Consider the following 57,671-nt stretch of genomic DNA (forward strand, 5'->3'; position numbering starts at 1 on the left):
GGTCGTGAAGAACAAGGTCGCCGCGCCGTTCAAGCAGGCCGAGTTCGACATCATGTACGGCAAGGGCATCTCGCGTGAGGGCTCGCTGATCGACGTCGGCGTGGAGCAGGCGATCATCCGCAAGTCCGGAGCGTGGTACACGTACGACGGTGACCAGCTCGGCCAGGGCAAGGAGAAGGCCCGGGAGTTCCTGAAGGAAAACCCGGACGTGGCCGCCGAGATCGAGAAGAAGATCCTGGAGAAGCTCGGCGTCGGTGTCGGTGCGGGTGACGCCGCCGGTGGCCCCGAGCTGCCGCCTGTCGACTTCTGACGGTCGCTGACCCATGGCAGGACGACGCGCCCGTACGGGGCGGGGCTGGGATGCCAGCCCACCCCGTACGGGCGACGCCACCGATCCACCGCGCCCCCGCCAGGGCCGCCGTGGGCGCTCCACGGAGACCGACGCGGTCGAGTCTCCCCCTCGGGACGAGTCGGAGGTGGCCCGCGAGATCTGCTTGCGGCAGCTCGCGGTCCGGCCCCGCACCCGGGCCGAGCTGGCCGGTGCGCTGGCCAAGCGAGGCATCTCCGAGGAGGTCTCGGCCGAGGTGCTCGACAGGTACGACGAGGTCGGCATCATCGACGACGCCGCGTTCGCCCGCGCCTGGGTGTCCAGCCGGCACTCCGGGCGCGGCCTCGCTCGCCGGGCGCTCGCCAACGAGCTGCGCCGCAAGGGCGTGGACGGCGAGGTGGCCACCGAGGCGCTGGATGAGCTGGACGAGGAGACCGAGGCGGACACCGCCCGTGGCCTGGTGGAGCGCAAGCTACGCACGGCCCGAGGTGAGCCCGACGCGGTCTTCCGCCGGCTGGTGGGCATGCTGGCCCGCAAGGGCTACCCGCCCGGCGTGGCCATCCGGGCGGTGAAGGACGCGCTGGCCGCGCAGAGCGCCGAGGCGGCCGAGTTCGCCGAGCAGATCGACGCCGATGCGCTCGCCGACGCCGAGGGCGAGTTGGACCGCGACAACCGCTCGATCGGGTGAGAGTCGCGCCGAGGCGCTGGGCGGCCAGCGTCCGCCGTGCCGCCGGGCCGCCGTGCCGCCGGCCAAGATCGTGCTCGATCCGGGATGTAGTGGGGTCTTCGCGCGGTGAGGCCACTACCTCCACGATCTAGCACGATCTTGGCCGGCGAGGCACGATCTTGGGACGGCAAGTGTGATCTTGGTCGGGGCGAGCCTGGCGGCGGGTCGGGCGCGGACGTGGGGTCGTTGGCGTCACACAGTCGGCTCCCCGAGGGGCGCTGCCGTCGCTGAACAGGCAGGACATCCGGATCGGGGCGGACGCCTCGCCGTGTTTGTCCCGTCGTGTCCGACACGGCATCACCTTTGGGTGACGATGCAACTTCTCTCCGTTCGGGGGGTTTGATCATGAGTCCTTGACCAGAGCACCCCCGGCGACCTAGCCTCGCCATACAGGCTCACATTGCCCGACCATTGCAGGCTAAGCGCACAACATAGATCGCGTAACAAGACAGCATCACTTTGGCCGACTCCGCGGCCTTTGGCGGCAACTCCGGACAGGCCGGTCCGGAACGCCGCGACAACTGCACCCGGTCGCCGACGTTGCCCGCGGGCACCGCCGGCGGAGAGAGCTACCCACGGCCAGCCGCTCCGGTCGGGCGTCCACAGCCGCAGGAGTGTGCCCCCGGCACGGTCGCTGCGGTCTCGACCTTAGGGGAGGCGGCCATGGCGGGGCGGCGGCACAGGTTCATCGGTAGACCCGACGGGGTCCCGGCATGAACGCGTTCGACGTCGTGCTCCTCGCGGCCGTCCTCGTCCTCGCCGTGGTGGTGATCGGGGCTGTCCTCGTCGGCATCCGGACGCTGCGGCGGATGGGCGCCGCGCCGGCTCCGGAGGATCCCGCCTTCATCGCCGAGAAGGACCGTCAGGAGCAGTCTCTCGCTGCCCTGCGGACCGCGGCCGACGAGGCGAACAGCACGATCGACGTGGCGAAGTCCGCAGCCGCGGCGGCTCGTGCCGAGGCGGCGGCGGCGAAGGCCGAGGCGAAGGCAGCTCGCGCCGAGGCGCGCCGGGTGCTCGACGACGCCCGCGCCGAGGCGGACACCGTCCTGGAGCGCGCCCACAAGCAGGCCGAGGCGGACGCCGAGCAGCTACGGACGACGGCCCGGCGCAGCGGTGAGCGGGAGGTCGCGGTGCTCGCCGCCACCACCCGCGAGCAGGCCGCGGAGGTGGAGCGTCGGGCGGCGCGGATGGACGAGCGGGAGCGGATGCACACCGAGGAGGTGGAGCGGTTCGCCGAGCGGGAGCGGCAGCTCACCGAGGCGCGCGCTGCCCTCGCGACCCGGGAGTCCGCGTTGGCCCGCCGGGAGACCGAGCTCGCCGAGTCCGAGGAACTGCGCCGCCGGGAGTTGGAGCGGGTCGCTGGGCTCAGCGCCGACGCGGCACGACTGGAGCTGGTCGAGGCGATCGAGACCCAGGCCAAGCGGGAGGCGGCGCTGCTGGTGCGCGACATCGAGTCCGATGCGCGCAACACCGCCGACCAGCGGGCCCGCCACATCGTGGTGGACGCGATCCAGCGGGTCGCCAGCGAGCAGACCGCGGAGAGCGTGGTCAGCGTCCTGCACCTGCCCGGTGACGAGATGAAGGGGCGGATCATCGGCCGCGAGGGGCGCAACATCCGCGCCTTCGAGTCGGTGACCGGCGTCAACCTGATCATCGACGACACTCCCGAGGCGGTGCTGCTCTCCTGCTTCGACCCGGTCCGCCGCGAGGTGGGTCGGTTGACCCTGGAGAAGCTGGTCCTGGACGGGCGGATCCACCCGCACCGGATCGAGGAGGTCTACGACCTGGCCCGGCAGGAGGTGGAGCAGCTCTGCCTCCGCGCCGCCGAGGACGCTCTGGTCGAGGTCGGCATCACCGAGATCCACCCGGAGCTGGTGGGGCTGCTCGGTCGCCTTCGCTACCGCACCTCGTACGGGCAGAACGTGCTCAAGCACCTGGTCGAGACCGCGCACATCGCCGGCATCATGGCCGCCGAGCTGCGGCTGGACGTGCCCATCATCAAGCGGTCGGCGTTCCTGCACGACATCGGCAAGGCGCTCACCCACGAGGTGGAGGGCAGCCACGCCATCATCGGCGCGGACCTGGCCCGCAAGTACGGCGAGCACGAGGACGTGGTGCACGCCATCGAGGCGCACCACAACGAGGTGCCACCGCAGACCATCGAGGCCGTGCTCACCCAGGCGTCCGACGCCTGTTCCGGTGGTCGGCCGGGCGCGCGCCGGGAGAGCCTGGAGGCGTACGTCAAGCGGCTGGAGCGGATCGAGGAGATCGCGGCCGGCAAGCTCGGCGTGGACAAGGTCTTCGCCATGCAGGCCGGCCGGGAGATCCGGGTGATGGTCAAGCCGGACGACGTGGACGACATCGGCGCGGCCGTGCTGGCCCGTGACGTGGCCAAGCAGATCGAGGAGGAGCTGACCTACCCGGGTCAGATCCGGGTCACCGTGGTCCGCGAGTCCCGGGTCACCGAGATCGCCCGCTGACCGGCCCGCTCACCACGAGTTCAGCAATATCGGGGTGTCCCCAAGGAGGGGACACCCCGATATCAAGAAAAGCGCCGGGCGGCCCGGCGGGAAGCACGCCGCCGGTCAGCCCTGCGGTTCGCTGACCGTGTGGACGCCGACCGGCGTGGCGTCGGTGGCGGTCCGTCGCTGGGCGCGGAACCCACGCTGCCGGCTGCGCCGGTCCAACCAGTTGGCGAGCGCGGTGAGCAATGAGTTGATCACGATGTAGATCGCGGCCACCACGATGGCCGCGGCGACGATGTTGCCCTTGTTCGCGGCGAGGTCGTTGACCCCGCGCTGGAGCAGCTCCGGGTAGGCGACGATGTAGCCGAGCGCGGTGTCCTTGAGCAGCACCACGAGTTGGCTGACGATGACCGGCAGCATCGCCCGGGCGGCCTGCGGCACGAGGATCAGCTGCATGACCTGGCTCTTGCGCATGCCGATCGCGTACGCGGCCTCGGACTGCCCACCGGGCAGCGAGCGGATGCCGGCCCGGAACGCCTCCGCGAGGACCGAACCGTTGTACAGCGTCAGCCCGATCACGACGGCCCAGAAGTTGCTCACCGGCCCGTCGAGCACGAACGGCACGCCGTAGAAGATGAAGAAGATCATGAGGAGCAGCGGTACGGCGCGGAAGAACTCGACCACCGCGCCGGACGGAATGCTGATCCAGCGACGCTCGGAGAGCCGGCCGACCGCGAAGATGATGCCGAACGCCAGCGAGAGCACCATGCCGGTCGCGGCCGCCTTGAGCGTGGCGAGCAGGCCGGGCCCGATGAACTGGGTCCACGTCGTGGCCTCGGTGAAGGGCTTCCAGAGCTGCCCGTCCCACTGGCCCGCCTCGTCGAACTTCGCGTAGATCCACCAGAGCAGCCCGGCCAGGGCGACCCCGAAGATGACGGTCAGTGCCGCGTTGCGGATGCGTGCCCGAGGCCCCGGGTGGTCGTAGAGGACGGAGTCGGTGCTCATCAGCGCTTCACCGCCAGTCGATTGGCCAGCCAGCCGAAGGCGTAGCCGGTGGGGATCAGGAACGCGGCGAAGGTGCCGGCGAAGACCAGGAAGATCATGATGACCGCGTCGCCGTTGTCGTTGATCAACTGCTTCATCACGTTTGAGGACTCCATCAACCCGATCGTGCCGACGATCGTGGCGTTCTTGCAGAGCGCGATCAGGATGCTGCCCAGCGGCGCGATCACGGAGCGCGTGGCCTGGGGCAGCACCACGATCCGCAGGGTCTGCATGAAGGTGAGACCGATCGCGCGGGCCGCCTCGGCCTGACCGGTGGGCACGGTGTTGACGCCGGAGCGCAGCGCCTCGCAGACGAAGGAGGCCGTGTAGACCGACAGGCCGACGACCCCGAGCCAGAAGTTGTTCAGGTCCAGGTCGTCGGAGAGGCTCAGGCCGAGGTTGGAGTACAGCCCGAAGTAGCAGAAGAAGACCACCAGGGTCAGCGGTGTGTTGCGGAAGATGTTGACCCAGGCCGCCCCGAAGCCGCGCAGCACGGGGACCGGCGAGACCCGCATGGCGGCGAGCACCAGGCCGAGCGCCAGCGCGAACAACGCCGACGCGCCGGTCAGCTTGAGGATCCAGAGAAAACCCGACAGGTACGCGTCGAAGTTCGTCGGATCAGCGAATACGTGCATGCGTCGGCTCCCGGGGGCAGGTCGTCGGCGTCGTCACGGACCGGGGGCCGACACCCGTGATCGGGTGCCGGCCCCCGGGACCGGTCAGACGCTGCCGCAGTTGGTCAGCTTGGTGGTGTCCAGCTCGGGTGCGGCCTTGCCGCTCTTGCCCAGGCTGGAGTCCCAGGCGGCCTTGTAGGTGCCGTCCGAGGCGGCGGTCTTGAGGATCTCGTTGACCTTCTCGCAGCCGTCCTTGTCGTCCTTCTTCAGGCCGATGCCGTAGGGCTCGTTGGAGAAGGTCTTGCCGACCACCTTGAACTTGCCGGCGTACTGCGACTGGGCGGCGTAGCCGGCGAGGATGATGTCATCCGTGGTGACGGCGTCGACCTGGCCGTTCTCCAGCAGCGGCAGGCACTTGGAGTACGCGTCGAACTGCTGGAGCTTCGCCTTCGGGTAGTCCGACTGGATCCGCTTGGCGGGCGTGGAGCCCGAGGCCGAGCAGACCTTCTTGCCCTCCAGGCCCTCGGGGCCCGTGATCGTCGAGTCGGCCTTGACGAGCAGGTCCTGGCCGGCGATGAAGTACGGGCCAGCGAAGTTGACCTTCTGCTTGCGCTCGTCGTTGATGGTGTACGTGGCCACCACCAGGTCGACGGTGCCCTGCTGGATGAAGGGCTCCCGGTTGTTGGAGACCGTCGTCTTCCACTCGATGTTGTTCGCCTCGACTCCGAGGCCCTTGGCAATGATCTTGCCAATTTCGATGTCGAAGCCCTCGTACTGGCTGCCGGTCTGCAGACCCAGGCCGGGCTGGTCGGCCTTGACGCCGATGACGAGCTTCTTCTGCTTCTCCGCCTTGCCGACGATGCCCTTGGCGCCCGAGCTGCCGGTGCTGCCGCCTTCGTCCCCGCCACAGGCGGTCATGGTGACGGCCAGAGCCGCGACCGCGGCGACTGCCGCAATGCGCTTGATACGCATACTCTTCTCCTTCTTCGACGGAGCCCACCGAGGTGCGGCGCGCTCCACTACGGACGCCTAGTGCGTGAGGATCTTGGAGAGGAAGTCCTTCGCCCGCTCGCTGCGCGGGTTCTCGAAGAACTCCGCCGGGGAGGCGTCCTCGACGAGCTTGCCGTCGGCCATGAAGATGACCCGGTTGGCCGCGTGCCGGGCGAAGCCCATCTCGTGGGTGACCACGACCATCGTCATGCCGTCGCGGGCCAGCGAGGTCATCACGTCGAGCACCTCGCCGACCATCTCCGGGTCGAGGGCGCTCGTCGGCTCGTCGAAGAGCATCGCCTTCGGCTGCATGGCCAGCGCTCGGGCGATGGCCACGCGCTGCTGCTGGCCGCCGGAGAGCTGAGCCGGGAACTTGTCCGCCTGGTTGCCGATGCCGACCCGGTCGAGCAGGGCCAGGCCGCGCTCGCGGGCGGCGGCCGGCTTCTCCTTGCGGACCTTGATCGGGCCGAGGGTGACGTTCTCCAGGATGGTCTTGTGCGCGAAGAGGTTGAAGGACTGGAAGACCATGCCCACCTCGCTGCGCAGCTTGGCGAGGGGCTTGCCCTCCGCCGGCAGCGGCTGACCGTCGAAGGTGATGCTGCCGGAGCTGATCGGTTCCAGTCGGTTGATGGCGCGGCACAGCGTCGACTTGCCGGAGCCGGACGGGCCGATCACCACGACCACCTCACCCCGACCCACCGACAATGAGACGTCGTCCAGCACGTGCAGCGGCCCGAACCACTTGTTGACCGCGTCCAGCACGATGAGCGGTTCGCCCGTCGTCACGTCGTCCACCGTCCCCTGTCGTCTCCCGGATCGGGGTCGGTTGACCCCCGGTGCGGCCACTGTAGGCGGCCTGATGTGGCGGTATGCAACTCGGCGGGTCACGGAGCGATAACACCGGTAACGATCGTCGAGGAGCGTCCGATTCTGGTCACTGCGCGGGTGACAACGGTGGCGATCGTGGCGCGTTGTCGAGATCATGGGGGGATGACCGAACCGGTACGCCTGACCCGTTACGCCCGTGGTGGCGGCTGCGCCTGCAAGATCCCGCCGGGTGAGTTGGAGATCATGGTGTCCGGTCTCGGACCGGCCACCGGAACCGCGGAGCTGCTGGTCGGGCTGGACCACGGTGACGACGCGGCGGTGGTCCGCCTGGACGAGCGGACCGGGCTGGTCACCACCGCCGACTTCTTCACCCCGGTGGTCGACGACGCGTACGACTGGGGTCGGATCGCCGCCGCCAACGCGCTCTCCGACGTGTACGCGATGGGCGGCACCCCGTTGGTCGCGCTCAACCTGCTCTGCTGGCCCCGCGACGTGCTGCCGATGGAGTTGGCCGGCGAGGTCCTGCGCGGCGGCCAGGACGTGGCGCGGGAGGCCGGCTGTCACCTGGCCGGCGGCCACAGCGTGGACGACGACGGCCCGAAGTACGGGCTCGCGGTCACCGGCACGGTCCGTCCGGAGGAGTTGATCACTCTCGACGCCGGAGTGGTCGGAATCCCGTTGTCGTTGACGAAGCCGCTCGGGGTGGGTGTGCTCAACACCCGACACAAGGCCACCGGTGAGACCTTTCCGGAGGCGGTGGCCTCGATGAGCGCGCTCAACCGGGACGCCGCCCGTGCGGCGGTCGCCGCCGGCATCCGCTGTGGCACCGACGTGACCGGGTTCGGGCTGCTCGGGCACGCCTCGAAGCTGGCCCGGGCCAGCCAGCTCACGGTGGCCATCGACGCGGCCAGCGTGCCGTACCTGGCGGGTGCCCGGGAGGCGCTGCGCGACGGGTACGTCAGCGGCGGCAGCCGCCGCAACCTGGAGTGGGTCACGCCGTGGACCGATTTCGGCACCGTGGGGGAGGACGAGCGGTTGCTGCTGGCCGACGCGCAGACCTCCGGCGGCCTGCTGGTCGCCGGTGAGGTTCCGGGCGCTCCCGTGGTGGGTGAGTTGCTGCCGCGCGGCGAGCACCTCGTCGTCCTGCGTTGACCGTTTCGGCTGGTCGACGCCGGATACGCGGTGGTCACCGCTCGCCGGACACGCGAGGTCGGTTCGCCGGACACGCGGTCGCGGTGGTGCGGCCGGTGCACCATAGCCGATAAACTGTCACCTTCCCGCTACTCCGAGCAATGCGGCTCAGGGAAATTTGGCCCGGAATGGTCACAGACCGGTAACTTGCCCCCGCCTGGGGTCAAATGCCCCCCACCATCGTGAGTAAGGCCCGATCCGGAGGCCGGTGGGACGAACGCAGCGAGGAGGCGGAATGACCGAGCTGTGGAACTGGAGAATCGACGGGGCTCGACCCGTGGAGGTCTACCCGGCGCTGGCCGAGGCGCTTGGTCGGGTGGTGATGCCGCTGGCGGTGGCCGACCCAGCCCGACTGCCGGCGTACGCGGTGGTGTGCGACGTCTGGGAGGCGCCGGGCGAGTTCGCGACGGTGGTGGATTGCTACGGGGTGCCCGAGCGGCTCTCCGAGCACGCCAGCATCGCCGCGCTCGCTCGACTGTTGGGCCGCAACTGCCTGTTGCGCGACGACACGCTCGACGCGGGCCGGCACCTGCTCGTCGCCCCGGACGGCACGGTCCGTCCGGTGCACTTCGACGTACGGGACACCGAGGACGGTGAGGTGCTCAGCAGGCACCGGCTCTGCACGGTGGGCGACCCGGGCTGTCGGGGCTGGTCGCAGTGCCACCGTTCACGCTGGGCGCCGGACACGGTCGTCCCGGCGCTCGCCGCGGCCTGACCTTCGGCCAAGGGTTCGGGCGCGAATCGCCGCGGCCGGACCCGCCAGAGGGGCGGCCCGCGTGCCGCAACAGCAGGTCGGTCCGCGCCCGCGGTCAGGTGGTGCGGCGATCAGGTGGTGGCGGCGGCCTGCCGGTCCGGGGTGCCCGATCCGGCGCCCCGCACCACCAGTTGGTCGAGCAGGTCGCGCGTCGCCGCGGTCACGGCGGCCACCGCGGCGTCGAACGCGGCGGCGTTGTGTGCGGCGGGCGCCCGGAAGCCAGAGATCTTCCGGACGTACTGCAACGCCGCCGCCTCGACATCCGCGTCGGTCACCTGCGGGGTGAACGGCTCACGCAGCGTCTTGATGCTCCGGCACATGTGAGTTCCTCCTCGGTTGGTGCGCTACTTGACCAACGATGGCATCGTTGGGGCTGTTGCCTATTCTGGTGGCGCGTCAGGGCCCTCGGGCCGTCCATCACACCTCCCGTGGCGCGTCCGCGGGACCCGGAGACTCACTGTGGACCAGAAGCCCGCATCGCCCGCCGGTCGCAGTTTCGACCCGATCGCGTCGATCCTGAGGACTCGGCTCGATCAGGTTACGGCCGAGCACCCCGAGACGGTCGACGTGCTCCTGCGCCGCGTCCTCCCTCCGGCGACCGGTCCGGCGGAGACGGTCGTGCCCATCGCCGCCTTCAACTCGGCCATCTGACCCATGATGGCTGGGCGATCCGCGCCGGCTCTGCCCAGCGCTGCGATCAGCCAGTACGTCCTGAAGGTGCATAGCCGCTGTGATCTCAGCTGCGATCACTGCTACGTCTACGAGCACGTCGACCAGACCTGGCGGGGCCGGCCGCGCGAGATGGCCGCGGCGACGCTGGACGCCGCCGCAGCCCGGATAGCCGAGCATGCCACGGCACGCGATCTGCCGGTGGTCCACGTCGTGTTGCACGGCGGCGAACCGTTGCTGCTCGGTCCGGCCCGGATGCGGCAGATCCTCAACGGGCTGCGAACGGTGATCGACCCGGTCGCCCCGCTCGATCTGCGGTTGCAGACCAACGGCGTGCGGCTCGATCCCGCGTTCTGCGACCTCTTCGTCGAGTACGACGTCAAGGTGGGGGTCTCCCTGGATGGCGACCGCGTTGCCAACGACCGGCACCGCCGCTTCGCCAACGGCGCCAGCAGCCACGATCCGGTCCGACAGGCCCTGGCCCTGCTCCGGCGCCCCGAGTACCGCGCCAGCTACGCCGGGATCCTCTGCACGGTGGACGTGGCCAACGACCCGGAGGCGGTCTACGCGGCGCTGCTCGCCGAGGAGCCACCCCGGATCGACCTGCTGCTGCCCCACCACACCTGGGATCATCCACCGGTTCGACCGGGCGGCTCCCCGACCCCCTACGCCGACTGGCTGGGCCGGATCTACCGGCGGTGGGTGAACGACGGCCGGCCGGTGTCGATCCGCCTGTTCGACGCGTTGTGTCCCGGCGGGACGCCCGCGGGCACGGAGGCTGTCGGCCTCGGGCCGGCCGACCTGCTGGTGGTCGAGACCGACGGCACCTGGGAGCAGACGGACTCGCTGAAGGTGGCGTACGACGGCGCCGCGGGAACCGGCCGAACGGTCTTCGACCACCCGGTGGACGAGGCGGCGCGGCATCCCGGGGTGGCCACCCGGCAGACCGGGCTGGCCGGGCTCTCCTCGATCTGCCAGTCCTGCCCAGTGGTCGCGCGCTGCGGCGGCGGGCTCTACGCGCACCGCTACCGGACCGGCGCCGGGTTCGACAACCCGTCGGTCTACTGCGCCGACCTCCGAAAGTTGATCTCAATCATCGACCGGCACCCGCCCGGGTCGGCCCCGACAGCCGACCGTGCGGCGGTGCCGCGACCGCCCGGGGAGATTCCCCCTCCTCGGCGGTCGCCGGACCGGCCGGACGCCGAACCGGTGCCGCTCGATGTGGAGCGGATCCTGGACGATCTCGCCGGCGGAGGTGGTGGCCCGGAATCGATCGCGTTCCTGGTCGACGCCGAGTTGGCCATCGTCCGCGCGCTCCTGGCGGCCAGCCGGGATGCGACGGCGCCCGGCCCCGGATGGGACCTCCTCGTCGACCTGGACACGACCGCGCCGGCAACGCTCCGTACCGTGCTCCGACATCCATTTCTACGCCCGCGCCTGACCAGTCTGCTGTCGGGTCCCCGGCAACCCGGGTCGCGATCCCCCGAACCCGACCCGGTCGCCGCGCTCGCCGCGGCCGCCGCCGTTCGCGCCGGAATTTCCGCCGAGGTCCAGGTCCCCGTCGCTGGTGGCGAGGTCTTCCTGCCCACGCTGGGCGCATTCCGGATGCCGTCGACGGGGATCGACACCGTGGTGCTCACCGTCCGTCCTGGCGGCTTCCGGTTACTCGCCGGATCCGAACCGTACGACGTCAGGTTGGACGAGCCGGCCGGCTGGCCCTCGGGATGGCGGCCGACCCGACGGAGCGGGTTGCCCGGCCACGAGGTGATCATCGAGGACCTGGACCCGGCACGGGACTGCTACGGGCAGTCGGTACGGGAACGCCTGGCGGAGCGGCCGGCCGCCGATCTGGTGGAAACGGTCACCGAGGCGTGGCGGCTTGCCGAACGGGATGTCCCCCGCCACGCGACGGCGATGAGGGTGGGAATGCGCGCTGTCGTTCCACTGGACACCTCGCCTACGGGCGCACTGCGCAGTGCCACCGCGCGCGCCGCCTTCGGCGCCGTGGCGGTGGGGCCGGTCGCCGACCCGGAGACCCTCGCCGTGCTGCTCGTGCACGAGTGGCAGCACTCCAAACTCGGTGCGGTGCTGGACCTGTACGACCTGGTCGAACCGGGATCGCCGGTCCGGCTGTCGGTTCCCTGGCGTCCCGATCCGCGGCCAGCCGAAGGGGTGCTCCAGGGCGCGTACGCCCACCTGGCGATTGCCGAGGTATGGCATGCCCGCGCGGTCGCCGACCGACCCGCTGATCGGACGGCCGCGACCCACGCCGACCGATTCCACCGCTGGACGGGTGAGGCGCTCGACGAGTTGGCGGCGAGCCGTTCGTTGACCGCAGCCGGGGACCGTTTCGTCGCGGGGCTGGGACGTGCGCTGGCGGGGCTGGTTCGTGGCTGACCCGCAAACGCCCCCGTTCGACGTCGGCACCGTCGCCGCCGAGTTGCGCGCCGCAGGTCTCGCCGCCGGGCAAGACGTCCTGGTGCACTCGTCACTGCGGCGGGTGGGCCCGCTGGCCAAGGGGGCGGAGACCCTGGTCGAGGCGCTCAGCGCGGTGCTCGGTCCGCGGGGCACGCTCGTCGTGCCGACCCACAACGCGGGCAACTCGACGACCTCACGTACCTGGCACGAGGCGACCCGGGGGATGAGCGCCGACGAGCGGCTCCGGTACGAGGCGACCCTGCCGGGCTGGGACCGCGGGCGCACTCCCGCGCAGGGTGTCGGCGCATTGGCCGAGTACGTACGCCTTCTGCCGGGAGCCGTGCGCAGTGACCACCCGCAGACCTCGTTCGCCGCCGTCGGACGCCGGGCCGAGTCGCTGACGGCCGATCATGCCCTGGACTGCCACCTTGGGCAGCGGTCGCCGATTGGTCGGATGTACGACAGCCGGGGCCACGTGCTGCTCCTCGGGGTCGGCTACGAGGCGTGCACCGCTCTGCACCTGGCCGAGTACCGACTGCCCAGCGTGACGACAAAGGCCTATCGCTGTTACCGTCAGGTCGACGGAGGGCGGCTGCGCTGCGACTTCGTCGCGCCGGAGTTGGACGACAGCGACTTCGACGATCTCGGCTCGTGCCTGGACGATCAGCCCTTCGTGCGTCGTGCCACGGTTGGTCGGGCGATCAGCCGACTGCTACCGATACCCGCCACAGTGGACTTCGCCGTAGAGTGGTTCGTCAGCAACCGGATCAGCCCGAACCATTGACGGACGCCTTACGTTAAGAATCCGGTCGCTTTCCGGCCGGCGGAGGAACGACGGTGAGCGAAGCGGTGGCGGTCGTCAATTCGCGAACCCCGCTGTTCTTCGTGAGCTATTCCCGTCCGACGGTCCGGCGGGCCGGAAACAACCCCCAGGAGTACGTCTTCCGGTTCTTCGACGACCTCTCCACGCACGTCAGCGAGCTGGTCGGGCTGCCGACCGGGGTGGATCCCGGGTTCATGGACAGCACGCTCTCCGGCGGTGAGCGGTGGACCCCCGAACTGCTGAACGCGGCCGGCACCTGCCAGGTTTTCATCCCCTTGGTGTCCAGCTCTTTCATCACCAGCACATGGTGTGCGATGGAGTGGCACGCCTTCGCGCGACGCCGTATCGAGCCGCTGAGTCCAGGTGCCTCCGCGCATGAGACGGCGATCGTGCCCGTCAACTGGTCGCCCACTGCCGAGGCGGCACTGCCCCCGAGCCTCCGTGCCATCCAACGGTTCTCGCCAACCGCGATACGGGACGACAACTCCGTCGCGCGCCAGTACGAGCAGGAGGGGGTCTACGGGTTGCTGACCATGCAGATGGAACAGGCGTACCGCGCGGTGGTGTGGCGTCTGGCCCAGCGGGTGGTGGCGATCCACCGGGCCTACCGCGTCCATCCGCTGGTGCCGAAGGGTGTCGACGAGTTGCGCACGGTCTTCACCGAGGAGGCAGCCGTATGACGCCGCTCACCGCCGCGGGGGCGGCACCGACGCGAGAGACGTACTTCTTCCTCAGCTATGCGCATTCCGCACCCGTGCGGAGCGCCCGCACCGAAACCGACGTCTGGGTCCGCCGGTTCTTCGCCGACCTGTCGAACGAGGTGGGTCGGCTGGCGTCCCCACGGCCGGGCGTGGAGATCGGCTTCATCGACCAGCACATCCCCCCGGGCGCCGACGTGAAGGCGGCCCTGGCGGGTGCCCTCGGCGCGGCCCAGGTGTTCGTGCCGCTCTACTCGCCGGGCTACTTCAACAGGCCGTGGGCGCTGGGCGAGCAGAAATCCTTCCTGGCCAGACTGCTCACGGCCGCGGGCGCGGGGTCGGTGCCTCCCGTCGTGGCGGCCGAACACGTGGCACCGGTGCTCTGGATCCCGATCCCCAGTTGGGAAGCCCATCCCGAGCTCGATGCGGCACTGGCCCTGGGACGGGACGTCCCCGAGTACGCCGAGAACGGCATGCGAGCGCTCTGCATGCTCAACGCCTACCAGGACCAGTATCGGGTCCTGCTCGGGCGGCTGGCCCGGCGGATCGTGGAGCCCACCCAGCGGTTCTGGCTGCGCCCGTCCCGAGCGCCGGCCCTGGATGAGGTGTCGCGGCAGACCTCGGCAGACCCGGCGTTCGTGGTGGCGGTGCTGGCGCCCACCCGGGATCGGCCGCCGCAGGGACGGGAGCCGTCCTCGTACGCCGAGCGCAGTTCGCTCTGGCGCCCGTTTGGAGCACGACAGGAACTCCCGTTGGCCGAGTACGCCGCGAGCACCGCCGAGCGACTCGGTCTGCCGGTGCGCACCACCGACTTCGTCGACGCCGAGGACCTGCTCGAGATCCGCCCGGGTGTCGTCCTGATCGACCCGTGGATCACCGAGCTGCCTGGCGGCGCGTCCACTCTGCGGGCCGCCGCGCGGGCGCTTCCGCAGTGGGCGGTCCCGCTCGTGGTGACCGACGCCGACGACCCGCGCGACGCGCAGCGCAGCGCCGATCTGGCCCGGCTTGCGCTCGGCGTGCTCCAGGACGCGGGAATGACACGAGCCCGGTGGGTCGGCCGCATGGACGAGTTCGCCGGATTGATGCCGACCCTGGTGACCGAGGCCCGGCGGCTCTACCTGAAGCACGGCGCGGTGTTCCCGGCATCGGGGCCGGGCACCCGGCCACCCAGCCTGCGCACCCCGGTCCCGTCATCGTTCAAAGCCCCGGAGGTGCCCGATGAGGAGTGAGCGCGACGGAAAGATAGTCACCTTCTACTCGTTCAAGGGTGGAACGGGCCGGACGATGGCGCTGGCCAACGTCGCGTGGATCCTGGCAGCCAACGGCAAGCGGGTGCTGGTCACCGACTGGGACCTCGAATCGCCCGGCCTGCACCGCTTCTTCCACCCTTTCCTGGAGGAGGCGACGATCGGCGGGACCGGCGGGGTCATCGACCTGATCCGGAACTACGAGTCGGAGACCATCCTCGAGGCGGCACGGCCGGAGGGCTGGGTCGAGCGGTGCGCCCGGGTCAGCCTGCACGCGTTCTCGCTGCGCTGGGAGTTCCCGGGCGGTGGCGGGTTGGACTTCCTCTCCGCCGGTCGGCAGGACAGCTACTACGCCACCTCGTTGAGCGGCCTGGACTGGGACACCTTCTATAACCGGCTGAATGGCGACCGGTTCTTCAAGGCGCTGCGCGCGGACATGAAACGCGAGTACGACTACACCCTGATCGACAGCAGGACCGGGCTCAGCGACGTCGCCGACATCTGCACGCTGCACCTGCCGGACATCCTGGTGGACTGCTTCACCCTCAGCGACCAGGGCATCGACGGCGGGGCTCGGGTCGCCCGCACCGCCGAGCACCACCGAGAGCGCGACATCCGGATCCTGCCGGCGCCGATGCGGGTCGACCAGGCGGAGAAGGAGAAGGCCGACGCCGGACGGGCGCTCGCGATGCGCCGATTCACCGGGCTCCCCACCGGTATGACGGAGGAGGAGCGCCGGCGCTACTGGGCGGCGGTGGAGGTGCCGTACCGACCGTTCTACGCGTACGAGGAGACGCTGGCGACCTTCGGCGACGATCCCGGCTCGCCCACCTCACTGCTGGCCGCGTTCGAGAGGCTCACCGCGGAGCTGACCGACGGCGAGGTGAGCGCGATGCCGCCGATGGACGAGTCGGTGCGCGAGCGGCAGAAGGCCCGCTTCCGGCGCCGCTCCGCGCTCCCCGACGACCTCCTGCTCCGCTACGCCCCGGAGGACGCGGTCTGGGCGGAATGGATCGAGAAAGTGCTCAGCTCCACCGGTGTCGAGGTCGTCGACGGCACCCGACCGGCCGAGCCCCGCGCCAAGCCACCGGCCCGTACGCTGACCATTCTCTCCTCGGCCTACGTGGCGCTGCCCCCTGCGGCACTGCCCCCGCGCGACCCGGCCGCCGGCACCACTCCGCTCGCGGTCTACGTGAGTGATCTTCGGCCCCTCGCGGAGTTCCCGGTGGCCTCGTCCACCAGTCTGTTCAACGTCAGCGCCGAGGAGGCCGCGGAGCGGCTGTTTCGGCTGGTGGACCGACCGCCGCCGCTGCGTGCCGACAATCCGGCCGACGCCGGCCTGCGCTTCCCGGCCGCCGAGCCTGCCGTCTTCGAGGCCCCAGACCGCAACGCGCGCTTCACCGGCCGCGAAGGTGAGCTGGCCTACCTGCGTCGACACCTGACCCCCGCCAAGCCGGTCGCCCTCCAGGGGATGGACGGTGTCGGCAAGACCGAACTCGCCCTGGAGTACGTACACCGCTTCAAGTCGGCGTACGACGTGGTCTGGTGGATCACCATCGGCGCGACAGAGTCGGCCGGCGCCGACGTGGAGAAGTCCCTGGCGGCCTTCGCCGCCCGGCTCGGTGTCGGTGGCCACCCGGACCGGGCTGACGACGTCCGGGCGGTGCGGGAGGCGCTCGGGCGGGGTGAGCGCTGGCGGTGGCTGCTGGTGATCGACAACGCCGAGGAGGTCGACCCGGTCGAGGGCTTTCTGCCGACCGGCGGTGGCCACGTGTTGCTCACCTCCCGCAGCCCGACCTGGGCGGAGTTGGCCACCCTGGTCCAGGTCGACGTCTTTGCCCGCGCGAAGAGCGTCGCCCACCTGCGACGCCGGGTGCCCTCCCTCACCGAAGAGGAGGCCGGGCGGATCGCCGACGCGTTGGGGGACCTGGCGGTCGCGGTGGCCGCCGCCGGCGCGTACCTGGCGGACACCGGTACCTCGGTCGACGCGTACCTGGAGCAGATCGAGTGGCACGGGCCCACCGCCCTCTCCGTGGAGGCCACCTGGAACCTGTCGCTGGCACGGTTGCGTACGCAGTTCCCGGCGGCGTTCCGCTTGTTGCAGCTCTGCTCGGTGCTGGCCCCGGAGATCCACACGGACCTGCTGCTGGAGAACGACGAGATGGCTGCGGCGCTGAAGCCGTTCGACCCCGAGGTTTCCCAGCGCGAGGTGCGGGGGCGGTTGGTCCAGCAGATGAACCGGTCGGCGCTGGTCACGATCCACACATCGGAGAAGCGGGTGCTGGTGCACCGGCTGCTCCAGGCGGCGGTCCGGGAAACGATGACCGTGCAGGAGCTCGCCGACGCCCGGCACCAGGTGCACCAGGTGCTGGCTGAAGCCCGCCCCAAGGGCGACACCGACGATCCACAGACCTGGGACACGTTCCGGATGCTCTGGCCGCATTTCGAGCCCTCCGGCGTGGTCAGCAGCAAGGATGAGTCGGCCCGCGAGTTGATTATCGACCGGGTGCGGTATCTGTGGCGTCGGGGTGACCTCGATCAGGCGAACGCGTTCGCCGCGGAGGCCGACGAAGTCTGGTCGGCGGGGCTGGACCGCCTCCAGGGCACCGACGAGGTCGCCACGCTGCTCCGGCAGTTGCTGCACCTGCGCTTCAACCGTGGGAACGTGCTGCGGGCACTGGCCCGCTACGACGAGGCCCTCGCCCTCGACGAGCAGGTCCTTGGAGAGCAGCGGGAGCTCCTGGACAACCGGCATCCGCACACCCTGATGACGGCCGGGAGCCTGGGCGCCGATCTGCGGGCGGTCGGCCGCTACGCCGAGGCGCTCGAGCACGACAAGAAGACCTACGACCTCTGGAGTGAGGAGTTCGGCGAACAGCATCCGCGGACGCTCATCGCGGGCAACAACCTCGCGCACTCCTATCGCCTCGTCGGCGATTTCGAGTCGGCGCGCAACGGGGACGATGCCGTTCTCCATCACCGCCGGCTCGTGCACGGCCCGGAACACCCGTACACGCTGCACTCGATCGCGCAACTGGCACGCGACCTGCGAGAGGCCGGCGAATACGGCAAATCGGCGGCGATGCTGGTCGGCCTCCGTGATCAACTCACCGGTCTGAAGGAGATGGGCAGCGAGGCGGGGGACACCTTGAACGCCCAGGTCAGCCTCGCGGTGTCGCAGCGTTGTGCGGGTCAGGAGACGCAAGCAGCCGGACTGCTCGACTCGGCGTACCCGGTGCTCGAGGCAAAGTTCGGGCGGGACAATCCCGAAACCCTGATCTGCCGGGCGGCTCTGGTGGCCAATCTGCTGGCACTCGGCAAGAACGACCGCGCCGTGGCCGAGGCCGAGCAGGTGGCGATGATCTACGAGCGGCGGCTGGGTGCCCGCCACCCGCACACCCTGGGTGCGCTCAGCAACCTTGCCGTCGCGCAGCGAGCCGTGGGGCGGGCCACCCAGGCCCGCGCCACAGCCGAACGGGCCGCCAGCGCGCTGCGCGAGGTGCTCGGGCCGGACCACCCGCACACCCTCGCGGCGGAGGAGAACTTCGGCATCTGTCTCGCCGAGGAGGGCAGCCGGGATGCCGCGATCGATTGCCTCCGCGCGACCGCGGACCGTTGGGATGGCAAGTCCGGAGTGAGCCATCCGGACGCCCTGCGTTGCCGGGCGAACCTGGATCTCGTCCTGCGGGAGAGCGACGGCGACCGGCCGTCGGCGGCGATCACCAACCCGGTCGTCAAGCTGGGCGAGGTGGTCGCGGCCGATCATCCAAGCGTGCGCGCGCTGCGGGAGGGGCGGCTGGTCGCCCGGATCATCGACCCGCAACCGTTCTGATCGGGCATGACGCCCGGTCCAGAGAGGACAGGCATGAGCGCTGATCGCGAAGGTCAGGTCATCACCTTCTACTCGTTCAAGGGTGGAACGGGACGGACGACGGCGCTGGCCAACATCGCGTGGATCCTCGCTGCCAACGGTAAGCGGGTGCTGGTCGCGGACTGGGATCTCGAGTCACCCGGCCTGCATCGCTTCTTCCACCCGTTCCTCGACACCGGGGCGATCCAGGGCGCCAGCGGCGTGATCGACATCATCCGCGACTACGAGTGGGAGACCACCCGGCTCGACGACCGGCCGGACCGCTGGATGGAGCAGTACGCCCGGGTCGGCCGGCACGCGTTCTCGCTGCGCTGGAACTTCCCCGACGGCGGTGCTCTCGACTTCCTCTCCGCCGGCCGGCAGAACAGCGACTACGCCGTCTCGGTGAGTGGGTTGAACTGGGACAACTTCTACAACCGGCTGGGCGGGGCGCAGTTCTTCGAGGCGCTGCGGGCGGACATGAAGCGGCAGTACGACTTCACCCTGATCGACAGCCGGACCGGGTCGAGCGACGTCGCCGACATCTGCACCCTGCACCTGCCGGACACCCTGGTCGACTGTTTCACCCTCAGCGACCAGGGCATCGACGGGGCAGCTCGGGTCGCGCACTCGGTCCGGGAACGGTACCGGCAGCGGGACATCCGGGTCCTGCCAGTGCCGATGCGGGTCGACCACGCCGTGAAGGAGCAGAGCGAGGCTGGTCGTCTGTTGGCCATGCGCCGGTTCGCTGGTCTGCCGGCGGAGATGACCGAGGCGCAGCGCCAGCGGTACTGGGCCGCAGTCGAGGTGCCGTACCGGCCGTACTACGCGTACGAGGAGAAGCTGGCGACATTCTGCGACCCGCCCGGCTCCCCGACCTCGCTGCTGGCCGCGTTCGAGACATTGACCGGGATCCTCACCGCCGGCGCGGTAACGGCGCTGCCCGTGATGGACGAGTCGGTGCGGGAGCGGGTCAAGGCCCGTTTCCGCCGACGCGCCGAGGCGATCGACGACCAGATCGTGCTCCGGTACGCGCCGGAGGACGCCATCTGGGCCGAGTGGCTGGAGCAGGTGCTCAGCTCGTCCGGGCTGCGGGTGGTGGAGCCGACGGCCGGCGTCGGCTCCACCGGCACGCCGGCCCCGCGCACGCTGACCGTGGTCTCGCCGGCCTACGTGGCGACGCCGTCCGGCGGTCCGCCCGACCGCGGCCCGAGCTCCGACTTCATGGCCCTGGCCGTGTACGTCGCCGACCTGCGCCCGTTGGCCGAGTTTTCGGCCCGGAGCTCCACCACCCTGGTCAACGTGAGCGCCGCGACCGCTGTGGAGCGGGTGTTGCGGCTGGTCGGCCGGCCGGTGCCGTCGTCGGCGGACGGGCCGGCTGGCGGGGCCACCCGTTATCCCGGCACCGAGCCGTTGATCTTCAACGCCCCCAACCGGAACGCCCGGTTCACCGGCCGCGAGGGCGACCTGGCGCGACTGCGCACGCAGTTGCAGGGCGGGGGCGTCGCGGTGGTGCTGCCGGTCGCCCTCCAGGGCATGGGCGGCGTCGGTAAGACGCAGGTGGCTTTGGAATACGTGCACCGGTTCAAGTCCGCGTACGACGTGGTCTGGTGGATCGTGGCGGACCCGCCGCAGTTCGTCGACACCGCCCTGGCCGACCTCGCCGGTCGCCTCGGCATCCTCGTCGGTCCCACCCTGCCCGACACGGTCCGGTCGGTGCTCCAGGTGCTCGGCCGTGGTGAACCGTACGAGCGGTGGCTCGTCGTACTCGACAACGCCGAAGAGCTCGACCAGATCGAGCCCTTCCTGCCGCAGGGTCCCGGGCACGTCCTGCTGACCTCCCGCAACCGTGCCTGGGGTGACCGGGCGAACCCGATCCAGGTGGACGTCTTCGACCGCACCGAGGCCGTCGCGCACCTCGCCCAGCGGGTGCCCACGATCGGCGCCGAGGAGGCCGACCGGGTGGCCGAGGCGCTCGGCGACCTGCCGATCGCGGTGGCCGCGGCGGGCGCCTGGCTCGCCGACACCGGCACGTCGGTCGCCGACTACCTACGGCAGATCGAGCGGCACGGCCCGAGCGCCCTCTCGGTGGAGGCGACCTGGGATTTGTCGCTGAACCGGCTGCTCGACCAGGCGCCGGCCGCGTACCGGCTGTTGCAGCTCTGCTCGGTGCTGGCTCCGGAGATCGCCCTCGAACTCGTCTACAGCGACGAGATGGCGGCGGCCCTCGTGCCGTTCGACCCGTCGGTGTCGGAGCGGCTCGTACGTGGTGCCCTGGTCCAGCAGATCAACCGCCTGGCGCTGCTCAAACTCGACGTCCAGGGCGGTCGGGTGCAGGTGCACCGGCTGTTGCAGGCGGTGGTCCGCGACCGGATGACCGACGACGAGATCGACGGCGCCCGACACCAGGTGCACCTGGTGCTGGCCGCGTCCCGGCCACGCGGCGACGTGGACGACCCGACCACCTGGGCCCGGCTGCGGATGCTCTGGCCGCACCTGGAGGTCTCCGAGGCGCTGACCTGCCCCGACGAGCCGGTGTGTCAGCTCCTGATCGACCGGGTCCGTTATCTGTGGCAGCGCGGCGGTCTGGACCAGGCCGACGTCTTCAGCCAGGAGATGGACGACACCTGGAGCGCCCGGCTCGGCGACACGCACGACGAGGTCGAGACGTCGGCGCTGGGTCGACAGTTGCTGCACCTGCGGTTCAACCGGGCGAACATCCTGCGCAGCCTGGGCCGCTTCGACGAGGCCCGGGACCTGGACGAGGCGGTGCTGGCCGAGCAACACCGGCTGCTGGGCCCGCTGCACCCGCACAGCCTGATGACCGCCGGCGGCCTCGGCGCTGACCTACGAGCGCTCGGCCGCTACGCCGAGGCCCTGGAACGGGACCGGTCCACCTACGCCTCATGGCTCCAGGTGTTCGGCGAGGACCACCCGGGGACGTTGAGCGCGGCCAACAACCTCGCCGTCTCGTACCGGCTGGTCGGCGACTACCGGTCGGCCCGGCGGTGGGACGACGAGGTGCACCAGCGGCGGCGGCTGGTGCTCGGCCCCACCCATCCCGACACGCTCGTCTCCGCCGTGCGGCTCGGCAGCGACCTGCGGGAGGCCGGCGAGTACGAGCGCTCGGCCACCCTGCTGCGCGCGGTCTACGACACGTACTGCGAGGTGCTCGGGCCGGACGACGGCCAGAGCCTCGTCGCTCAGGTCAACCTGGCGGTGTCCCTGCGCAGCTCCGGTCGGGGCAGCGAGGCCGCGCCGATGTTCGACACGGCCTACCGCGAACTCGGCGAACGCTTCGGTCCGGACAACCCGGACACGCTGGCGTGCCGGGCGAGCCGGGCGGCGAACCTGCTGGCCGTCGGCGATGCGACTCGGGCACTGACCGAGATACTCGCGGTCAGCCAGGCGTATGAGGAGGGTCTCCGGCTCGGCCCGGAACACCCGTACACCCTGGCCACGCTGACTAACATCGCTGCCGCCGAGCGCGCGCTCGGCCGCAGGTCGGAAGCCCGTACGTCGGCGGCCCGGGCGTCCGGTGAGTTCCGCAAGATACTCGGCCCCGACCACCCGCACACCCTCGCCGCGGAGGTGAACCACGCGGTGTGTCTCGCCGAGGAGGGGGCGTGGGACTCGGCGCGGGAGCGACTGCGGGAGACCGCCGGTCGCCTGGCCGCGGTGATCGGGGCGGATCACCCCGACACGCTGCGGTGCCTCGGTGACCTCGCCCTGGTGTCGACGCGCGCCGGTGGCGAGGCCCCTGCCGAGGACGTCGGCGCGGTGGCGGACCGGCTGGCCGAGGTCATCGGCGCGGAGCACCCCACGGTGCGGACCCTGCGTGACCGGCGGTTCGTCGTCCGGGTGATCGACCTGCACCTGTTGTGATCGGGGGCACCGTTCCGGCTCCCCGCTGTGACCGTGCCGAGGCCCGGGCGGCAGCGTGCTCCCCGCCGGGAACCCTCACCGTGGACCGTCGGGTCAATGCCGGTGGGTGGGGGCTGCCAACTGGGCCGCTACCCTGGTAGCCCGAGGGGAAGGGGCACCAAGAGGGTGGCTAGGACCTACAACGTCGTGACGTACGGCTGCCAGATGAACGTCCACGATTCTGAGCGCATCTCCGGCCTGCTCGAACAGGCTGGCTACGTACGTGCGGTGCCCTCCGACGACAACCCGGACATCGTCGTGTTCAACACCTGCGCCGTCCGGGAGAACGCGGACAACCGGCTCTACGGCAACCTCGGTCGGCTGCGCCCGGTGAAGGACAAGCACCCGGGGATGCAGATCGCGGTCGGTGGTTGCCTGGCCCAGAAGGACCGGGGCGAGATCGTCCGCAAGGCGCCCTGGGTGGACGTGGTCTTCGGCACCCACAACATCGGTGCGCTGCCGGTGCTGCTGGAGCGGGCCCGGCACAACGCCGCCGCCGAGGTGGAGATCCTGGAGTCCCTCGACGTCTTCCCCTCCACGCTGCCCACCCGCCGCGAGTCCACCTACGCCGGCTGGGTGTCGATCTCGGTGGGCTGCAACAACACCTGCACGTTCTGCATCGTGCCCGCGCTGCGCGGCAAGGAGAAGGACCGCCGTCCCGGCGACATCCTCTCCGAGGTGCGCGCACTGGTCGACGAGGGCGTGCTGGAGGTGACCCTGCTCGGGCAGAACGTCAACTCCTACGGGGTGGAGTTCGGCGACCGGTACGCCTTCGGCAAGCTGTTGCGGGCCTGCGGCGACATCGACGGGTTGGAGCGGGTCCGGTTCACCAGCCCGCACCCGAAGGACTTCACCGACGACGTGATCGCCGCGATGGCCGAGACGCCGAACGTCTGCCACTCGCTGCACATGCCGTTGCAGTCCGGCTCCGACGACGTGCTGAAGGCGATGCGCCGGTCCTACCGCTCCGAGCGCTACCTGGGGATCATCGAGAAGGTCCGGGCGGCGATGCCGGACGCGGCGATCACCACCGACATCATCGTCGGCTTCCCCGGCGAGACCGAGGCCGACTTCCAGCGCACCCTGGACGTGGTCCGCGAGGCCCGGTTCTCCTCGGCCTTCACCTTCCAGTACTCGAAGCGCCCCGGCACCCCCGCCGCGACCATGGACGATCAGCTACCCAAGCAGGTCGTGCAGGAGCGTTACGAGCGGCTCGTCGCCTGCGTCGAGGAGATCACCTGGGCGGAGAACAAGCGGCTCGTCGGGGAGACCGTCGAGGTGCTGGTCGCCGTCGGCGAGGGTCGCAAGGACGAGCGGACCGGTCGGATGTCCGGTCGGGCCCGCGACGGCCGGCTGGTGCACTTCGCGACCGCGACCGCGGGTGGGGAGTCCCTCGCTGGGCAGATCCGGCCGGGCGACATCGTGCACACCACCATCACGTACGCCGCTCCGCACCACCTCAACGCCGACGGACCGCCGGTGGCGCACCGACGGACCCGGGCCGGCGACGCGGCCGAGGCGGGCCGCTCCCCGCGTACCCCCGGGGTGTTGCTCGGTCTGCCGACGATCGGCGCGCCGCCGGTCGCGCCCGCACCCACCGCCGGCTGCGCCACCCACTGAGCGCACGGAAGGGCCCCTCGTCGAGGGGCCCTTCCGCGGTCAGACGGTGATCCGGCCGGCGCCGGCGCCCGCCGTCACGACGGACTTGACGCTGCTCGCGGTGTCGAGTTGGTACGAGTACGGGATGCTGGCCACGCTGCCGCCGGTCTGCCCGGCGGGCGAGTTGACGAAGTGGTTGTTCCGGGCGACCAGTCGGCCCGGCCCGGAGTCGGCCTCGCCCAGGTGGTACGTGTCGTTGACGTTCTCGAAGTAGTTGCCCTCGACGAGCACGCCGGCGTTCTCCGTGGAGGCCACGCCGTAGCCGCCGTTGGCCCGGTAGTAGTTGTTGAACACGTGCACCGGGTTGCCGAAGCGCACCCGGGGGTTGCGCTGCCTGCTCCCGTCGAACCAGTTGTGGTGGTAGCTCACCCGCAGGTGGCCGGTGTCCTGGGCGCCGTTGTCGTCGCTGTGGCCGAGCAGCATGGCCTTGTCGTGGTTGAAGACCCGGTTCCACGACACGGTGACGAAGTCCGATCCGCGCTTGATGTCGACCGCGCCGTCGTACCCGTTGCTGAAGGTGTTGTGGTCGACCCACACGTTGGTGGCCGACTCCTGCACGTTGATCGCGTCGTCGTTCCAGTCCCGGAAGGTCAGGTTGCGGATGATGACGTTGCGGTCACCGCTGACGTTGAGCCCGCAGCCGGCGATGGTGGCGCCGGAGTTGCCGAGGATGGTCTTGTTGGACCGGACCCGCAGCATTCCCGAGCAGGAGATCGTGCCGGACACCCGGATCACCGCGGCGCCCGTCGCGTTCAGCGCGCTGGTCAGCGCCGACGCGTTGGTGACGGTGGTGGCCGGTGCGCCGCCGCCGCCGGTGGTGCCGCCGTTCTGGGTGGCCCAACCGACGAGACCGGTCGGTGGCGGGACGCTGGGCGGCGGATCGCTCGGGATCGGCGGGGTCGTCGGTGTGCCCGGGTTGGTCGGCGTGGTCGGGGTGGTGGTGCCGCCGGTGCAGGCGACGTTGTTCAGGGTGAAGCTGGTCGGGTCCGGGTTGCTGGCGTTGTTCCAACTCGCATTGAAGCCGAACGAGGCGCTGCCGTTGGTCGCCAGGTTGCCGTTGTAGTCCACGTTGGCGGTGGACACCTGGCCCCCGGTCTGCGAGACGGTGGCACCCCACGCCTGGCTGACCTGCTGCCCGGCCCCGTACGACCAGCGCAGCGTCCAACCGGAGACCGGGTCGCCGAGGTTGGTGACCGTGACGTTGCCGGTGAACCCGCCCGGCCACTGGCTGGCGACCGTGTAGGCGACCCGGCAGCCGGCGGCCGCCTGCGCGGACACGGACGTCAGCAGCCCGGCGGTGACGAGGCTGGCGGTGGCGGCGGCGGTGGCGGCGAGCAGCGTCATTCGACGCTGTGGTGTGCGCATGCTGCTTCCTTTCGAGGAGGCGGACGGGACCGTCGCGACACCCATGCCCGTGGGCGGCGAATCGTGCCCGGACCAGTGGCCCGCCAGTGCGATGACGTGAAGGAAAGCGGCTCCCGCGCTCGCGGCCACCTCTGCGAAGGCAAACGCTTTCCCGATGAAAGCATAGAAGCATGTGAATGTAAATGGCGGGGACGGCCGATGCGCACCGCATCGGCCGTCCCAGCGGTTCAGCAGCTGGCGCCGTTGAGCTTCACGGCACCCGGGGCGCTGGCGGTGCCGTTGGCGGTGAAGCCCACGGTGACCGACCCACCCGCAGCCAGGGACGGCGCGTGACTGGGCGCAGCGGCAGTGACAGTCGTGCCGGACTGGGAGACGGTGGCGTTCCAGCCACTGCCCAACGTCACCCCGGCCGGCCAGGTCCAGGTGACCGACCACGGATTCACCGCGGCCGAACCGGTGTTCTTCACGGTCAACTCACCCTGGAAGCCGCCCTGCCAGGCGTTGACCTGCCGGTAGGTGGCCGTGCAGGCACCCGGCGGCGGGGTGGTCGGCCCGCCGGTCGGCCCGCCGGTAGGTCCGCCCGTCGGTCCGCCGGTGGGTCCGCCACCCGACGGTGCGATCAGGTACGGCTGGAGGATCGCCTGCTTGGTGGTGTTGACGTTCGTCCAGTCGTCAAGCGCGATGCCGCCCGTGTCACCGGAGTTGGGGTTCCACGACCAGTAGGTGAAGGACATCCCGGTCACCCCGGTCCCGGTGTACGCCATCAACTTCTCCAGCCACACCTTGTCCTTCGGGTCGACCAGAGTGCTACCGAACTCACCCATCATGATCGGAGTGATGTTCTGCTTGTAGAGGTAACCCCAGTACTTGTCCCAGATCGCCGGCATGTTCGCCGGGTAGTCCGGGGCGTCGAACCAGGTCTGCCGGTACACCGAGGTGGCGTACTCGTGCGGCGAGTAGACCAGCCGGTTGGCCACGCTCAGCCGTACCGGGAACTGACCCGCCTTCGACAGGTTGCCACCCCACCAACCGCAGTCCTCGTCGTTGCTGGTGTCGCCGTCCCAGACGTTGGAGAGGCCACCGCTCGGGCAGCTCACCCCCTCCACGAAGATCAGCCAGTTGGGCTGGACACCAAGGATCGCGTTGCCGGCCCGCTCGGCGGCGAGCCGCCAGTCCCGGGTGGTGTCGCCACAGCCCCAGCACGCGCCGGTGGCCGCCGGGTTGGTGCCCTCGGCGTGCGGCTCGTTGTGCAGGTCCGCGCCGATCACCGTCGGGTTACCCGCGTACCGCTGGGCGAGCATCTTCCAGTCGTTGATCCAGGTCGCCTCGGAGACCGTCGACGTGTACCACAACGGCGACTGCCCGGCCGACGTCGGCCGGTGCCGGTCCAGGATGATCCGCATTCCCTTGCTGCCGGCGTAGTCGATCACCTTGTCCAGGATCTGCAACGGCGACAGCCCGATCAGGTCCGGGTTGACGAAGTCGTTGATCCCACTGGCGGTCGCGCCCGGCTTCAGCGCGTCGTTCGAGTACGGCACCCGCAACGTGTTGTAACCCAGCCGGGCCATCGTGTCGAGCTGCCCCCGCCACGGGTTGTTCGACCACAGCCCGTGGAAGGTCTTGTTGTCGGTCTCCATGCCGAACCAGTTGATGCCGGTCAACCGGACCGTGGCACCGGTGCTGTCCACGATCTGATTGCCGTTGGTGTGCAGGTAACCGGAGCCGGTGCCAGCGGCGACGGCCGGGCTGGTGCTGACGGCGGTGGCGAGGAACACGCCAGCCGCGACGGTGGCGAGCGCGGTCAGCGCGCCGCCGAGAGCCTTGGGACGGAACATTCGAGCTCCACTTCGGAGGTCCGACGCCGTCCGATGACGACGTCGGCGGGCGGCCGTCCGCACGTCACGGCCCCTTTTCGGGTACGCGGACAGTGCGCGACGGCCCATGTCACGCGGACGTGGTCACTCGCGGCAGCTCACCGGCGACCCTCGACGGCGGATGTCCCGCCCTCGTCGCCCTCGTGCCGGTGGCCCTACCTGGCTCCGTCGCTCATTCTGATCAGCCAGCCTCGATGCGTCAACCTGCACCGCCGCAGCGCGCCCCGCCCGCGGGCGCCCGCGCCGCCCGCGCCGCCCGCGCCGCCCCGCCCCGCCCGGTCCAGCCGCGCCCCGCCTGGCCCGGCCCGTGCGCACCTGCCTGCGGCCCGCCGGTCCGGTGCGCCACCCCCGCACCCCCGCCCGCTGCCCCTTGCGCCGCGCGCCCCCGCATGATCGCCCTTGAACACGGATGTAGTTGCATCCCGGCGCTTCGTGGCCACTACATCCAGGATCGAGCGTGATCTTGCCGGGGCGCGGCGTACAACACCCGTCCCGGTGGCTCGGTGACGGTAGTCGTCGTCAAGATCCGCGCAGTATCAGGGGTGTTGCTGTCTCCCGCGCGCCGGAGGCAGCAACATCCGCGAAGGTGCGCAGATCTTGGCGTGCGGCGTCGGGCGCCGGGCGCGGGGCGTGCGGCGTGGGGCGCGGGGCGTGCGGCGCGGGGCGCCGGGGCGCCGGGGCGTGCGGCGCCGGGCGCGTGCGGCGCGAAGGGCGAGGATGAGGGTCGCGGGCGCGTGCACCAGGGCGGGTGAGGCGTGCGGGTGGAGACGCGGGAGCCCCCGGTCCCGAGCGGGACCGGGGGCTCCGGACGTCGTCAGCTCAGCCGGCCTGCTCGGCGAGTTGGAGGAACTGCCGCTTGGCGGCGAGCGCCTGCTCGGCGTCCTTGATCCGGCGCGCGTCGCCGGCGCTCTGGGCCCGGGCCAGCCGCTCCTCGGCCTCGGCCACCTGCGCCCGCATCTGCGCGAGCAGCGGGTTGTCCTCCTTGGTGGTGCGGCGCCACGCCGAGTCCATCACGTCGCGGACCTTGTCGTCGATGACGCGCAGTCGGCGCTCCAGTCCGGTGGCCGCCTCGCGGGGCACCCGGCCGGCCTCGTGCCACTGTGCCTGGATCTCCCGCAGCTTGGCCTGGGCGCCCTTCGGGTCGGCGTCGATGTCCAACGCCTCGGCCTCGGCGAGCAGGGCCTGCTTGCGCTCCAGGTTGCCGCGCTGCTCGTTGTCCCGGGCGGAGAAGACCTCACTGCGCCGGCTGAAGAAGGCATCCTGCGCGCCCCGGAACCGTTCCCAGAGCTTCTGCTCGGCCTCCTTGGAAGCGCGCGGCGCGGCCTTCCACTGGGTCATCAGCTCCTTGAGCTGGTTGGCGGTCGCGGCCCAGTCGGTGGATTCCGAGAGCTTCTCCGCCTCGGCGACCAGCTCCTCCTTGACCGTCTGCGCCTGCTTGCGCTGGGAGTCCAGGGACGCGAAGTGGGCGCCCCGGCGACGGGTGAAACCGTCCCGGGCGGCGGCGAAACGCTTCCACAGCTCGCCGTCGGCCTTCTTGTCGACCCCACGAATGGTCTTCCACTCGTCGAGGATCTCCTTGAGCCGGTCCCCGGCGGTCTTCCAACCGGTGGACTCGGCGGCCAGCTTCTCGGCCTCCTCCACAAGGGCGGTCTTGCGTGCCAGGGCCTCGCCGCGAGCGGCTTCCCGGGCAGCGCGCGCCTCGCCGGCCTTCTCCTCGGCGAGGGTGGCCAGCTTGTCGAGGCGAGCGGCCAGTGCGTCGATGTCGCCGACCACGTTGGCCTCGGGCAGCGTGGCACGGATCCGCCGGATCGTGCTCACCGAGTGTCCGGCATCCGCCGCACCCGACTTGAGCCGAGCCTCGGTCAGGTCCACCTCGGTGACCAGATCGGCGAAGCGGCGCGCGAAGTGTGCCAGGCCCTCCTCCGGCGCACCCGCCTGCCAGGATCCGACCACCCGCTCACCCTCGGTGGTCTTGACGTAAACGGTGCCGTCCGCGTCCACCCGTCCGAAGGCAGTCCAGTCGCTCATGTGCCCATCCTCGTTCTCCCGGCGTCGAGGGAACGAACCCCCGTCGCCGCCACGGCGCAGCCAAGTTGCTTCCGGCATTGTCACAGGTCTCACCCGGTCCGCGTCGAGCGCCTATCGCCGACCGTGACCATACGGTGTCCTAGGGGCCGAATGACCGGATCGGCGCGGAGACGCACCGACGATTCCCGCTACGGTGAAAGGGTGCCACTGGTCGCCGCTGCCGTCTGCCCACATCCGCCCCTGCTCGTGCCCGAGGTGGCCGGCTCCGCGGCCCCGGAGTTGGACGGCCTGCGGGCGTCCTGCGACGTGGCCGTACGCCGGTTGCTGGCCGTCGACCCGGACACCGTGGTGCTGCTCGGCACCGGCCCGGTCACCGGCCTGATCGACTCCCCGGCCACCGGTTCCCTCCAGCCGTGGGGTGTCGACCTGGACGTGCCGCTGGTCCCCGGTCAGCCGGACCGGGGCGCGGTGCTGCCGTTGAGCCTGACCATCGGCGCGTGGTTGCTGTCCCGGCACGACGCGCGAGCGCACGACGCGCGAGCGCACGACGCGCGGGCGCACGACGCGCGGGCGCACGACGCGCGGGCGCACGACGCGCGGGCGCACGACGCGCGGGCGCACGACGCGCGGGCGCACGATGCCCGGATGTCGGTGACCGCCGTGCAGGTGGCCGCCGACGCCGGCCCGGCCGAGCTGGCCGCGCTCGCGGACGAGGTCGGCGCCACGGGGGACCGGGTGGCGTTGCTGGTGCTCGGTGACGGGTCGGCCTGCCGGGGCGAGAAGGCCCCCGGGTACGACGACCCGCGCGCCAGCGCGTACGACAAGGGGGTTGCCACGGCTCTGGCCGAGGCGGACCTGGACGCCCTGCTCGGCCTCGACCCGGTGGTGTCGGCGGAGCTGAAGGCCGCCGGCCGGGCGCCCTGGCAGGTGCTGGCCGGCGCGGCCCGGGCGGCCGGCGGAGGGTGGCGTGGTGAGCTGCTGCACGACTCCGCCCCCTACGGGGTGGCCTACTTCGTGGCGTCCTGGGAGCGGATGTGACAGGCGACGCGGACGTGAGAGGCGACGCGGGGGGCACTGTCGTCGCGGTGGTCGGCCCGACCGCGGCGGGCAAGTCGGCGCTGAGCATCGCGTTGGCGCACGCGCTGGACGGTGAGGTGGTCAACGCCGACTCGATGCAGCTCTACCGGGGCATGGACATCGGCACCGCCAAGCTGACCGCAGCCGAGCGGGACGGCGTGCCGCACCACCTGTTGGACATCTGGGAGGTCACCGAGCCGGCGAGTGTCGCGGAGTACCAGCGGCTGGCCCGCGCGGCGGTGGACGACATCCTGTCCCGGGGGCGGGTGCCGCTGCTGGTCGGTGGGTCCGGGCTGTACGTGCGGGCGGTGCTGGAGCGTTTCGAGTTCCCCGGGACCGACGCCGCGCTGCGGGACCGGCTGGAACGGGAGTTGGCCGAGGTCGGCCCGGCCCCGCTGTACGCGCGGCTGCGCGCCGCCGACCCGGTCGCCGCCGAGGGCATCCTGCCCGGCAACGGCCGGCGCATCGTGCGGGCGCTGGAGGTGATCGAGCTCACCGGCGCGCCGTTCACCGCGTCGCTGCCGCAGCCCACGCCGTACTACCCGTCCGTACAGCTCGGCGTCGACCTGGACACGGGCGTGCTGGACGAGCGGATCGCGCTGCGGGTCGACCGGATGTGGGCCGACGGCCTGGTGCCGGAGACCCGGGAGCTGGTCGCACGCGGGCTGCCCGAGGGGCGGACGGCGAGCCGGGCGCTGGGCTACCAGCAGGTGCTGCGCCTGTTCGCCGGTGAGCTGACCGAGGCGCAGGCGCACGAGGAGACGGTCCGCGCCACCCGGCGTTTCGTCCGCCGGCAGCGGTCCTGGTTCCGGCGCGACCAGCGGATCCACTGGCTGGACTCGACCGCGCCGGACCTGATCGGGGCCGCGCTGCGTCTGGTGCCGGCCGAGACGCGATAATGGGGGCGTGGAGTTCACCAAGGGCCACGGCACCGGCAACGACTTCGTCCTTCTTCCCGACCCGGACGGTCAGCTCGACCTGACCCCGGAGCTGGTCGCGGCGCTCTGCGACCGGCGGCGGGGCATCGGCGCGGACGGCGTGCTGCGGGTGGTCCGGGCGGCCAAGCATCCGGACGGCGCGGGGCTGGCCGGCGAGGCCGAGTGGTTCATGGACTACTGGAACGCCGACGGCTCGTTCGCCGAGATGTGCGGCAACGGTGCCCGGGTCTTCGTGCGCTACCTGCTCGACACCGGGTTGGCGACGCCCGCCGGCGCGGCCCTGCCGGTGGCCACCCGGGCCGGCGTCGTGCGCGCGCTGGTCGAGGGCGACGCCGTGTCCGTCGAGATGCGCCGACCCCGGGTGTACGACAGTTCGACCGCCACCCTGGGCGGGCTGACCCTGGCCGGCACCGCCGTGGACATCGGCAACCCGCACCTGGTCTGTGTGCTGCCGGCCGGGGTGGAGCTGTCCGCGCTGGATCTGACCACCGCGCCCGGGTTCGACCCGGCGTTCTTTCCGAACGGGGTGAACGTCGAGTTCATCGTGGCGGGCGATCCGGTCGACGACGCCGACGGGCACACCCTGATGCGCGTGTACGAGCGCGGCAGCGCCGAGACCCTGTCCTGCGGCACGGGTGCCTGCGCGGTGGGCGCGGTGGCCCTGCGTGACCTCGGCCGGGACACCGGAGTGATCGCCGTGGACGTGCCCGGCGGTCGGGTGACGGTCACCGTCACCGAGACCTCCTGCTGGCTGTCCGGTCCCGCCGTCCTGGTGGCAAGAGGCGACGTAGACCTGACCACGCTCCGCCCCTGACCCGCCACCCGGGTTGATCAAGAGGTTTGCGTCAGGAACAACGCGGATCCTGACGCAAACCTCTTGATCACCAGGGGGAACTCGTTCAGGGCGTCGCGCTGGCGTTGGCCGCGATTTCGGGGAGGTCGGCCGGGCCGGGGTCGGCCGCCGGCAGCGGGCTGGGGTTGTGCGCGGCGGCGCGAACGGCGGCGGCGACCGCCGGGGCGACCCGGGAGTCGAAGACGCTCGGCACGATCACCGTCGGGTTGATCTTGTCTTCGCCCACCACGTCGGCGATGGCCCGGGCGGCCGCGATCGCCATCTCCTCGGTGAACTCCTCGGCGTGCGCGTCGAGCATCCCGCGGAACACTCCGGGGAAGGCGAGCACGTTGTTGATCTGGTTCGGCTGGTCCGAGCGGCCGGTGGCGACCACGGCGGCGTGCTTGCGCGCCTCCCGCGGGTCGACCTCCGGGTCCGGGTTGGCGAGCGCGAAGACGATCGAGTCCTTGGCCATCTGGGCGATGTCGTCCCCGGTGAGCAGGTTCGGCGCGCTCACCCCGATGAACACGTCGGCGCCCCGGATCGCGCCCGGCAGGTCGCCCGAGTAGTTCTCCTTGTTGGTGTTGTCCGCCAGCCACTGCCACGCCGAGTTGAGCCCGGTCAGCCCGCGGTGCAAGGCGCCCTGGCGGTCGTACGCGATGATGTCGCCGACGCCCTGGCGCAGCAGCAACTTCATGATCGCGGTGCCGGCCGCGCCGGCCCCGGAGACGACCACCCGGACATCCTCCAGCTGCTTGCCGACCACCCGCAGCGCGTTGGTCAGCGCGGCCAGCACGCAGATCGCGGTGCCGTGCTGGTCGTCGTGGAACACCGGGATGTCCAGCGCCTCGCGCAGCCGGGCCTCGATCTCGAAGCAGCGCGGCGCGGCGATGTCCTCCAGGTTGATCCCACCGTACGCCGGCGCGATCGCCTTCACGATCTGCACGATCTCGTCGGTGTCCTGGGTGTCCAGCACCACCGGCCAGGCGTCCACCCCGCCGAAGCGCTTGAACAACGCCGCCTTGCCCTCCATCACCGGCAGCGAGGCGGCCGGACCCAGGTTGCCCAGGCCGAGCACCGCCGAGCCGTCGCTGACCACCGCGACGGTGTTGCGCTTGATGGTCAGTCGCCGGGCGTCCGCCGGGTTCTCGGCGATCGCCATGCAGACCCGGGCCACCCCTGGGGTGTACGCCCGGGACAGCTCGTCGCGGTTGCGCAGCGCGACCTTCGACGTCACCTCGATCTTGCCGCCGAGGTGCAGGAGGAACGTCCGGTCCGACACCTTCCGCACGTCCACGCCGTCCAGCGCGGTCAGCGCGTCGACCACCTGGTCGGCGTGGCCGGCGTCGGCGGTGTCGCAGGTCAGGTCGACGATCACGTTCGTCGGGTCGGAGTCCACCACGTCCAACGCCGTGACGATCGCGCCGGCCTCGCCGACGGAGGTGGTGAGCCGCCCGATCGAGGACGCGTCAGCGGTCACGGCGATCCGGATGGTGATCGAAAATCCGGCGCTCGGCAGTCGGGTGATGGCCACGGGATCCCTCCGTCACGGCTGTGCGGCCAGTCGGCCGCCGCCCGCATTTCTACCGGGTTGACGCAGCCGACCAGCATTCGCCCCCGCTTTTCGAGACTCGGAGCATGGGCATATAGCAGGTGCGTTCGGCGTTGTGTCATGTCAGGATTACGTTCCACTTATCAAAACGGACAGGAGAACCGCTTGCGAGACCAGGAGAGCTTTGTCCCCGTCGAGGACGAGCTCGACGACGTCACCACCGGCGAAATGGATCTGTCGGAGAGGCAGTCCCTCCGACGCGTCCCGGGCCTGTCAACCGAGCTCACCGACGTCACCGAGGTGGAATACCGCCAGCTGCGGCTGGAGCGGGTCGTCCTGGTGGGCGTCTGGACCGAGGGCACGGCGGCGGACGCGGAAAACTCGCTCACCGAGCTCGCCCTGCTGGCCGAGACCGCCGGTTCGCAGGTGCTCGAAGGGCTCATCCAGCGTCGCAGTCGCCCCGACCCGGCCACCTACATCGGTCGCGGCAAGGTCGACGACCTCAGCGCGGTGGTGCTGTCCAGCGGTGCCGACACGGTCATCTGTGACGGTGAGTTGTCCCCGTCGCAGCTGCGCAACCTGGAGCAGCGCACCAAGGTCAAGGTCGTCGACCGGACCGCGCTGATCCTCGACATCTTCGCCCAGCACGCGAAGAGCAAGGAAGGTAAGGCCCAGGTCGAGCTGGCCCAGCTCGAATACCTGCTGCCCCGGCTGCGCGGTTGGGGTGAGACGCTCTCCCGGCAGACCGGTGGTTCCGGCCGCGGCGGCGGCGCCGGCGGCGGCGTGGGTGTGCGTGGTCCCGGTGAGACCAAGCTGGAGACCGACCGGAGGCGGATTCGGCACCGCATCTCCCGGCTGCGCCGCGAGATCAAGAGCATGCGCACGGTACGCGTCACGAAGCGCGCCCGACGCAACCGCAACTCCGTTCCCGCCGTGGCCATCGCCGGCTACACCAACGCCGGCAAGTCCAGCCTGCTCAACCGGTTGACCGACGCGGGCGTGCTTGTCGAGGACGCGCTGTTCGCGACACTGGACCCGACCACCCGGAAGGCGACCGCCGCGGACGGCCGGATCTACACCCTGACCGACACCGTCGGTTTCGTCAGGCACCTGCCGCACCAGATCGTCGAGGCGTTCCGTTCGACGCTGGAGGAGGTCGCGGAGGCGGATCTGGTGGTGCACGTCGTGGACGGCACCCACCCGGATCCCGAGGAGCAGGTCCGGGCGGTCCACACGGTGCTCGCCGAGGTGAGCGCGGAGCGGCTTCCCGAGTTGCTGGTGGTCAACAAGACCGACGCGGCCGACGAGGACTCGCTGCTGCGGCTCAAGCGGCTCTGGCCGGACGCGATCTTCGTCTCCGCGCACTCCGGGCGGGGCATGGACGAGCTGCGCGCGGCGATCGAGGACCGACTGCCGCGACCGGCCGTGGAGGTCCGGGCCGTGCTGCCGTACGACCGCGGTGACCTGGTTGCCCGGGTGCACCGCACGGGCGAGGTGCTCAGCACGGCGCACCTGCCGGAGGGCACCCTGCTGCATGTCCGCGTCGCCGCGGACCTCGCCGCGGAACTGGCACCGTTCGACGTCGAGCGACAGGGACAGGCGGCGGGCAGCCGCTCCTGAGCGGCCACGGTGTCATCCGTCGGAAACGCGTGGCATGCGACACTGGCCGAATGCGCCGCGTTGTTTCCTCGGTCACGGTTGCCCTCGGCCTGTTCGGGGCAACCGTGGCGCTCGCCGGAGTCGCCGCGGCGGCTCCCGGCCCCGGGTCGTCCGAGCCGCCCGCCGTCACCGCCGGCCAGAAGCGGTGCACGATCGTCGACGAGCGGCTGCGGGAGCTGTCCGGTCTGGTCGCGACCAAGAGTGGCTACGTCGTCATCAACGACAGCACCGATCTCACGGCGCGCGAGCGGATCTTCTTCCTCGACACCAAGTGCAAGGTCTCGAAGGAGCCGGTCCGGTACCCGGGGCAGGGCCCGGTCGACACCGAGGATCTCGCCCTATCCAAGGACGGCGCGACCCTCTGGATCGCCGACACCGGTGACAACGCCGACGCGAAGGAGCGCCGCACGCGCGTCGCGCTCTGGTCGATGCCGGTCACCGGCGCGAGGCAGCCGACGCCGCACCGGATCTCCTACCCGGAGGGCAAGCCGCACGACGCCGAGGCACTGCTCATCGGTGACGACGGAAAACCGCTCGTCATCACGAAGGTCACCAGCGGCAAGGCCGAGATCTACGCGCCGACGGCGGCGTTGCGCAACGGCGAGGCCGATTCGGTGCCGATGCGCCAGGTCGGCGAGATCACGCTGCCGAAGACCCAGACGGAGAACCCGCTCAACACGTTCGGCCGGATCGCCATCACCGGCGCGGCCCGCTCGCCGGACGGCTCCCGGGTGGTCCTGCGCACCTACGCGGACGCTTTCGAGTACGACGTGAGCGGCGGTGACATCGTCGGCGCGCTCACCACCGGCAAGCCCCGGGTGACGGCGCTGGCGGACCCGTTCGGCGAGGCCATCAGCTACTCCACGGACGGCAAGTCGTTCCTGACCGTCTCGGACGCGTTCCGGTTCGGCGAGGACGAGCCCCTCGACATCCTCAGCTATTCACCGTCCACGTCGACCGCGGTGCCAGTCGCGGCGGGGGCGGGGGACATCAAGAAGGCGACCTCGGCATCCTGGGCCGCCGGGCTGGACTTCGACGACATCACCTATCTGGTCGGCGCGGTCGGGGTGATCGGCCTGCTGCTGGTCGCTGCCGGCATCGTCGGCATCGTCCGGGCCCGCCGACGGCTGCCGGCCGCCGACGTGGCGAAGACGTCGGCCCGGGACGGCGAGCCGCTCAACCCACGTCCGGGCCCGGCCGTCGATGGTTCGCCAGCGGTGGGTGACCGTACGGGCGGCGTCTACGGTGGCGGCGCGCCGGCGAGCGCCTACGGCGGCGGCGCCGGTCGCGGTGGCCCGCCACCGGCAGGTGGTACGGGCCGCGGTGGCCCTGCGGGTCGCGGTGGCCCGCCTCCGGCGGGTGGTGCCGTGTACGGCGGTGGTCGACCGACCGCGGCCGACGGTGGCTACGGTGCGGCACGACCGGACGGCGGTGCCGCTGGTGTGTACGGCGGCGCTCGTCCTCCGGCGGGTGGCGCTGCTCGTCCTCCGGCGGGTGGTGGTCGCCCCCAAGGGGGCGGTCGTCCTCCGGTGGGTGGCGGTGGCCGTCCGCAGGGTGCCGGTGGTGTCCCTCCGGGCGGGGGTGGTCGTCCCGTCAGCGGTGTGTACGGCGGTGACGGTGGCCACACCGGCACGGGTCGCGCGGAACCGCCCCGGCGCGGGGGGCCGGAATCCGACCCTCGGGGCCAGCGGCCAGGCCGTCGCCGTGACGACGACGAGCCCATCGATCCGTACGGGCAGTATCCCGGGGGCGGTCGCGGCCCCCGCGGCGACCGCTACTGACGGGCCAGCCCTCAACAACTGACGGACCAGCCCCCGACAACTGACGGGCCAGCACCGGGCAACCGACGCGGGTGAGCGCCCGTGAGCACTCACCCGCCGATCGGTCAGATGCGGCGCAACACCGCCACGACCCGGCCCATGATGGTCGCGTCGTCTCCGGGGATCGGGTCGAAGGCCGGGTTCTGTGGCATCAGCCAGACATGCCCGTCGCGCCGCCGGTAGGTTTTGACCGTCGCCTCGCCGTCCAGCATGGCGGCCACGATCTCGCCCGAGTCGGCGGTCGGCTGCTGCCGGACGACCACCCAGTCGCCGTCGCAGATCGCCGCGTCGAGCATCGAGTCGCCCTTGACCTGGAGCATGAAGACCTCGCCCTCACCCACGAGCTCGCGAGGCAGCGGGAAGATGTCCTCCACGGCCTGCTCGGCGAGGATCGGCCCACCGGCGGCGATCCGACCGAGCATCGGCACGTACGCCGGGGTCGGTCGCTGTGCCCGGGACAGCTCGTCGTCGATGGCCTCGCTGGGGGCGCGGACGTCCACGGCACGCGGCCGGTTGGGGTCGCGGCGCAGGAAGCCCTTCTTTTCCAGCTCCTTGAGCTGGTAGGCGACGCTCGACGGCGACACCAGGCCGACCGCCTCGCCGATCTCCCGGACGCTGGGCGGGTAGCCGTGCCGCTCCACCCAGTTGCGGATGAACTCCAGGATGCGACGCTGGCGGGCGGTCAGGTCGACGGTCGCCGGGTCGGGGAAGGCGCTGACGACCGGGGTGACCGGGCGTACGGCGGGCTGACCCGTCCGGCTGCGCGCGGCGGTGCGGCGTCGGGTGGCCGGGGGGCCCGCCTCGGTGATCTGCTGCGGGCTCTTCGGCCGGCTGGCCCGGTCCTCGGTCACGTCCGTCCTCCCTGGTCGGCGCTGGGTGCCTCGTCGGCTCGTGGTGCGTGCGGTGGTGCCACGTTGTTCATGACCGTATAGGTGAGATCGGTCATTTTCAAACATCTGTACGACCTCTCACCGGCGTGTCGGGGTGAAAAACCGCTCCCGTCGTACGGATGTTCTGATAAATGGTACGTCGACTAGCACTGGTGTTCGATCCTCGGCCGTTTTCCGGACCGATCCGGCCGCCCGGTCGGTAACCCGGGAGAGGTCTCGACGTTGGGGTTTTCGGACGTGCTGTCGGTCGTGGATGACCAGATGGTCCGTGACGCGCCGGACACGCCGGCGAACTTGACCCGGCTTCCCCGGCGACATACGGTCGACCCCTAGATGTAGTAGTGACACGGGCGTGAGTTGCCCACAGGTTGGGTCCGACTACCGACCGCACTCCCGTAACGTCGATCACGGCGGGCGTCGTCCGAGGACGGCACCGTCGCGGTGAGTCGTGCCCGGGGGTGCTCCGCACAGGTCGCAGTTGATCATTTTCAAGGAGGTGGGCGATGCGGTGTCCGTACTGCCGGCACGCTGACTCCCGGGTGGTCGACTCGCGGGAGGCCGACGACGGCCAGCTCATTCGACGGCGGCGGTCCTGCCCGGAGTGCGGCAAGCGGTTCACCACGGTCGAGGAGGCGGTCCTCGCGGTCGTCAAGCGCAGCGGGGTGACCGAGCCGTTCAGCCGGACGAAGATCATCGGCGGGGTGCGCAAGGCGTGCCAGGGCCGGCCGGTGGACGACGACTCCCTCGCGTTGCTCGCGCAGCGGGTGGAGGAGACCGTCCGGGCCAAGGGGGCCGCCGAGATCCCCAGTCACGAGGTGGGCCTGGCGATCCTGGGTCCGCTGCGCGACCTGGACGAGATCGCCTACCTGCGGTTCGCCAGCGTCTACCGCTCGTTCGACTCGCTCGCCGACTTCGAGCGCGAGATCGACACGTTGCGGGCCGTGGCGCGAGCCCGGGAGCAGGGCCGGGCCGACGCGGTCGAGGCCGCCGGCCGTACCAACTGACTTCACTGTTTTCGAGAGATCAGGACGCGCGGTGGGTGACCGCGCAGACGAGGGGGGCGACGGCGTGACAACTAGCCGTTCACGGAGCAAGGCAGGCGCGGGGCTGAAGATCGAGCGGGTGTGGACGACCGAGGGGGTCCACCCGTACGACGACGTGGCGTGGGAGCGCCGCGACGTCGTGATGACGAACTGGCGGGACGGCTCGATCAACTTCGAGCAGCGGGGGGTCGAGTTCCCGCAGTCGTGGAGCGTCAACGCGGCGAACATCGTGACCACCAAGTACTTCCGGGGCGCGGTGGGGACCCCGGAGCGGGAGTGGTCGCTCAAGCAGTTGATCGACCGGGTGGTCACCACCTACCGCACCGCCGGTGAGGAGTACGGCTACTTCGCCAGCCCGGCGGACGCCGAGATCTTCGACCACGAGCTGACCTGGATGCTGCTGCACCAGGTGTTCAGCTTCAACTCGCCGGTCTGGTTCAACGTCGGCACGCCGTCGCCGCAGCAGGTCAGCGCCTGCTTCATCCTGGCCGTCGACGACTCGATGGACTCGATCCTCGACTGGTACAAGGAGGAGGGGCTGATCTTCAAGGGCGGCTCCGGCTCCGGGGTCAACCTGTCGCGGATCCGCTCGTCGCGTGAGCTGCTCTCCTCCGGCGGCACCGCCTCCGGCCCGGTCAGCTTCATGCGCGGCGCGGACGCCTCCGCCGGCACCATCAAGTCCGGCGGTGCGACCCGCCGCGCGGCCAAGATGGTCATCATCGACGTGGACCACCCGGACATCGAGGAGTTCGTGGTCACGAAGGCGCGCGAGGAGCACAAGATCCGCGCCCTGCGCGACGCCGGGTTCGACATGGACCTCGGCGGCTCCGACATCGTCAGCGTGCAGTACCAGAACGCCAACAACTCGGTCCGGGTCTCCGACGAGTTCATGTCAGCGGTCGAGAACGAGAAGGGCTTCGACCTGCGTGGCCGGCTGGACGGCTCGGTGATCGACACCGTCGACGCCAAGAAGCTGTTCCGCACCATCTCCCAGGCCGCCTGGGAGTGCGCCGACCCGGGCCTGCAGTACGACGACACGATCAACGACTGGCACACCTGCCCGGAGACCGGGCGGATCACCGCGTCGAACCCGTGCTCGGAATACCTGCACCTGGACAACTCCTCGTGCAACCTGGCCTCGCTCAACCTGATGAAGTTCCTCCGCGCCGACGGTGGCTTCGAGGTGGAGAAGTTCGTCAAGTCCGTCGAGTTCGTCATCACCGCGATGGACATCTCGATCTGCTTCGCGGACTTCCCGACCGAGAAGATCGGCGAGACCTCCCGCGCCTACCGGCAGCTCGGCATCGGCTACGCCAACCTCGGCGCCCTGCTGATGGCCACCGGCCTGCCGTACGACTCGGAGCAGGGCCGCTCGGTCGCCGCGTCGATCACGTCCCTGATGACCGGCACCGCGTACCGCCGCTCCGCCGAGCTGGCCGGCGTCGTCGGCCCGTACGACGGCTACGCCCGCAACGCCGAGCCGCACAAGCGGGTCATGCGCAAGCACGCCGCCGCCAACGACGAGATCAAGCCGACCAGCCCGGTGGCCACCGCGATCGTCCGCGAGGCGACCAAACAGTGGACCCAGGGCAACAAGATCGGCGACAAGTTCGGCTGGCGCAACGCCCAGGCCAGCGTCCTCGCCCCGACGGGCACGATCGGCTTCATGATGGACTGCGACACGACCGGCGTGGAGCCGGACCTGGCGCTTGTCAAGTTCAAGAAGCTGGTCGGCGGCGGCTCGATGCAGATCGTCAACCAGACGGTGCCGCGCGCCCTGCGCAGCCTCGGTTACCCCGAGGAGCAGGTCGAGGCGATCGTCGAGCACATCGCCGACCACGGCCACGTGGTGGACGCCCCGGGCCTCAAGCCGGAGCACTACCCGGTCTTCGACTGCGCCATGGGCGAGCGGACGATCGCCCCGATGGGTCACGTGCGGATGATGGCGGCCATCCAGCCGTTCGTCTCCGGCGCCATCTCCAAGACGGTCAACATGCCGGAGGCGGCCACCGTCGAGGACGTCGAGAAGATCTACTTCGAGGGCTGGAAGCTCGGCCTCAAGGCGCTGGCGATCTACCGGGACAACTGCAAGGTCGGTCAGCCGCTCTCGGTGGCCAAGTCCAACAAGGCCACCGAGCCGGCCGCGGTCGAGGCCGCGCCGGCCGCCGTGGAGAAGGTCATCGAGTACCGGCCGGTGCGTAAGCGCCTGCCGAAGAAGCGCCCGTCCGAGACGGTCAGCTTCTCCGTCGGTGGCGCCGAGGGCTACCTCACCGCGTCGTCCTACCCGGACGACGGCCTCGGCGAGGTCTTCCTGAAGATGTCCAAGCAGGGCTCGACCCTGGCCGGCGTGATGGACGCCTTCTCGGTGGCCATCAGCATCGGCCTGCAGTACGGCGTGCCGCTGGAGACGTTCGTCAGCAAGTTCACCAACATGCGCTTCGAGCCGGCCGGCATGACCGACGACCCGGACGTGCGGATGGCCGCCTCGGTGATGGACTACATCTTCCGTCGCCTGGCGCTGGACTTCCTGCCCTACGAGCGCCGCGCCGAGCTGGGCATCTTCACCGCCTCGGAGCGGGCCGCCCAGTTGCGGGCCGAGGCCGACGCGGAGGCCGCCGCCGTCACCGGCGCGGAGCTCACCGCGATGGCGTCCTCGGCTCCGGTGGAGGCCCCGGCCAAGTCGGAGGCCGTCGCCCAGCCGGCCCAGGAGATGGCCGACGTGGCCGCCGCCAAGCCGGCTCCGAGCGTGGGTTCCAGCACCGAACTGCTGGAGGCCGTGATCGGCAAGGCCGCCGACGCGCCGCTCTGCTTCACCTGCGGTACGAAGATGCGCCCCGCCGGTAGCTGCTACGTCTGCGAGGGCTGCGGCTCCACCAGCGGCTGCAGCTGACACGTCAGCGACGAGCCCCGGGCGTTCGCGCGCCCGGGGCTCGTTTGTGTGCGGGTCACTCGGACCAACGATCCTGGTGGATCACCGACGACAGCGGACGTCGCTGACGCCAGCCGTGCCGCTCCAGGTCCGGCGTCTCCTCCAGATGGGTGACCGGGCCGAGGCAGAGCCACGCCACCGGGCGGACGGTGGCCGGGATGCCGAGCAGGTCGCGCAGGAACGACTCCCGGTAGAACGAGACCCAGCCGACCCCGAGCTGCTCGGCGGTTGCGGCCAGCCACAGGTTCTGGATCGCCAGACAGACCGAGTAGAGGCCGGCGTCGGCGATCGCGTGACGGCCGAGCACGGCCGGCCCACCCCGCTCCGGGTCGTACGTGACCACGACCGACAACGTCGACTCTCGTACGCCATCGATCTTTATCCGGGCGAAGCGTTCCGCCGCCGCACCGTCGAGAGTGGCCGCGAAGGTGTCCCGCTCCCGCTCCACGTGCCGGTGGAACTGCTGCCGCAGCTCAGGATCGCGGACCAGGATGAAGTCCCAGGGCTGGGAGAGGCCGACGCTCGGCGCGGCGTGCGCCGCCGTGAGGATCCGATCCAACGTATCCGCGGGGATCGGCGCCCCGGTGAACTGGGCACGTACGTCCCGACGGCGGTGGATGGTCTCGTAGAGTCCGTTGTTCAAGGCAGGCTCCCGCTGCGCTCGCGCCCCTGACGGGGCGATGACGCGAGGCCGGTCTTCGGACTCCCGGATCTCCGCTGGTCACCCGCCTTCCCAGCCCCTCAGGGCCAGTGGCTGCGTCTGGTACGCGTGGGTGGCAGCTCCCCGGTCACCGCGGCGGGCCCGTGCCGGACTCACACCGGCTTCCCGATTCTCCCCACTCGCGCGGGGCACCTCGCAACGTTTGTGCCACCGCGCAGCATAGCGGCCGCCCCTGCCTGCGGGGTGGCGGTCCGTCGCCCGGTCGCATGTCCGGCCGGGCGACGGCCGCTACCCGCGCCGTCTGCGTCAGGCGGAAAGTTCCGCCCGGATCAGCGCGGCCAGCTCGGCGGGCTGAGAAAGGAACGGCGAGTGCGAGGAGTTCATGCGCAACACCCGCTCGGCCCGCTTGGCCATGAGCTCCTGCGCGAAGGGCGGAAGAGCGTTGTCGGCCGCACAAATGAGGTAGGTGCTGGGAATGGTGCGCCACGCGGCCTCGGTCAGCGGCTGCTGCGTCGAGGCCCAGGACTGGAGCCCGAGTCGTGCAACGGCCTGTTCCGCGATTTCCGGATCGACGTCGCTGTAGAAGACCTCTCGGGGCTGCGACGGTTCGATGTGACCCCTGCCCTTCAGGTCCGTCCGCTCGTGAACCTCCCACCACGGCGGAGCAACGCCGCCGGCGGTGGAGAAGAGCGAATCGCCGACATCCGGCTGGAAAGCGGCGAGATAAACGATTCGGCGTACGTTGTCCGCGGCAGCGAGCGCCTCCGTGACTGGTGCGCCACCGTAGGAGTGGGCGACGACCACGACCGGTCCGTCGATGGCGGCGACGGCGGCTTTGACCACGGCAGCGTCGTCGTAGAGGTCACCGAGGGCAGCGGGGTCGTTGCCGCTACTGGGTAGCGCGACGGTGTGGATGTCGATATCCGGAAACTGCTCGATGAGCGACTGCCAGACCCAGGGCCCGTGCCAGGCACCGTGCACGAGAAGAAGCGACGGAATGCTGTTCAAGATGATGTTCCTGCCCGCATGTATTCAAATGATCGGATCTGGAGTTCGTCGTCGACCACGCCGTCGTGCATCACCGGAGCGCCCCATCTCGACCGAGGACAGCGGAAATATATGCCGCTACTTTTGGGTAGCAAGGCGCGGATGACTATGAGCCGAGCCACAAGCCCGATCGGCGGCGGTGTGCTCGTGATCAACAACACGTTGCCTGGCTCGGGCCGAATCCAAGCTCATTCCCGTATTGCTTGCTGAGCGCCGCTGGATAGCAAACTCGCGCCCGTGGCGGTGCGGTTGTCCGCAATTCCCCCGACGCACCTGCCGGGCTACTCGCTCGCGCGCTCGGCCGCGCGTACCGCGTTGCGGAACAGCATCGCGACGGTGGTCGGACCGACGCCGCCCACCCGGGGCGTGATGGCGCCGGCGACCTCGGCGCACGCTTCGTCCACGTCCGGTAGGAGGCGCCGTCCTTCGTAGCGGACGCCGGCGCCGATGACGACGGCGCCGGGCTTGACGTGCTCGGGCCGAACGATCCGGGGTACGCCCGCGGCGGCGACGAGGATGTCGGCGCGGCGGGTGTAGCGGTCCCAGTCGGGCACGCCGGTGTGGACGACGGTGACGGCGGCGTTGGCGGTCGGACGCTTCTGGGCGAGCAGCATCGCCAGGGGGCGGCCAAGGGTGGCGCCGCGACCGAGGATGACGACCTCACGACCGGCGACGGGGATCTCGTGGTACGCCAGGAGGGCTTCGATGCCGGCGGGGGTGCACGGCAGCGGGCCGGGCAGGCCGACGGCGAGACGCCCCATGTTCAGCGGGTGCATGCCGTCGACGTCCTTGTCCGGGTCGATCGTCAGCAGCGCCGCGTCGTAGTCCAGATGCCCCGGCACGGGGTACTGCACGAGCAGTCCGTGCACGGCGGGATCGCTGTTGAAGCGGGCAATGGCCTGGTGCAGTTCGGCCTGGGTGGCGGTGGCGGGCAGATGCACGTGCGGGGAGGCGAACCCGAGCGCGGCGGCCTGGCGCTGCTTGATGGCGATGTAGCCGGCGCTGGCGTCGTCGTCGCCGACGAGGATGGTGGCGAGGCTCGGTGTGATCCCGCGGCTGCGGAGTGCTGCGGCAGCGGCGGCGGTCTCGGCCAGGACGGCTTCGGCGACGGGTGCGCCCGGCAGGAGCCGAGCCGTGCCAGACGGGGTGTGGTGCTGCGCGGATCCACTGGTCGTGGTCATGACGGATTCTCCACGCAGGCGCCCAGGCGGTCGACGCCCGCGAGAGGCTCCCCGATGGTTTCACCATCCCCGTGCCGCCAGTCGCCGGTGCTTCGATCATGCCGCATCAACGGGGCGACTGCCCAGCTGACCGGCCCGTGCCGCCTCGGGCGGGGGGTTTGGTAACACCAGCGGTCCGGCTTACGAAGAAGAGGTGTGAGTGACGAGAGGGGACAGCCTGTGCGTGAGCCCAGCGAAGCGGGAGGTGACATCTCCGGCATCGGGGCCGATCCGGTGGCCTTCGAGGTCTTCTACCGGCGGCACCTGGAGGCGGTGGGCCGGTTCGTGGCGCGGCGGGTCGACGACCCGCACCTCGCCGCCGACCTGACCGCCGACGTGTTCCTGGCGGTGATCGAGTCCGCGGACGGCTACCGGCCGGACCGGGGGAGCCAGGTCGCTTGGCTGTACGGGGTGGCCCGCAACGTCATCGGCGACGAACGGCGTCGGGCGGCCCAACGGCTGCGGGTGACCGGCCGACTGGCCGGACGACGGGACCTCGGCCCCGATGACATCGCCCGCATCGAGGAGCGGATCGACGCCGAGTCGGCGGCCCGCCACACCTGTCGGGCGCTGAGCGAGCTGCCCGAGGGCACCCGAACGCTTGTCGAACTCGTCGCCGTGGACGGCCTCAGTGTCGCGGAGGCGGCGACCGTGGTCGGGATGTCCCCGGTCGCTGCCCGGGTCCGCCTGCACCGTGCCCGTCGCGTCGTCCAGGCCGTGCTCGCCCGCCCGGCCACCACCCTCGCCTGAGCAGACGGAGCTGACGCCATGAACAAGATCGAACAGTCGACCGAGGGTTTCGAGGAGCAGCTCCTCAGAGATCTGAGCGCCCACGTCGCCCGGCGGGCCGAGGTGGCTTCGGCGACCCGTGCCGCCGGCTTCCGTACCCGGTTCCCGCGCGGTTGGCGCCTGGCCGGAGCGTTCGGGCTGGCCGTCGTCCTGACCGCCGGTGCGCTGGCGGTCCAGGCCATGGGGGTGGGCGACAAGCCGCCGCCCACGGCAACCGCGTCGGAGATCTTCCGGATGGCGGCCGACGCCGCCCGGCAGCAGCCCGAGCTGACCGCCCGACCCGATCAGTACGTCTTCACGGAATCCCTCGCGAGGGTCAGGGACATGCCGGCCAGCGGCCCGTACCGGACCATCCGGAACCAGCTGTGGCAGTCGGCCGGCGGAGTCGCGTACTCGCAGGGACGCTATCGACCGGAGACCGATCCGAACGGGTGGAGCACGCTGACGGAGCTCCGCCTCAATGATCCCGGTGATCCCGAGAAGGAACTCGACGCCTTCCAGGCGCCCGCGTACCACGGCGACCTGCCTACCGACCCGGACGAGTTGCTTCGATACCTCCGCGAACACCCGGTCGACCTGCATCTCCCCGAAGGAGCCGACGAGGAGGCCGTCTACGGGGACGAGAGCATGCCGTACACCACCGCGCGGTCGATGCTCAACGGCTACGTGCCGCCCCGAGCGCTGGCGGCGCTGTTCGAGTTGTTGGCGCGGGAGCCGGGGGCGGTCGTCATCTCGGGCGACGTGGTGGACGCCGCCGGTCGGCACGGGGTGGCGATTCGGATGCCCGGCGTGATCGGTGGTAACGACGACCTCCTCTTCGACCGGGACACCCACGTCTACCTCGGCCGCCGAGGATCGGTGATACGCGACGGCAAGGAGTCGGTGCACGCGGCCGTCGCGCTCCTCCGCACCGCCATCGTCGACCGGCCGGGCCAGCTGCCCTGAGCAGCACCCGGCGGCAGCGGTTCAGGGCTGGGCGAACAGCGGTCCGTAGTTCGAGCGGAACATCTGCTCACCCAGGCGGCGCATCACCAGGTCGCGGAGCGCGGGCGGAAGCCCGGTGGCCTTGTCGCGGCGGTGGGTCTGGCTGAGCACCCAGTCGGTACGCGGGCGTCGCCGCGCCTCGTACCCGCGCAGGGCTTCGGCGATGGACCCGGCGGCGGCCAGCGACGCGGCGAGCACGACGGCGTCCTCCAGGGCCATCGCCGCGCCCTGGGCCATGTTCGGCGAGGTGGCGTGGGCGGCGTCGCCGATCAGCAGCACCGGCCCCCGGGACCAGGCGCCGAGCACGACCTCCTGGTTCGGCCCGGCGTGCAGGGTGCTGTCGTCGTGGTCGAGGGCCTTGAGCATGGTGGCGACCGGCTCGGTGAACGTCGCGGCCACCTCGTCGCGCCAGCCGGGTCGGTCGGCGACCGGGCCGTCGTTGTAGTAGCAGTACGTCTGTTCGGCGCTGATCGGGATCGTCAGGAACTGCCGACCACGCCCCAACTGCACCGACCAGACCGGCTCGGCGTCGATCCGCGGGGCGATCCACCGGTACGCGTACTGGCCGAGGTCGCGGGCCGCCGGAGCGTCGAAGGTGAGCCGCCGGACCGTCGAGTTCACCCCGTCCGCGCCGAGCACCAGGTCGTACCGTTCGATGCTGTGGTCGTCGAACTCGACGGCGACCCGGTCGCCCTCCTCGACCAGCACGACCGGGTGGCGGCCCCAGCGGATCGGGGTGTCCCCGACGCCGGCGAGCATCGCCCGGTGCAGGTGCGCCCGGGGCAGCGACACGCACGCCCCGACGCCCTGCCACAGCGCGGTCACGTCGATGTCGAAGAGGCGGCCCCCGCGCTGGTTGGCGCTGCGCTGCCGAGTGATCTCCACGGCGACGTCGGCGACCGGCTCCCGCAGACCGAGTACGGCGAGCATGCGGGTCGCGTTGCCGGTGAGGTAGATGCCGGTGCCGGAGTCGGTCGGCCCGGGTGCCCGCTCGACCACGTCGATCGTCGCGCCCCAGTCCCGCAACGCGGCCACCGTCGCCAGCCCGGCGACACCTCCACCGACGATCAGTACCCGGACACCGTTGCCCCGCACGACACACTCCTCCCCGTTGCCCCTGCCCGCACCCCCGCTGAGCTGCTGCTCAACGGGCCGGCCGCCGCAGCACTCTACGAGGGCGGTGAGTCAGCACACGGGATCGGGGGCTGAACTTCCGAGGAATGGGCTGCGACGATGAGGGCATGACGACCGCTGAGGCGTACGCCGAGTTCGGCAGCCGAGAGGCGCGTGGGGTGTCGCCCACGTACGAGCGTCTGGCGCAGGCCGTCGCCCGCGACGACGCCCTGCTCGCCCTGCTCGACAGGCTCCCGCCGGGCAAACGACAGCCGAATCTGCTGTTCGGCGTCGTGCGCTGGCTCGGCGGGCCGGTCGACGACCCGGTCGCGTTCCACGAGTACGCGGTGACGCACTGGCCCGCCGTCGAGACCGAACTGCGCACCCGGGCCACCCAGACCAACGAGAGCGGCAGGTGCGCGGTCCTGCTGCCGGTGCTCGCCGCGCTGCCGCAGCCCCTCGCCCTGCTGGAGGTCGGCGCGTCCGCCGGGCTCTGCCTCTACCCCGACCGGTACGCGTACCGCTACGGCGAACACCAGGTCGGCTCCGGCGAGCCGGTCCTGGAGTGCGCGGCCAGCGGGTTGGTGCCGCCGGCCCGCGTACCCCGGGTGGTGTGGCGGGCTGGTCTGGACCTCAACCCGCTCGACGTGACCGACCCCGGCGACGTGTCCTGGTTGGACGCCCTGATCTGGCCGGAGCACGCGCACCGGCGGTCCCGGCTGCGTGCCGCGGCGGCGGTCGCCGTCGCCGACCCCCCGTTGCTGGTCCGCGGTGATCTGGTGGACGACCTCCCGGCGCTGGCCGCCCGCGCGCCGGCCGACGCGACGCTCGTGGTCTTCCACACGTCGGTGCTCTACCAGGTGCCGCCGCCGCGCCGGGACGCGTTCGTCCGGCTGGTCCGCGAGCTGCCGGGGCACTGGATCGCGAACGAGGCACCGGAGGTGCTGCCGTACGACGGGTTGCCCGACCCGCCGAGCGACGCGCTACACAACGTCCTCGCGCTCGACGGGCAGCCGCTGGCCTGGGCCCGGGGTCACGGCCAGACGATGACCTGGTTCGGCTGAAGCCTCCCAGCCGCCCAGCCAGCCAGGCCGAGGCCGGCCGGCTCAGCGAACCGGTTCGGGCATCCGGGCGTGCAGGGCCCGGATGAACCAGTCCACCGCCGGCGCGGTCGCGTCGCCCGTCGACCAGCCGTTGAGCACCGCCACCAGGTCGAGGTAGCGGTCCCGGCGGGGATCGTTGGCCGGCACCAGCCGGTCGAGCAACCGCTGACGCAGGTCGGCGTCGTCGGAGTGACCGTGCAGGCTCGCGTACCGGCTGACGGCTGCCGCGACCACCGGATCGGCGTCCGGGCTGGTCGGGTCGAGGCCGGCCGCGAGGGCGGGGGCCACCGCGTCCCGGACCACCGCGACGGCGTCCGGGCGGGGCAGCCCCGGGACGTCGTGGTCGGCGGCGTGTTGCTGCGCCAGTCGCCGCATCCGGGCCCGGAACTCCGGATCCCGACACACCTCGGCCAGCTCCAACCACGCCTCGACCTGCTCGGTGCTGGGGTCGTCGGGAAGTTCCGGTGTCATCGAGACGAGCACACCCGGGTACGCGGGCTGGTCGCCGAGGCCGGCGAAGACGCCGGCCAGGAAGTCGGCGACCAGGTGCCCCCGTTCGCGGGCGGTGAGCCGGGCCAGCCGGTGCAGCTCGTCCACCTCGGCCGGGCCCGATCCGCGCCTCGCCGCGACGGTGAGCACCGCCTGACGTAGCCGCAGCACCCGGATCTGCACGGCCAACGCCTCGGCGTGCGCGGCGGCCACCTCGGGCAGGGCCACCTCGCGCTCCACCACCCGCCGGATGGTGGCCAGGTCCACGCCCAGGTCGCGCAGCGTCCGGACCAGGTCCAGCCGGGCAACCGCCGCGGCGTCGAAGAGGCGGTAGCCGGTCGGGCTCCGGTCCGTCGGTGGCACGATGCCGCTGTCGGCGTAGTACCGGATGGTCTTGACGCTCAGGCCGGTACGTCGGGCCAGCTCGCCAATCGTGTACTGCTCCGCACCGCTCATGCCCCCACCCTCACGTCTCCCCCCGCTGGAGACTCAAGCGACAGACGTCAGCGAGCCCGCTCGTGGCGGAGCAGGACCACGCCGTTGCCGAAGACGCGGCTCTCCGCCAGCCGCAGGCTGGTCGGGGCGTCGGCGTCCGGGAAGAGCCGGCGACCCCGACCGACCAGCACCGGGTGGACGTAGATCCGGTACTCGTCGATCAGGTCGTGCCGGGCGAAGGTCGCGGCCAGGCCGGCCCCGCCGAGCCCCAGGTCGCCGCCGGCCTCGGCCTTGAGCCGTCGTACCTGCTCCGGGTCCACCTCCCGGACCAGAGTGGCGTTCCCGTCGACGTGGTCCAGCGTGCGGGAGTAGACGGTCTTCGGCATGTCCCGCCAGATGCCGGCGAACTCGCGCATCGGGGCGCTGCTGGTCGGGTCCTGGTCGGCGGTCGGCCAGAAGTCGGCCATCAGCTCGTAGCTGACCCGGCCGTTGAGGAACCCACCCATCGGCGCGATCACGTCGTTGAAGTGCTGGTGCAGCTCGTCGTCGACCTGGTGCCACCCGATGTCGCCACCCGGACCCTCGAAGAACCCGTCCAACGACACGCTCATGTGCACAACGATCTTCCGCATCGCGTCTCCTCGGTGCTCGTCACAGCCTTCGGTCCCCCGAGCATCGTCGGACCCTACGACGAAACCGGCGGCGTGTCCCGCATTCCTCGCAGCGGGGAGCAGACCCCGAACAGGCACGCCGCCCAGGTGCCCAGCACGCACACCCAGAGCGCGCCACGCAGTCCCAGCGGGTGACCGGGGTAGTGGCCCGGCACTGTTGAGTCGCGGCCCTAGACTGCTGCTCGTGAACGGGAAGGGCTGCTGCTGGTGACCGAGGAGCCACGACCCCTGGCGGATCGGCCGCTCACCGAGCCGCACCCGTCCCGGCTGTCGCCCGCGCACCCCGACCGGGCCCGGATCCTCGCCACGCACGCCGCCGCGCTGAGCGCCGGGGAGGCCGGCTACCTCGACCCGACGAGCGGGCTGTTCGTGCTCAGCGCCGGCTTCCTGGCCCGGCGCGGCACCTGCTGCGGGCGCGGCTGCCGGCACTGTCCGTACGTGGACGATCCACTCTCGGAACAGGCGTAGACGAGGACTTCCCCGCGACACTTACACCCCGTACGGTGTCCGACGGACATCCGGCGGGCGCCTTCCGCCGTCGGTCGGCGAGAGGGTGGAGCGTGCGCGGGCGGATCGTGGTCGGAGGGCTGGCGGGGCTGCTGGTGAGCGGCTGCGCCGCCGAGGCCGAGCCGATCGCGGTGCTGCCGCCGCCGGTGCCGATCGCCGTGGACGTGGCGGCGGCGTCCTCCGGCGGCGCGTGCCGGCTGTTGGACTTCGCGGTGATCGAGGAACTGCTGAAGGTGCGCTTCGACGTGGCGGCGGCCAGTGAGCAGGGCGACACGCACACCTGTGTGGTGCGGGCCGGAGGCGCGGCGTTGCCGGAGCTGACGCTCAGTGTGTCCGAGACCACGATCGACAAGGCCACCTTCGCCGCGGACGTGGTGCCGGACAAGGCGGCGAAGATCACCGGGTTGGGTCAGCAGGCGTACCGGCGGACCACCGCCGCGGCGAGCGGGCACGGGCCGGTCGCCGAGGTGGGCTGGCTGGCCACCGACGGGCGGCTGGCCACGTTGAGCTGGACCGGTGCGCGGGGCAGCGAACGCACGGCGGCGGAGAAGGTGACCGCTGACCTGGCCGCACTGGCCAAGAAGGTGGACACCCGGGCGCTGTGACGCCCGGGTGACCGGTTGGTCAACTGGCGGCGACGAACACCCGGGAGGCGACCTCGCGGGGGAGTCGTACCCGGTCGCCCGACCTGTCGATCGACACGCCGTCGCGTTCCTGCGCCACGGTGACCGTGGCGCCCGGGTCGACACCGGCGGCGTGCAGTTGACGCAGCACGTCGGCGTCCTTCTGCACGCTCTCGCAGATCCGGCGCACCACGACCGGCCCGGAGAGGCCGGGGAAGGCCAGGTTGCGCTCGCCCTCGACGGCCTCGGTGGCCTCCTCGGCCGGCGAGCCCAGCTCCTGTAGGCCCGGGATCGGGTTGCCGTACGGGGAGCGGGTCGGCCGGTTGAGCAGGTCGTACACCCGCTTCTCCACCGCGTCGCTCATCACGTGCTCCCAGCGGCAGGCCTCTTCGTGGGCCTCCTCGTAGGGCATCCCGATGACGTTGACCAGCAACAACTCGGCGAGGCGGTGCTTGCGCATCACCGACACGGCGCTGCCCCGGCCCTGCACGGTGAGTGTCAGGTGCCGGTCGCCCTCGACGGTGAGCAGGCCGTCGCGCTCCATTCGGGCGACGGTCTGGCTCACGGTGGGGCCGCTCTGTTGCAGCCGTTCGGCGATCCGGGCACGCAGCGGCGGCACCCCTTCCTCTTCCAGTTCGAGGATGGTGCGCAGGTACATTTCGGTCGTGTCGACCAGGTCGTGAGACTTCATAACGTCAGCGGCCCTCCGGTGCACGATGCTACCTCGGAGAAGCACCAGCGACCGCCGCCGAGCCGCGTGCCGTCGACGCGAATGGTGTTGGATGGTCGCCATGTCCGGTACCCAGGAGCCGCTGGTCGAGGTCGACCGGCTCGCCGCCGAGCTTGACCAGGATGACCCGCCCACCCTGCTCGACGTTCGCTGGCGGCTCGTCGGCCCACCGGGCCACGACGACTACCTCGCCGGCCACCTGCCCGGCGCGGTCTTCGTCGACCTGGACACCGCGCTCTGCGGGCCGCCCGGAGTCGGCGGCCGGCACCCACTGCCCGACCCGGCCGCGTTGCAGGCCGCGCTGCGGGCCGCCGGCGTCCGCGCCGGTCACCCCGTGGTGGTGTACGACGGCGGCGACGGCCTGGCCGCCGCGCGGGCCTGGTGGACGCTGCGCTGGGCGGGACACCGCCCGGTGCGCCTGCTGCACGGTGGCTATCCAGCCTGGGTCGCCGCCGGCCGGCCCGTCTCCACCGACGCGCCCGCCCCGACTCCCGGTGACGTCGTGGTACGCCCCGGTGATCTCCCGGTCCTCGACGCCGGACAGGCCGCCGAGCTGGCCGCCGCGGACGACGCGGTGCTGCTCGACGTGCGGGCGGCGCCCCGCTACCGGGGTGAGGTCGAGCCGATCGACCCGGTCGCCGGGCACGTGCCGGGTGCCGCGAACCTGCCCGCCGGGGAGTACGTCGGTCCGGACGGGCGCTTCCCGGCCGCCGACGCCCTGCGTGAGCGGTTCGCCGCCGCCGGAGTGACCGGGGCGCGGGCCGTCGGGGCGTACTGCGGCTCCGGGGTTACCGCCGCGCAGGCGGTGCTCGCGCTGCACCTGGCCGGCCGCACCGACGCGGCGCTCTACGTTGGATCGTGGAGCAACTGGGTGGCCGATCCCACGCGCCCGGTCGCCCCCGGGCCGACATCTGCGCGCTGACCAGCGCGTGCGGTGGGTCGGCGACGGTCCTCGTGCGACGATGGGCTCATGTCCGACGACACGGTGGTGGTGTGGGACGAGTCGCTGCTCGCCTACGACATGGGTGACCATCCGCTCGACCCGGTACGGGTGGAGCTGACCGTCGCGCTGGCCCGGGAGCTGGGCATCCTGGATCGGCCCGGGGTGCGGGTGGTCAAGCCGGAGCCGGCCGACGACGCCCTGCTCACCCGCGTGCACCACCCGGCCTACCTGGCCGCGGTGCGGGCCGCTCCCCGCGATCCGCTCTTCGCCGGGTACGGGCTGGGCACGTCCGACAATCCGATCTTCGAGGGGATGCACGAGGCCAGCGCGCTGATCACCGGTGCGACGGTGGCCGCCGCCGAGGCGGTCTGGCGCGGTGACGCCCGGCGGGCGGTGAACGTGGCCGGCGGCCTGCACCACGCGATGCCCGCCCGCGCGTCCGGCTTCTGCGTCTACAACGACCCGGCGGTGGCCATCGCCCGCCTGCTCGACCTGGGCGCCGAGCGGATCGCGTACGTGGACGTCGACGTGCACCACGGCGACGGCGTGCAGCACGTCTTCTTCAACGATCCCCGGGTGCTCACGGTCAGCCTGCACGAGACTCCGCTTGCCCTGTTCCCGTACACCGGGTTTCCGGACGAGACGGGTGGGCCGGGCGCGCAGGGCACCGTCGTCAACATGCCGTTGCCGCCGGGTGTCGACGACACCGGTTGGCAGCGGGCGTTCCACGCGGTCGTGCCGTCGGTGCTGCGCGCGTTCCGGCCGCAGGTGCTGGTCACCCAGTGCGGCGCCGACGGGCACCGACTGGATCCGCTCGCCGACCTCAACCTGACCGTGGACGGGCAGCGGGCCACCTACCTGGCGATGCGGGCACTCGCCGACGAGTTGTGCGACGGCCGGTGGGTGGCCACCGGCGGCGGTGGGTACGCGCTGGTCGAGGTCGTGCCCCGGGCCTGGAGTCACCTGCTGGCCGTGGCCACCGGTGACCCGATCGACCCGGCCACGCTCACGCCGCCGGGCTGGCGGGACCTGGTCGCCTCCCGTCGTCTGGGCCGGGAGGTGCCGCTGCGGATGACCGACGACGCCGACCCGTCGTACGAGCCGTGGCAGCCGACCGGCGAGCCGAACGCGGTGGACCGGGCGATCGCGGCGACTCGCAAGGCCGTCTTCCCGCTGCTCGGGCTCGATCCACACGATCCGCGGGACTGAGCCGGGCTGTTTCGGTGACGACCGTGGACCAGCCGGTGGACGTGCTGCTCAGCGACGGCAGCACCGTCCAGTTGCGTCCGATCGACCCGGCTGACGCGCCGGGCATCGTGGCGATGCACAGCCGGTTCTCCGAGCGCACCCGCTACCTTCGGTACTTCTCGCCGTACCCCCGCATCCCGGAACGGGACCTGATCCGGTTCGTCACCGTCGACCACCACGACCGGGAGGCGTTCGTGGTGCTGGCCGCCGACCGGATCGTCGCGGTCGGTCGGTACGAGCGGCTCGGCCCGCAGGCGCCGGACGCCGAGGTGGCCTTCGTCGTGGAGGACGCCTACCAGGGCCGGGGCATCGGTTCGGTGCTGATGGAGCACCTGGCCGAGACGGCCCGCCGCAACGACATCATGAGTTTCGTCGCCGAGGTGCTGCCGACCAACGGGACGATGTTGCGGGTCTTCGCCGACTTCGGTTACCAGGTCCAGCGCGAGTACGCCGACGGTGTGGTGCACCTGAGCTTCCCGATCGCGCCCACCGAAGCCACGCTGGAGGTGCAGCGTGGCCGGGAGCACCGCACCGAGGCCCGCTCGATCGCCCGGCTGCTCACCCCCCGGGGCATCGTCGTCTACGGTGCCAGCGCCACCGGCCAGGGTGTCGGCGCGGCGGTGCTCGGGCACCTGCGCGACGGCGGGTTCACCGGCGCGGTGGTGCCGGTGCATCCGAGCGCGTCCACCGTGGCGGGCCTGCCCGCGTACCCGTCGGCGGTCGACGCCGGCACGCCTGTGGACCTGGCGGTGGTGGCGGTCCCGCCGGAGGCGGCGACCGCGGTGGTCGCCGACGCCGCCGCCGCGGGGGCGCACGCGCTGGTGGTCATCTCGGCCGGCTTCGCCGAGGCCGGGGCCGAGGGCGCGGCCACGCAGCGGGCGCTGGTCCGCGCGGCGCACGCCGCCGGCATGCGGGTCGTCGGCCCGAACTGTCTCGGCGTGGCCAACACCGACCCGACGGTACGCCTCAACGCCACCCTCGCCCCGGCACTGCCGCCGCCGGGCCGGGTGGGCATCTTCAGTCAGTCCGGCGCGTTCGGGGTGGCGCTGCTCGCCGAGGCGGACCGGCGTGGCCTCGGGCTGTCCAGCTTCGTGTCGGCCGGCAACCGGGCCGACGTCTCCGGCAACGACCTGCTGCAGTACTGGCAGGACGATCCCGGCACCGACGTGATCATGCTGTACCTGGAGACCTTCGGAAACCCGCGGAAGTTCGCCCGGCTGGCCCGGCGGATCGGCCGTGCCAAACCGGTCGTCGCGCTCGCCTCGCCGGCCCGCCCGGTGGGGGTAGGTGACACCGCCGGGCCGGACGAGGTGGCGGTGGCCGCGCTCTTCGCCCAGTCCGGGGTGATCCGGGTGGGCACCGTGCCGGAGCTGCTGGACGTGGGCGTGCTGCTGGCCAACCAGCCGTTGCCGGTCGGCGGCCGGGTCGGTGTGGTGGGCAACTCCTCGGCCCTGACCGGCCTGGCCGCCACCGCCTGCGCCGGGCACGGCCTCACGGTGGCCGACGGTTATCCCCGCGACGTCGGGCCGGGCGCCGGTGCCGCCGAGTTCGCCGCCGCTCTCGCCGAGACGGCCAGCGACGACCAGGTGGACGCCCTGGTGGTGGTCTTCGCGCCGCCGCTGCCCGGCCAGCGGACCGAGGTGGACGCCGACGTGACCGCCGCCCTACCGGCGGCCCTCGCGCTGGGCAAGCCGACCGTGGCGACGTTCCTGGTCGGGCGGCTGCCGCCGGGGGTGCCCGCGTACGGGGGAGTGGAGGAGGCGGTGCGCGCCCTCGCCCGGGTGCACCGGTACGCCGAGTGGCTCTGCCGCCCGCCCGGGGTCGTCCCCGAGTTGCCCGGCGTCGACCGGGTCGCCGCGCAGGCCGCGTTCCGCACCGACGCCACCGACCCCGGTGCGCTGCTGTCCGCGTACGGGATCGACGTGGTGGCGTCGGTGCCCGTCGACTCGGCCGACGCGGCGGTCGACGCGGCGGCGCTGCTGGGCTATCCGGTGGCGCTCAAGGCGGCTGCCCCCGGCCTGCGGCACCGGCTCGACCTCGGCGCGGTCCGGCTCGACCTGCCCGACGAGATGGCTCTCCGGCGGGCGTACACCGAGCTGGCCGCGGCCTTCGGCGCGGACGTACTGGTCCAGCCGATGGTGCCGCCCGGGGTGGCGTGCGTGGTGGAGTTGGTGGAGGACCCGGCGTTCGGGCCGGTGGTCGGTTTCGGTCTCGGTGGGGTCGCCACCGAGTTGCTGGGCGACCGGGCCTGGCGGGCGGTGCCGTTGACCGACACCGACGCGGCCGAGCTGGTCGACGAGCCCCGGGCCGCGCCGCTGCTGCGTGGGCACCGGGGTGCCGCGCCGGTCGACCGGGCGGCCCTGGCCGACCTGTTGCTGCGGGTGGGGCAGCTCGCCGACGAGCAGCCCCGCGTGCGGTCGCTGACCCTCAATCCGGTGCTCGCCCGCCCGGACGGCATCGCGGTCCTGCACGCCCAGGTCCGGGTGGGCGGCGTGGCCGCCCGCCCGGACACCGGCCCCCGCCGCCTCTGACGGTGCCTGGTCAGGGCCGGCTGGAGATCTGTTGGACGCCCCAGGTGTTGCCGTCCGGGTCGGCGAAGAAGACGAAACCGACGTTGTCCAGTGGGTCCGGCACCGGTCGCGGGTTCTGTCCCACCACCTGGATCTCGCTGACCTCCACACCCCGCTCGACCAGCTCGGCGTGGGCCCGCTTCAGGTCGGGCACCACCAGTTGCAGGCCCCGGAGCGAGCCCGGCGGCATGTCCGGGACGACCCCCTTGCCGATCACGATCGAGCAACCCGAGCCGGGTGGGGTCAGCTGCACGATCCGCGCGTCGTCATTGATCACGGTGTCGTGGTCAACGGTGAAGCCG

At 71.4% G+C, this 57,671-nt stretch carries 46 protein-coding genes and 1 riboswitch (2 of these 47 running past the window's edge); of the genes, 28 read left to right on the forward strand and 18 right to left on the reverse strand.

The window, feature by feature from the left end:
* The 3 genes from recA to rny all read left to right on the forward strand — a co-directional run.
* A protein-coding gene (gene recA, locus AB0A90_RS15770; RefSeq protein WP_007456801.1) for a recombinase RecA crosses the window boundary here: on the forward strand, positions 1-310 show its final stretch. The gene continues 737 nt to the left of window position 1, outside the view; 310 of the gene's 1,047 nt are visible here — the last part of the coding sequence; its start codon lies off the left edge, out of view; its stop codon occupies positions 308-310.
* 13 nt (positions 311-323) lie between these two features.
* A complete protein-coding gene (locus AB0A90_RS15775) occupies positions 324-1,016 on the forward strand; it encodes a regulatory protein RecX (protein WP_357247447.1) in 693 nt (230 codons plus the stop codon).
* Positions 1,017-1,768: 752 nt separating this feature from the next.
* A complete protein-coding gene (gene rny / locus AB0A90_RS15780) occupies positions 1,769-3,535 on the forward strand; it encodes a ribonuclease Y (protein ID WP_357247450.1) in 1,767 nt (588 codons plus the stop codon).
* Between the two features lie 105 nt (positions 3,536-3,640).
* On the opposite strand, the gene AB0A90_RS15785 is transcribed toward rny, so the two are convergent.
* The 4 genes from AB0A90_RS15785 to AB0A90_RS15800 form a co-directional block, all read right to left on the reverse strand.
* Positions 3,641-4,525, reverse strand: a complete 885-nt coding sequence (locus AB0A90_RS15785) for an amino acid ABC transporter permease (RefSeq protein ID WP_357247453.1) — start codon at positions 4,523-4,525, stop codon at positions 3,641-3,643.
* The gene (locus tag AB0A90_RS15790) at positions 4,525-5,199 is read right to left on the reverse strand and encodes an amino acid ABC transporter permease (RefSeq protein ID WP_357247456.1); all 675 of its coding nucleotides are present in this window, start codon (positions 5,197-5,199) and stop codon (positions 4,525-4,527) included. Before AB0A90_RS15790 ends, AB0A90_RS15785 begins: the two co-directional genes overlap by 1 nt.
* 84 nt (positions 5,200-5,283) lie before the next feature.
* Positions 5,284-6,150 (reverse strand): glutamate ABC transporter substrate-binding protein, encoded by an 867-nt coding sequence (locus tag AB0A90_RS15795; RefSeq protein WP_357247459.1) that lies wholly within the window; start codon positions 6,148-6,150, stop codon positions 5,284-5,286.
* A 57-nt stretch (positions 6,151-6,207) separates the two neighbouring features.
* Complete coding sequence (locus AB0A90_RS15800) at positions 6,208-6,963, reverse strand: amino acid ABC transporter ATP-binding protein (protein ID WP_357247462.1); 756 nt, start codon at positions 6,961-6,963, stop codon at positions 6,208-6,210.
* Between the two features lie 195 nt (positions 6,964-7,158).
* Between AB0A90_RS15800 and selD the strand changes: the two genes are divergently transcribed.
* On the forward strand, positions 7,159-8,148 hold the full coding sequence (selD, locus tag AB0A90_RS15805; RefSeq protein ID WP_357247464.1) for a selenide, water dikinase SelD: 990 nt from the start codon (positions 7,159-7,161) through the stop codon (positions 8,146-8,148).
* Between the two features lie 274 nt (positions 8,149-8,422).
* Complete coding sequence (locus AB0A90_RS15810; protein ID WP_357247467.1) at positions 8,423-8,902, forward strand: hypothetical protein; 480 nt, start codon at positions 8,423-8,425, stop codon at positions 8,900-8,902.
* A gap of 110 nt (positions 8,903-9,012) precedes the next feature.
* On the opposite strand, the gene AB0A90_RS15815 is transcribed toward AB0A90_RS15810, so the two are convergent.
* Positions 9,013-9,261 carry a DUF2277 family protein gene (locus AB0A90_RS15815; protein WP_357247470.1) on the reverse strand — a complete coding sequence of 83 codons (249 nt, stop codon included), beginning with the start codon at positions 9,259-9,261 and terminating at the stop codon, positions 9,013-9,015.
* A gap of 139 nt (positions 9,262-9,400) precedes the next feature.
* Here AB0A90_RS15815 and AB0A90_RS15820 point away from each other — a divergent pair, with 139 nt between their 5' ends.
* From AB0A90_RS15820 to miaB, 8 genes are all read left to right on the forward strand, one after another.
* Entirely contained in the window at positions 9,401-9,592 is a 192-nt protein-coding gene (locus AB0A90_RS15820; RefSeq protein WP_357247473.1) for a hypothetical protein, read from the forward strand.
* 3 nt (positions 9,593-9,595) lie between these two features.
* Positions 9,596-12,007 (forward strand): FxsB family cyclophane-forming radical SAM/SPASM peptide maturase, encoded by a 2,412-nt coding sequence (locus AB0A90_RS15825; RefSeq protein ID WP_357247476.1) that lies wholly within the window; start codon positions 9,596-9,598, stop codon positions 12,005-12,007.
* Positions 12,000-12,812, forward strand: coding sequence for an AAC(3) family N-acetyltransferase (locus AB0A90_RS15830; protein WP_357247479.1), 813 nt, complete (start codon positions 12,000-12,002; stop codon positions 12,810-12,812). The genes AB0A90_RS15825 and AB0A90_RS15830 overlap by 8 nt, the downstream gene beginning before the upstream one ends.
* 53 nt (positions 12,813-12,865) lie before the next feature.
* Positions 12,866-13,531 (forward strand): TIR-like protein FxsC, encoded by a 666-nt coding sequence (locus tag AB0A90_RS15835; RefSeq protein ID WP_357247482.1) that lies wholly within the window; start codon positions 12,866-12,868, stop codon positions 13,529-13,531.
* Entirely contained in the window at positions 13,528-14,778 is a 1,251-nt protein-coding gene (locus AB0A90_RS15840) for a TIR-like protein FxsC (RefSeq protein WP_357247485.1), read from the forward strand. Before AB0A90_RS15835 ends, AB0A90_RS15840 begins: the two co-directional genes overlap by 4 nt.
* Positions 14,768-18,628, forward strand: a complete 3,861-nt coding sequence (gene fxsT / locus AB0A90_RS15845) for an FxSxx-COOH system tetratricopeptide repeat protein (protein WP_357247488.1) — start codon at positions 14,768-14,770, stop codon at positions 18,626-18,628. The genes AB0A90_RS15840 and fxsT (AB0A90_RS15845) overlap by 11 nt, the downstream gene beginning before the upstream one ends.
* Before the next feature lie 33 nt (positions 18,629-18,661).
* The gene (gene fxsT / locus AB0A90_RS15850) at positions 18,662-22,531 is read left to right on the forward strand and encodes an FxSxx-COOH system tetratricopeptide repeat protein (RefSeq protein ID WP_357247491.1); all 3,870 of its coding nucleotides are present in this window, start codon (positions 18,662-18,664) and stop codon (positions 22,529-22,531) included.
* Positions 22,532-22,696: 165 nt separating this feature from the next.
* The gene (gene miaB / locus AB0A90_RS15855) at positions 22,697-24,190 is read left to right on the forward strand and encodes a tRNA (N6-isopentenyl adenosine(37)-C2)-methylthiotransferase MiaB (RefSeq protein WP_357247494.1); all 1,494 of its coding nucleotides are present in this window, start codon (positions 22,697-22,699) and stop codon (positions 24,188-24,190) included.
* A 39-nt stretch (positions 24,191-24,229) separates the two neighbouring features.
* Here the strand turns inward: miaB and AB0A90_RS15860 are convergent, their stop codons facing one another.
* The 3 genes from AB0A90_RS15860 to AB0A90_RS15870 form a co-directional block, all read right to left on the reverse strand.
* The gene (locus tag AB0A90_RS15860) at positions 24,230-25,594 is read right to left on the reverse strand and encodes a cellulose binding domain-containing protein (protein WP_357247496.1); all 1,365 of its coding nucleotides are present in this window, start codon (positions 25,592-25,594) and stop codon (positions 24,230-24,232) included.
* Between the two features lie 227 nt (positions 25,595-25,821).
* Entirely contained in the window at positions 25,822-27,429 is a 1,608-nt protein-coding gene (locus AB0A90_RS15865; protein ID WP_357247499.1) for a cellulase family glycosylhydrolase, read from the reverse strand.
* An 858-nt stretch (positions 27,430-28,287) separates the two neighbouring features.
* Entirely contained in the window at positions 28,288-29,496 is a 1,209-nt protein-coding gene (locus AB0A90_RS15870; RefSeq protein WP_357247502.1) for a DUF349 domain-containing protein, read from the reverse strand.
* A 150-nt stretch (positions 29,497-29,646) separates the two neighbouring features.
* Here AB0A90_RS15870 and AB0A90_RS15875 point away from each other — a divergent pair, with 150 nt between their 5' ends.
* The 3 genes from AB0A90_RS15875 to dapF are packed head-to-tail and all read left to right on the forward strand — an operon-like array spanning position 29,647 to position 32,325.
* A complete protein-coding gene (locus AB0A90_RS15875) occupies positions 29,647-30,534 on the forward strand; it encodes a hypothetical protein (protein WP_357247505.1) in 888 nt (295 codons plus the stop codon).
* Between the two features lie 14 nt (positions 30,535-30,548).
* A complete protein-coding gene (miaA, locus tag AB0A90_RS15880) occupies positions 30,549-31,472 on the forward strand; it encodes a tRNA (adenosine(37)-N6)-dimethylallyltransferase MiaA (RefSeq protein ID WP_357247508.1) in 924 nt (307 codons plus the stop codon).
* Between the two features lie 7 nt (positions 31,473-31,479).
* On the forward strand, positions 31,480-32,325 hold the full coding sequence (gene dapF, locus AB0A90_RS15885; protein ID WP_357247511.1) for a diaminopimelate epimerase: 846 nt from the start codon (positions 31,480-31,482) through the stop codon (positions 32,323-32,325).
* 85 nt (positions 32,326-32,410) lie between these two features.
* Here dapF and AB0A90_RS15890 read toward each other — a convergent pair whose 3' ends face one another.
* Positions 32,411-33,877, reverse strand: a complete 1,467-nt coding sequence (locus AB0A90_RS15890; RefSeq protein WP_357070375.1) for an NAD-dependent malic enzyme — start codon at positions 33,875-33,877, stop codon at positions 32,411-32,413.
* Between the two features lie 183 nt (positions 33,878-34,060).
* On the opposite strand from AB0A90_RS15890, the gene hflX reads away from it, so the two are divergent.
* Entirely contained in the window at positions 34,061-35,515 is a 1,455-nt protein-coding gene (gene hflX / locus AB0A90_RS15895) for a GTPase HflX (protein ID WP_357247514.1), read from the forward strand.
* 50 nt (positions 35,516-35,565) lie between these two features.
* Positions 35,566-37,335, forward strand: coding sequence for a hypothetical protein (locus AB0A90_RS15900; RefSeq protein ID WP_357247517.1), 1,770 nt, complete (start codon positions 35,566-35,568; stop codon positions 37,333-37,335).
* A 104-nt stretch (positions 37,336-37,439) separates the two neighbouring features.
* Here the strand turns inward: AB0A90_RS15900 and lexA are convergent, their stop codons facing one another.
* Positions 37,440-38,225, reverse strand: a complete 786-nt coding sequence (gene lexA, locus AB0A90_RS15905; protein WP_357247520.1) for a transcriptional repressor LexA — start codon at positions 38,223-38,225, stop codon at positions 37,440-37,442.
* A 542-nt stretch (positions 38,226-38,767) separates the two neighbouring features.
* Here lexA and nrdR point away from each other — a divergent pair.
* Both nrdR and AB0A90_RS15915 read left to right on the forward strand, forming a co-directional pair.
* Positions 38,768-39,268, forward strand: coding sequence for a transcriptional regulator NrdR (gene nrdR / locus AB0A90_RS15910; protein WP_357247523.1), 501 nt, complete (start codon positions 38,768-38,770; stop codon positions 39,266-39,268).
* A 31-nt stretch (positions 39,269-39,299) separates the two neighbouring features.
* Positions 39,300-42,197 (forward strand): vitamin B12-dependent ribonucleotide reductase, encoded by a 2,898-nt coding sequence (locus AB0A90_RS15915; protein WP_357247526.1) that lies wholly within the window; start codon positions 39,300-39,302, stop codon positions 42,195-42,197.
* A 55-nt stretch (positions 42,198-42,252) separates the two neighbouring features.
* Here AB0A90_RS15915 and bluB read toward each other — a convergent pair whose 3' ends face one another.
* From bluB to AB0A90_RS15930, 3 genes are all read right to left on the reverse strand, one after another.
* A complete protein-coding gene (gene bluB / locus AB0A90_RS15920; RefSeq protein ID WP_357247529.1) occupies positions 42,253-42,879 on the reverse strand; it encodes a 5,6-dimethylbenzimidazole synthase in 627 nt (208 codons plus the stop codon).
* 28 nt (positions 42,880-42,907) lie between these two features.
* Positions 42,908-43,108: riboswitch (cobalamin riboswitch) on the reverse strand.
* A gap of 95 nt (positions 43,109-43,203) precedes the next feature.
* Positions 43,204-43,905 (reverse strand): alpha/beta hydrolase, encoded by a 702-nt coding sequence (locus tag AB0A90_RS15925; protein WP_357247532.1) that lies wholly within the window; start codon positions 43,903-43,905, stop codon positions 43,204-43,206.
* Between the two features lie 320 nt (positions 43,906-44,225).
* A complete protein-coding gene (locus AB0A90_RS15930; RefSeq protein WP_357247535.1) occupies positions 44,226-45,125 on the reverse strand; it encodes a bifunctional 5,10-methylenetetrahydrofolate dehydrogenase/5,10-methenyltetrahydrofolate cyclohydrolase in 900 nt (299 codons plus the stop codon).
* A gap of 219 nt (positions 45,126-45,344) precedes the next feature.
* Here AB0A90_RS15930 and AB0A90_RS15935 point away from each other — a divergent pair, with 219 nt between their 5' ends.
* Together AB0A90_RS15935 and AB0A90_RS15940 are read left to right on the forward strand one after the other, a co-directional pair.
* Positions 45,345-45,914, forward strand: a complete 570-nt coding sequence (locus tag AB0A90_RS15935) for a sigma-70 family RNA polymerase sigma factor (protein ID WP_357247537.1) — start codon at positions 45,345-45,347, stop codon at positions 45,912-45,914.
* Between the two features lie 18 nt (positions 45,915-45,932).
* Positions 45,933-46,898, forward strand: coding sequence for a CU044_5270 family protein (locus tag AB0A90_RS15940; protein ID WP_357247540.1), 966 nt, complete (start codon positions 45,933-45,935; stop codon positions 46,896-46,898).
* A 21-nt stretch (positions 46,899-46,919) separates the two neighbouring features.
* Here the strand turns inward: AB0A90_RS15940 and AB0A90_RS15945 are convergent, their stop codons facing one another.
* Complete coding sequence (locus AB0A90_RS15945) at positions 46,920-48,032, reverse strand: FAD-dependent monooxygenase (RefSeq protein WP_357247542.1); 1,113 nt, start codon at positions 48,030-48,032, stop codon at positions 46,920-46,922.
* A gap of 146 nt (positions 48,033-48,178) precedes the next feature.
* On the opposite strand from AB0A90_RS15945, the gene AB0A90_RS15950 reads away from it, so the two are divergent.
* Complete coding sequence (locus AB0A90_RS15950) at positions 48,179-49,114, forward strand: DUF2332 domain-containing protein (protein ID WP_357247545.1); 936 nt, start codon at positions 48,179-48,181, stop codon at positions 49,112-49,114.
* Positions 49,115-49,156: 42 nt separating this feature from the next.
* Here the strand turns inward: AB0A90_RS15950 and AB0A90_RS15955 are convergent, their stop codons facing one another.
* Both AB0A90_RS15955 and AB0A90_RS15960 read right to left on the reverse strand, forming a co-directional pair.
* Positions 49,157-50,098 carry a MerR family transcriptional regulator gene (locus AB0A90_RS15955; protein WP_357247548.1) on the reverse strand — a complete coding sequence of 314 codons (942 nt, stop codon included), beginning with the start codon at positions 50,096-50,098 and terminating at the stop codon, positions 49,157-49,159.
* Positions 50,099-50,145: 47 nt separating this feature from the next.
* Positions 50,146-50,709, reverse strand: coding sequence for a dihydrofolate reductase family protein (locus tag AB0A90_RS15960; protein WP_357247550.1), 564 nt, complete (start codon positions 50,707-50,709; stop codon positions 50,146-50,148).
* Positions 50,710-50,955: 246 nt separating this feature from the next.
* Here AB0A90_RS15960 and AB0A90_RS15965 point away from each other — a divergent pair, with 246 nt between their 5' ends.
* A complete protein-coding gene (locus AB0A90_RS15965; RefSeq protein ID WP_357247553.1) occupies positions 50,956-51,216 on the forward strand; it encodes a DUF5522 domain-containing protein in 261 nt (86 codons plus the stop codon).
* Between the two features lie 92 nt (positions 51,217-51,308).
* Positions 51,309-51,860 (forward strand): hypothetical protein, encoded by a 552-nt coding sequence (locus AB0A90_RS15970; protein WP_357247556.1) that lies wholly within the window; start codon positions 51,309-51,311, stop codon positions 51,858-51,860.
* Between the two features lie 19 nt (positions 51,861-51,879).
* Here AB0A90_RS15970 and AB0A90_RS15975 read toward each other — a convergent pair whose 3' ends face one another.
* The gene (locus AB0A90_RS15975) at positions 51,880-52,569 is read right to left on the reverse strand and encodes a metal-dependent transcriptional regulator (protein ID WP_357247558.1); all 690 of its coding nucleotides are present in this window, start codon (positions 52,567-52,569) and stop codon (positions 51,880-51,882) included.
* Positions 52,570-52,669: 100 nt separating this feature from the next.
* Between AB0A90_RS15975 and AB0A90_RS15980 the strand changes: the two genes are divergently transcribed.
* Genes AB0A90_RS15980 through AB0A90_RS15990 form a run of 3 tightly spaced genes read left to right on the forward strand, consistent with a single transcriptional unit; the run spans position 52,670 to position 57,330 of the window.
* Complete coding sequence (locus AB0A90_RS15980) at positions 52,670-53,530, forward strand: sulfurtransferase (RefSeq protein ID WP_357247561.1); 861 nt, start codon at positions 52,670-52,672, stop codon at positions 53,528-53,530.
* A 48-nt stretch (positions 53,531-53,578) separates the two neighbouring features.
* Positions 53,579-54,760 carry an acetoin utilization protein AcuC gene (locus AB0A90_RS15985; protein ID WP_357247564.1) on the forward strand — a complete coding sequence of 394 codons (1,182 nt, stop codon included), beginning with the start codon at positions 53,579-53,581 and terminating at the stop codon, positions 54,758-54,760.
* 14 nt (positions 54,761-54,774) lie between these two features.
* Positions 54,775-57,330 carry a GNAT family N-acetyltransferase gene (locus AB0A90_RS15990; RefSeq protein WP_357247567.1) on the forward strand — a complete coding sequence of 852 codons (2,556 nt, stop codon included), beginning with the start codon at positions 54,775-54,777 and terminating at the stop codon, positions 57,328-57,330.
* A gap of 10 nt (positions 57,331-57,340) precedes the next feature.
* On the opposite strand, the gene AB0A90_RS15995 is transcribed toward AB0A90_RS15990, so the two are convergent.
* Positions 57,341-57,671 carry the 3' portion of a VOC family protein gene (locus tag AB0A90_RS15995; RefSeq protein ID WP_357247570.1) on the reverse strand. 77 nt of this gene lie beyond the right edge of the window, so 331 of the gene's 408 nt are visible here — the last part of the coding sequence; its start codon lies off the right edge, out of view; its stop codon occupies positions 57,341-57,343.

The organism is Micromonospora sp. NPDC049204 (genome assembly GCF_040647935.1).
In the GTDB taxonomy this organism is placed as follows: Bacteria; Actinomycetota; Actinomycetes; order Mycobacteriales; family Micromonosporaceae; genus Micromonospora.

Bases quoted from the DNA above. Each gene is read 5' to 3' on its own strand.
- AB0A90_RS15775 (WP_357247447.1), top strand. From the start codon at position 324: ATGGCAGGACGACGCGCCCGTACGGGGCGGGGCTGGGATGCCAGCCCA.
- rny (WP_357247450.1), top strand. From the start codon at position 1,769: ATGAACGCGTTCGACGTCGTGCTCCTCGCGGCCGTCCTCGTCCTCGCC.
- AB0A90_RS15785 (WP_357247453.1), bottom strand. From the start codon at position 4,525: ATGAGCACCGACTCCGTCCTCTACGACCACCCGGGGCCTCGGGCACGC.
- AB0A90_RS15790 (WP_357247456.1), bottom strand. From the start codon at position 5,199: ATGCACGTATTCGCTGATCCGACGAACTTCGACGCGTACCTGTCGGGT.
- AB0A90_RS15795 (WP_357247459.1), bottom strand. From the start codon at position 6,150: ATGCGTATCAAGCGCATTGCGGCAGTCGCCGCGGTCGCGGCTCTGGCC.
- selD (WP_357247464.1), top strand. From the start codon at position 7,159: ATGACCGAACCGGTACGCCTGACCCGTTACGCCCGTGGTGGCGGCTGC.
- AB0A90_RS15810 (WP_357247467.1), top strand. From the start codon at position 8,423: ATGACCGAGCTGTGGAACTGGAGAATCGACGGGGCTCGACCCGTGGAG.
- AB0A90_RS15815 (WP_357247470.1), bottom strand. From the start codon at position 9,261: ATGTGCCGGAGCATCAAGACGCTGCGTGAGCCGTTCACCCCGCAGGTG.
- AB0A90_RS15825 (WP_357247476.1), top strand. From the start codon at position 9,596: ATGATGGCTGGGCGATCCGCGCCGGCTCTGCCCAGCGCTGCGATCAGC.
- AB0A90_RS15840 (WP_357247485.1), top strand. From the start codon at position 13,528: ATGACGCCGCTCACCGCCGCGGGGGCGGCACCGACGCGAGAGACGTAC.
- fxsT (WP_357247488.1), top strand. From the start codon at position 14,768: ATGAGGAGTGAGCGCGACGGAAAGATAGTCACCTTCTACTCGTTCAAG.
- fxsT (WP_357247491.1), top strand. From the start codon at position 18,662: ATGAGCGCTGATCGCGAAGGTCAGGTCATCACCTTCTACTCGTTCAAG.
- AB0A90_RS15860 (WP_357247496.1), bottom strand. From the start codon at position 25,594: ATGCGCACACCACAGCGTCGAATGACGCTGCTCGCCGCCACCGCCGCC.
- AB0A90_RS15865 (WP_357247499.1), bottom strand. From the start codon at position 27,429: ATGTTCCGTCCCAAGGCTCTCGGCGGCGCGCTGACCGCGCTCGCCACC.
- AB0A90_RS15870 (WP_357247502.1), bottom strand. From the start codon at position 29,496: ATGAGCGACTGGACTGCCTTCGGACGGGTGGACGCGGACGGCACCGTT.
- AB0A90_RS15875 (WP_357247505.1), top strand. From the start codon at position 29,647: ATGACCGGATCGGCGCGGAGACGCACCGACGATTCCCGCTACGGTGAA.
- AB0A90_RS15900 (WP_357247517.1), top strand. From the start codon at position 35,566: ATGCGCCGCGTTGTTTCCTCGGTCACGGTTGCCCTCGGCCTGTTCGGG.
- nrdR (WP_357247523.1), top strand. From the start codon at position 38,768: ATGCGGTGTCCGTACTGCCGGCACGCTGACTCCCGGGTGGTCGACTCG.
- AB0A90_RS15930 (WP_357247535.1), bottom strand. From the start codon at position 45,125: ATGACCACGACCAGTGGATCCGCGCAGCACCACACCCCGTCTGGCACG.
- AB0A90_RS15940 (WP_357247540.1), top strand. From the start codon at position 45,933: ATGAACAAGATCGAACAGTCGACCGAGGGTTTCGAGGAGCAGCTCCTC.
- AB0A90_RS15950 (WP_357247545.1), top strand. From the start codon at position 48,179: ATGACGACCGCTGAGGCGTACGCCGAGTTCGGCAGCCGAGAGGCGCGT.
- AB0A90_RS15955 (WP_357247548.1), bottom strand. From the start codon at position 50,098: ATGAGCGGTGCGGAGCAGTACACGATTGGCGAGCTGGCCCGACGTACC.
- AB0A90_RS15960 (WP_357247550.1), bottom strand. From the start codon at position 50,709: ATGCGGAAGATCGTTGTGCACATGAGCGTGTCGTTGGACGGGTTCTTC.
- AB0A90_RS15975 (WP_357247558.1), bottom strand. From the start codon at position 52,569: ATGAAGTCTCACGACCTGGTCGACACGACCGAAATGTACCTGCGCACC.
- AB0A90_RS15980 (WP_357247561.1), top strand. From the start codon at position 52,670: ATGTCCGGTACCCAGGAGCCGCTGGTCGAGGTCGACCGGCTCGCCGCC.
- AB0A90_RS15985 (WP_357247564.1), top strand. From the start codon at position 53,579: ATGTCCGACGACACGGTGGTGGTGTGGGACGAGTCGCTGCTCGCCTAC.